Origin of the sequence: Alteromonas sp. BZK5 (assembly GCF_014349115.1) — a bacterium.
In the GTDB taxonomy this organism is placed as follows: Bacteria; Pseudomonadota; Gammaproteobacteria; order Enterobacterales; family Alteromonadaceae; genus Alteromonas; species Alteromonas macleodii.
The window spans coordinates 1-57,671 of the sequence record NZ_JACSOE010000014.1 but is presented as its reverse complement, the minus strand read 5'-3'; the positions used below and the strand labels follow the sequence as shown (position 1 = coordinate 57,671).

The following is a 57,671-nucleotide window of genomic DNA, read 5'->3' as shown; positions in this document are numbered from 1 at the left end:
ACTGTCGTTCAAAAAAGCACTGCTCATAGCCTTGGCAGTAACTTGGTTAAATCCCCACTTTTATTTAGACACTTTATTATTGATGGGAAACTTAGCTAGTCAGTGGCAAGAAAATAAATGGTGGTTTGTGGGGGGAGCTATTGGTGCATCTGTAGTTTGGTTCGTAGGTTTGAGTACCTTAACCGCACGTTTTGCGCACCATATGCAGCGCCCTAATTTCTGGCGTTGGTTTAACCGTCTTAATGCTGCGGTATTAGGTATGGTAAGTATTCAGTTGGCGAGTTTGTAAGGCAAAAGCGCTAAATAGCAAAATATTACGACGCGTCGAGTACGCTTTATGATTTAAGACGGTACGCTACGCATCTGTGATAGTTGACGATGAGCGCGAAGAGAGGGATAGACTGGTGAGCTGGATTTATTTGATTGTGGCGGGCCTTCTGGAAATTGGTTGGCCTGTTGGGCTAAAAATGTCACAAGAGGCGGAAACCCGCGTAATGGGTATTTTACTTGCGGTTGGGTTTATGGCTGCCAGTGGTTTTTGTTTATGGATGGCGCAAAAACAAATTCCAATTGGAACGGCGTACGCTGTGTGGACAGGAATAGGCGCCGCGGGAACATTTTTAGTGGGTGTTATGTTTTATGGCGACCCCTCGTCATTGGCACGATATTTCGGCGTAGCACTTATTGTTGCAGGAGTCGTTGTCTTAAAGTTGGCCCACTAAAGTTAGGTCCAATTACAAAAAAGCCCGTTAGCTTAGTGACTTCACCGCCTTCATAAGCGATGGAGTTAGGCGCACCTTCGCATAGCGGTGTAATTGCAACGAATTCCGGCGGATTAGTGACATCGGTAGTAATGTTATGGATTGGAGGAACTGCGCTGGCTTTGCTCATCATGCTCACCGGCATACTGATAAAGGGGGCCGGGTAGAACAACATAAGAAACCCGACAATGCTGGTGAGGGCAATGAGTGCTTTCAAGTGGGCTCCAAAGTTATTATTTTATTTTTACTAAGCTACTTTAACCGTGAACGTTGCGTTTTGGATTACTTCCTAGCAATAAAGTCGGTACTAGGCCAATATTTAACATGTTTGTACACTAGGGCCTGCTGGTCTTTAACGTACATCAATGACCAGCGAGCCCTGGATGAACCCTATTTAAAGCAAGGTAATTGGTTTTGCAAAATCAGCCTGATGCCAGCGAAGTTTACGTGCTTCAAGCCGAACTACTTGTTGATACGTTATCGACACAAAAGCCGCTTTTTCAACGTGGTGTAAGCGAGTATGAGCTCATTGAAATTCTGAAAAAAGCGCCATATCAATTTTTTGATGACGCTTCGTTACGAGAGCCTTTAATGCTCTTTAAAACCCATTTCATTGTGTTTCACGCCCTTTATCAACTTAAACGTCGTTGGATAGAGCAGGGCGAAGGCGTGCTAGACATTCATACTCTTAATATTAAGCTAAACCAAGAAAGTGCCCACAGCGACAAAAATAGTACCCACGGCGACAATTATAAAGATAAAGAAAGTCAGGATAAGGTTGGAGCAATAACCGAAGCTGATGCCTTAGCTGAATACTACTTGGACTGGGGCAATTTTGAGAAGGCCGACAGAAAAAGTGTAGATGCACTGCTCAATGCGTTTTGGCATCGCATGGCCTCAGGAAACGCGCACACCTTTGAGCAGGAAGATATTGCCGATGCCCACGCGCTTCTGGGCCTGCCCCAAGATGAACATGTTTCTTTGTCGGTACTAAAACGAGTATATAAAAAAGCCCTGCAGTTGGTTCACCCTGATAAGGGAGGAATGCAACAGGAAGCCCAAGACGTCATTCACGCCTACCAGTTATTGCTGGGTTATTATTCGTTAAAATAGAACGTTAAGTGCGCTTTGATTTCGCTTTATTCGTATAACGTATACACGCTCAGGTATTTGACCGACAACTTCAGTAATTTCAACTTCATTGACTTTTATTATCATCTATAAATGCGCACAATATGACCTATAAGAGCGTAGATCCGTATCAATGATCGCTTAACTATGCCACTTCAAAACCAATTATCGCAGTTTCAGGCTTTGAAATGCGCTAGATAATTCGGTGCACCGGAAGCAATAAGCTTTAATTTTAATATTGGATATGCAGAGCAAAGGCCGTGTTCTGTACAAAAAGTTATTGGGAAATAGAAAATTTATGAGTCGCATTTTTTATGTTACTGCAGCATTAATAACCCTTGTCGGCGTTATTGGGTGTTCGAATGAAGGCGAGCAAGCACAGCAAGGTGCTCAGCAAGGTATGCCTGCACCCTCAGTATCGGTAGTTACACTGAAACAAGAACCTGTAGTACATGAAATGGTGTTACCGGGCCGAGTAAGCCCGTCTCGTCAATCTCAGGTGCGTCCTCAGGTAGATGGTGTTATTACGGAGCGCTTGTTTGAAGAAGGCGCACATGTAGAAAAAGGACAGCAGCTTTATCAAATTGACGAAGCCCGTTATCTAGCACAGTTAAATAGCGCAAAAGCCGATTTGAAAAGTGTTCAAGCGAACCTTAAAACGTTGGAAGCAAAGGCGCGACGCTATGACGACCTTGTTGCGCAAAACGCGGTAAGCAAACAAGAATATGACGACGTAATTGCTCAGAAAGATCAAGCGCAAGCGGCAATCAGCGTAGCTGAGGCTGCTGTTGACGTAGCGAAGGTTAACATGGGTTACACCAAAGTGTACGCCCCAATCAGCGGGCGTATTAGCCGCTCTTTTGTTACTGAAGGTACCCTTGTTACTACGAACCAATCTCAGCAACTTGCAACCATTACACAGCTTGACCCAGTTTTCATTGATATGCAGGAGTCAGGTGCGTCAATTATTACGCTTCGTCAGTCAATGAGAAACCAAGGTTCGATGGATGTTGAATTAACGGTAGATGAAGTAACAGGCAAGCGTTACGACCAAACAGGCAGCGTTAAATTTTCTGAGGTAACGGTTGATGAGACCACTGGGTCGGTAACACTTCGTGCTGAAATGCCAAATCCAGATGGTGTATTGCTGCCTGGCTTGTTTGTGAAAGGCCACGTCATTACTGGACGCGAAAATGCGCTGCTTGTTCCTCAACGCGCAACGACACGCCAACCAGACGGTTCGCTTTCAGTTTATGTTGTTAACCAAAACAACGAAGTTGAAGGCCGTACTTTGGAAATAGGCAAAATCTATCGAGACCAATATGTTGCCCTAAGCGGTGTGAGCGAAGGCGAAAAGGTAATTGTAACTGGATATCAGAAGGTGAAGCCTGGCGCGAAAGTTAATCCGTCAGAGTGGCAACCATCATCACGTGGCTCACGATAGCAAACAAGGGATTTAAGTAATATGGCTCGTTTCTTTATAGACAGGCCCGTGTTTGCATGGGTGCTGGCAATTATCACAATGATGGCGGGTGTGTTGGCAATTACCTCACTCCCCATTGAACAATATCCCAAGGTGGCACCGCCCTCGGTGACTATCTCAGCAACGTATCCTGGAGCATCTGCAGAAACCGTAGAGAATTCGGTTACTCAGGTAATAGAACAAAGCCTGACGGGAATTGATAACCTACGTTATTTCTCGGCAAGCAGTTCGAACAGCAGCATGTCTATTACGCTCACTTTTGAGCCTGGTGCTGACCCTGATATTGCGCAAGTACAAACTCAGAATAAGGTGCAGGGTGCACTGCCACTGTTGCCTACTCAAGTACAGCAACAAGGGGTAACCGTAACTAAAGCAAATAGCGCATTTGCATTGGCAGTTGGCTTCTATTCTGAAGACGACTCAATGACGCAATATGACCTGAGCGACCTGTTAGTTTCTCAATTTCGCGACCCGATTTCCCGTGTTAATGGAGTGGGAAATGTACGGGTATTCGGTGCGCAGCGCTCAATGCGTATATGGTTAGATCCAGATAAACTGTACAGCTACAATCTTACACCTACTGACGTTCAAGGCGCCGTTCAGGTACAAAATACAGATGTGTCTGCTGGTCAATTAGGTGGCATGCCTGCAATAGAAAATCAGCAAATTAACGCGACTATTCAAGCGCAAAGTCGCCTTCAAACCGTTGAAGATTTCGAAAACATCGTACTTCGCGTAAATACCGATGGTTCTCAGGTTCGCGTGCGTGACGTTGCGCGTGTTGAACTGGGTGCACAAAGCTACGACGTTATTGTTCGATACGATCGCAAGCCTGCATCAGGTATGGCGATAAGCCTTGCCTCTGGCGCAAACGCACTAGATACCATTAAGGCAGTAAAAGCCCGAGTTGAAGAACTGCGCTCGAATTTGCCAGATACAGTTAAAGTGGTTTACCCGGTTGATAGTTCTCCTTTTATCGAGCTTTCTATCGAGTCGGTAGTTCATACGCTTATTGAAGCGGTAGTACTGGTATTCTTGGTGATGCTACTGTTCCTTCAAAACTGGCGTGCAACGTTAATCCCTACCATTGCGGTGCCAGTGGTATTGCTCGGCACCTTTGCTGTGCTACTGGCATTTGGCTTTAGTATTAACGTGCTAACCATGTTCGCTATGGTACTTGCTATCGGCCTGCTCGTAGATGATGCCATCGTGGTGGTGGAAAACGTTGAACGTATTATGGAAGAGGAAGGTCTCTCACCTGCCGAAGCCACTAAAAAGTCGATGACTCAAATCACAGGTGCACTTGTTGGTATTGCGGCCGTGCTTTCAACGGTATTTATCCCAATGGCGTTCTTCAGCGGCTCAGCAGGCGCTATTTATCGTCAGTTCTCGGTTACTATCGTGTCAGCTATGGCATTTTCGGTATTGGTCGCTATCGTCCTTTCACCGTCTTTGTGCGCCACGTTATTGAAAAAGCATCCGGAAAACCATGACAAGAACAAAGGCTTCTTTGGCTGGTTTAACCGCACGTTTAACAAAGGCCGCGATCGCTATCAAAAGACAACAACTCACATGGCGCAACGCTTTAAGCGCTATTTCGTTGTTTATGGTTTGCTTGTAGGTGGTATGGCATTTATTTTCAGCCAGCTTCCTGGCGCGTTTCTTCCAGATGAAGACCAAGGGCGTATGATGGTGTTGGTAAGCACACCGCCTGGTGCAACAGCTGGCCGTACGCTCGAGTCTATCAAGCAAGTGGAAGACTATATTCTTGAACAAGAACAAGACGCGGTTAACGGCATGTTCGCGGTTGTGGGCTTTAGCTTTGCGGGTCAGGCGCAAAACGCGGGTATGGCTTTCTTAAACTTCAACGACTGGAGCGTAAGAGACGAAAATAATTCTGCGTTTGCAGTGATGAACCGAGCTTTTGGCGCGTTTAGCCAAATTCAAGATGCCTCAGCCTTTCCTATAGTGCCTCCGCCTATCATGGAACTAGGTAATGCAACGGGCTTTGATATGCAGCTTGTCGACCGTGGTGGAAATGGTCACGAAGCGCTGATGAATGCGCGTAATCAGCTGTTGGGCATGGCAGCGCAGAATCCAAAGCTGGCTGGCGTTCGCCCCAATGGTTTAAGTGACGTACCTCAATTTAAAATCAATATTGATAGCGAGAAAGCGTCGGCACTTGGATTGAATTTAAGTGAGATCAATAACGCGCTTCAAATAGCGTGGGGGTCCAGCTACGTAAATGACTTCATTGATAAAGGTCGAATTAAGCGTGTTTACATGCAGGCAGATTTGCCTCATCGCATGACCCCTGAAGACTTGGATAAGTGGTTTGTTCGCAACAGCGACGGCGAGATGGTGGCGTTTAACACGTTCTCGACCACTGAATGGGTTTATGGCTCACCTAAGTTAGAGCGTTTTAACGGCGTGTCGTCTGTCAATATTCAAGGTAGTGCTGCTGAAGGTATCTCTTCGGGTGAAGCAATGGCTGAAATGCAGAAATTGGTTGAGCAGTTACCGCCAGGCTTCGCAATCGAATGGTCAGGCCTATCTTATGAAGAGCAGGAAGCAGGCTCGCAAGCGCCTATGCTTTACGCACTATCAATCTTGATTGTTTTCTTGTGCTTAGCGGCCCTGTACGAAAGCTGGTCTGTACCATTCGCCGTTATGTTAGTGGTGCCTTTGGGTATTCTTGGCTCGGTAACCGCTGCGTTTATTTTCAACTTGCCGAACGACGTGTACCTGCAAGTAGCGTTTTTGACTACCGTAGGTTTGGCGGCGAAAAACGCTATTCTTATTGTCGAATTTGCAAAAGAGCAGTACGAAAACGGCGAAGATTTAATGACTGCGGTTTCAAATGCAGCCTCTCAGCGTTTCCGCCCAATTCTAATGACGTCAATGGCGTTTATTTTGGGAGTAACGCCGTTAGCACTAGCTAGCGGAGCAGGCGCAGCCAGCCAAAATGCAATAGGTATTGCGGTTATGGGTGGTATGTTCGCCGCTACCTTCTTGGCGATTTTCTTCGTGCCCATGTTCTATGTGCTGGTAGAAAAACTCTTTCACAGGGAAGACAAGTAACAAGCAAGTGCGCTAGAGTGGGAAAAACTTTTCATTTTTGAATAGGGATATCGGTAATGACCACCGTTGTTTTTTCTCACGGCAAAGAAAGCGGTCCATGGGGCAGTAAAATAACAACGCTTTCAAATGTAGCGAGCGATATGGGTTTTGGCGTAGAGAGTATTGATTATCAAGATCTCGACTGCCCGGAAGCTCGCCTAGCGCGACTTAAAGAGTTTATTGCTGAAAAGTGCAATGATGTTGTTCTGGTTGGCTCAAGCATGGGCGGCTATGTATCACTTGCCGCAGCAAGCCAAATCTCGGCACGAGGCGTATTCCTTATGGCTCCTGCACTGTATTTGCCAAACTACGAAATTCAACGGTTCCCCTACGACGGCTACGTGAGCCTAGTGCACGGCTGGAATGACGATATCGTGCCTATCGAAAATAGCTTAAAGTACGCGCGCCATCAAAAAGCTCAGCTCTTGTTACTTAATGACGGCCATCGCCTAGCGAATAGCAAATCTGTTATTTCTCCGTTTTTCAGAAATTGGTTGGAAAAATTTCGATACTAATGATGAATCGGTAAGCCTACGACCAATCGCTTATAGTTCACGCTTAAGCAAATGCGGGAAAGCGCCTGTTTTTATGGCATGATGAGTTATTGCTTAAAACAGGGCAGATGGAAATGACATTTAGTTTACCTCAAGCGCCACAATGGTCGTCGCTGATAAAGTCTGGTTGCCGTGTCTTTGTTGGCGGAAATGCCTCGGTGCCGCATGCACTAGTGCAGCATCTCATTGACAACAGCGAAGGGTTTAGCGACATCGAGCTGGTTCATATGCTGGCTTTAGGCGACACCCGATGGGTGAAAGAAGAGTATAAAAACCTCTTTAAAGCGAATACATTCTTCATTGGTGGCGAAGCCATGCGTAAGGCGGTCGATGAGGGCCGCGCTGACTATACCCCCGTTTTCCTGTCTGAAATATCAAGCTTATTTAGCGACGGTACGCTAGCACTGGATGCTGCGCTGGTTAACGTAAGCCCACCCGATGAATTCGGTTATTGCTCACTAGGTCCTGCTGTGGATATTGCTATGTCGGCAATTAGACAAAGCAAAAAGGTCATTGCTCAAATTAATCCTCAGGTGCCAAGAACCGCCGGGCACTCTTATATTCATATCAGCGAAATAACGGCCTGCATTGAAGCCGAAGAGCCGCTTGTGGAAGTAACGCCGCCGCCTATCGATTCGGTGGCAGAGCGAATTGGTCAGTATGTTTCAATGCTGGTGGATGATGGTGCAACGCTGCAATTTGGTATTGGGAAAATACCGAGTGCCACCCTTAAATATCTGTGTAACCATAAAGACCTAGGCATTCACAGCGAAATGCTCACCGACAGTATTATTGAACTGTTGGAGTCGGGCGCTATCACCAACAAGAAGAAGACTTTCCACCCCGGTAAAATTGTTACTAGCTTTGCTATTGGTACTCGCCAGCTTTACGATTTAATCGACAGCAACCCTCACATCGAGTTTTATCCAAGTAGCTACGTAAACAAACCCACCAATATTGCCAAGAACGATAATATGGTTGCCATTAATAGTGCGCTTGAAGTGGATTTAACCGGTCAGGTGGTGGCCGATTCATTGGGCTACGACTTTTACAGTGGCATAGGCGGGCAAGTTGATTTCGTAACGGGCGCGTCTATCAGCAAAGGTGGGAAAGCGATTATAGCGCTGCCTTCTACTGCCAAGAATGAAACCATTTCCCGTATCACACCCCGTATAAGTGAGGGGGCGGGTGTTGTTACTTCGCGGGGGAATGTTCAGTACGTGGTGACTGAATACGGCATAGCATCGCTTAAAGGCAAAAGCATTCGAGAGCGTGCATTGGAACTTATTCGTGTAGCACACCCCAAATTCCGTGCAGCGCTCTTAGAAGAAGTAAGACAGCATTATTGGGTGCCTCATTATCAGGAAAAGTACCCAACCGATATTCCTGAGCTGGGTGCTATTCAGCTTAAAAAACTGAATATTCAGGGGGAAACCTATTACATGCGCCCGCTGAACCCCGCCGATGAAAGGCGTTTGCAGGAATTCTTTTACTCCCATACGAAAGAAACACTAAGGCTGCGTTACAACTACGACCCGAAGCAAATGTCGCGCGAAAAGTCGTGTAATTTAGTGTCGGTGGATCAAAGCTCAGATGCTGCGTTATGTATTGTAAGGCAAGAAGGCTCCCGTATTACCATTCACGCAGTAGGGCGTTTTTACTTCAATCCAAATGACAATACCTGTGAAGCAGCGTTTGTTACCCGTGAAACCCAGCAAGGGAAGGGGATGGCAAGCAGGCTGCTAAACGAATTGATCAACGTTGCGAAAAAACGAGGCATTGCAAAGATGATGGCCTACGTGCGTGGCGACAACAGCCCGATGATTGCCATTTTCGAGCAAGCGCAATTTAAACGGAAGTTCACTGGCGACCCCAGTGACATAGAGTTAGTACTAGATGTGGCATCACTCGCATGACAATTAAAATTTTTCGCGGCAAACACGGCACTAAACACGACTTAGGGAAAGATCATCCCGAGTCACCGGATCGCCTGTTCGCCATAGACGACCAATTACTGTCTTCTGGACTCGATATGGTGTGTGAGCACGCTGATGCTACGCCTATTGCTGAAGCTTATCTTAAGCTAGCCCACGACCCTTACTATGTGAAAAGTGTGTTTGAGCATGCGGCTCAGTCCATATTTAGCGACCACGAAAAAACGCTCTATTCCGAACGCAAGGATAACGTGGCATGGTTAGACGAAGATACCGGCTTGATGCGACACAGCTTAAATGCAGCACTTGAGTCGGCTGGTGCGGGATGTAACGCGGTGGATTGGGTTATGGAAGGTAGTGACAGGCAGGCGTTCTGCGCGACAAGGCCGCCAGGTCACCACGCTACATACGACAGCGCCATGGGCTTCTGTATTTTTAATAACATTGTTATAGCTGCGCGCTATGCCCTTCAAAACTATGAACTAAAGCGCGTTGCCATAATCGATTTTGATGTTCACCACGGAAACGGTACCGAGCAAATTGTTGCTGGCGATCAACGCATCATGCTTTGCAGCAGTTTCCAGCATCCTTTTTATCCACACAGTGGTTCACCGGTGTCGGCAAGTAATATTCTTTCTGTGCCGCTAGAAGCAGGCTCTACAGGTGAAGTATTTAGAGAAAAAGTGCAGCACTGGTTTAACGCATTGCGCAACTTTCAACCTGAGCTGATTTTTATCTCAGCGGGTTTTGACGCCCACGCAGAAGATCCTATGGCGCATTTGCGACTGGTGGAAGACGATTATTTCTGGATAAGCCAACAACTTCGCGCAGTGGCTGACGAGTGTTGTCATGGTCGCATAGTCAGCATGTTAGAAGGCGGCTACGATTTAAGTGCATTAGGCCGCAGTGTGGTGTCGCACCTTAAAGGAATGAGCCGCCCTATTGAAGAAACTCAATAGGGTCTCATAGCAAGTGAATTATCGTGTTGTTAATTCAACGGGTAAACACGGTAATAGATACCAGCTCAACACGGGTGCATCGGCCTTCATTTAACTTAGGCTATCCATCGTGTAAGCATGTAAAGGCCAGCACCTAACATGGCAAGGTTTTCGGTAAGCGAGATAAACCCAAGAGGAAGGTCTGAATTACCGCCCACACAGGCGCACTTAAGTTCACGTTTATCGATATATACCGCTTTAATAACTGAAACTGCACCTATTGCACCGATAAAAATAGAAACAGGTGAAACTAATAGTGCGGGAAGCCCCGCTAGCATACCAAGCCCAGCAAACGCTTCTGCGAAAGGGTACACATACGCGTACCTTACGTGCTTCATTGCCAGTAAGTCATAAGTAATGAATTGATTTGAGAACGCTACAATGTCCTGTAGTTTTTGTAATGCGAGGATCACCATGGTGATGCCAATGAAATTCATTATGAAAGGTTCAATACCTGTCGGGAGTCCACCTTTTAGCATGAGCGCAAATACCACAAGGGCGGCTAAAGAAAAAATCACAATGATAGGTGTGTAGCGCGAACCGAACTCACTTTCTTGCTTCAAATTGAAATAATCTCGTAAGTCATCATAGCCACCAATTCGCTTATCATCGATAAACGTTTGCGGCGTGGTTTTCACATTGTGCTTCTCTTTAAAAGCGTCAGTTTCACTTCGGTTGGACAAGTGATGGTCTTCAACATCGTAGCCCTTTCTTTCTAGCAAATCTTTCGACTTAAGTCCGAAGGGACAAATGTGATCAGGGGTAACCATGCGATAAAGAACGGCGCGCTTTGACATTGTGGACTCCTTGTAAACCTTTCACGAAACGGCATCTAGTGCGCAAAATATACGCGCCTTCTGCCATGTTTATAGTGATATCACGATATACAGAGATAAATTACATAATCCATGCCAAGGGTTTAACAGAAGCATCCAGTTGCATCAGTGTTAATTACCGCACCGTTGTAGGGGAGTTGTGTGGTATAGCTTACAACCTGTTCGACAAGGTTCTTTCCGGTAAAGCATCCGTAGCCCGTTGCGTATGGACCTAAATAGCGAAGCTGATTTTGCATGTCTAAAACTATAAGCGCGGGCACTGCATCAAGCATAACGGCGAGTTCTGGTACGTCTTCTATATTCACTCTGACTTGATGAAAGTCATTTCCTAGCTTTGTTAATAGCTGAGTTTGGTGAGGTGTAGTTAACGTTTCACAGTAGCAACGAGACTGCGTTCCCACATGAATAACAGAACCAGGGGCAATGTTTTGTTCGTTTAGTAGTTCGACAAGTGAAGCGTCAAAATTAGGCGCTGTTGTGCGGTGAAGTAAATCACCATTTGGGTCGAAGGAAGAAAGCTGGCGCTGACCGTAAACCAACAAGGCGGTGAGTAAACTCACCGCCCATAACAACAAAAGTATCCAGCTTGTTTTTTTATGCATACCCCAAATGCCAACAGCGTGCTTCTAGCGCTTTGGTTAAAGCTTAAATCGCTCGATAGCACTGCGCATGCGTTGAGAGATTTGTGACAACACCTCAACTTCGCCTGCCAGCGATTCAGCGGTAGCCAGTTCCTCAGAAGTGAATTCGCTTAATCGCGCCGTACTTTGCGCTATAGAAGACGATGCGGTTTCTTGTTCCACCGCTGATGTCGCTATTTCGGTCATGCTTTCGCTCGCTTCGCGAATTTGCTGCATGATCTGGGTCATGGCTGAAGTGGCGTTATCGCTAGATACAACGGCTTCATCAACCAGCTTAACACAGGTTTGCATTTGTTCGACTGAACTGGCGGTTTGGGCAACTAGCTGCTCAGTAATACTTGTGATTTGGTCTGCACTTTCTTTTGAGCGAATAGCCAAAGTGCGTACTTCATCGGCAACAACGGCAAAACCTCTGCCGTGTTCCCCTGCGCGGGCTGACTCGATTGCTGCGTTCAACGCAAGCAAGTTAGTTTGCTCGGCAACGGCGGTGATAGAGCGCATTGCGTCAGAAATATGCGCGCACTGCTCGTTAAGCGCCGAGTTTGTTTGCGCTGCCGCATTTAATGTGTTGCGCAGTGAGTCTATGGTGCGGCTTGTGTTGGAAATAGAGTCGCGCGTAGTCTGAGAAGAGCTCTGTGCCGCAGAGGCTTTGTCGCTGGCAAGGGTGGTTTGTTCGGTAGACAGCTGCATCGTTTGTGCGATTTCTTCTGACGATGCCGAAACCATGGCAATCTCTTGGTCAGTGTTTCTGCTGATTTCAAACATGTTGTTTGCCGCCAGCTCCATCTTGTCACAGCCTCTAACAACTTCGTCTGTTAAATTTGAAGCAAGCTCAATTAATGCTTTTACTTGGTCGATGAGCTCTGCGAAAGGTCTCACAATCTTGTGGCCTCGGTTAAGCTCAATAGATAAATCGAGTCTACCGTCACCCTTTTGCATGGTCTCAATAGCTAAGCGCAGTTCAGCCGCACCGGCACCTTCTTGATGACTTTGTTTAGCCATGTACATCAAAACACCGCCCTCAGAAAGCGCGAATACGGCGTGCATCAGCAAGATAGGAAAGGTTACGTGACCTTCTTCAAAAATAAATAACGGCGCGCCGCCCGCTTGTAAAAAGAAGAACGAAATATGATGGACAGCAACGACTGCGGTGCCGGTTGCAACCACTTTCCAGTCTCTAAAGTAGGAAAGAAATGCCAGAAGAACAAAGATTTCAAAGTGGACTTCAATTAACCCGAATGACTGGTGGATGTGGAGGGCTGTTAGCAATTGAACACCGATAGCCATCGCATGGCGACTTATCGCTGAATAGGGATTTTGCAAACTAAGTACAAGTGGTACGACAGCAATTGGAATACCAAGAACAAATGCAGGAAGAATCTCGCCAGTATAAAAACCGATGCCAATCGCAATTAGCAGTTGGATAACAATTACAACGCGAAAAATCTTGTGACCTTCTAGGAGCCAAGGGTACTGCATGTCAATCTCCGACAAGTATTTGGGATTAAGTGTAGGTTAAAAATGAGGGCTGTGCTAACTTCACCACAGTTTACGTAAGCCACGGTTTTTACGCCATTTAACTTTTGTATAGAAGTTACCATTATTAAAAAAGTTTAATCTTCGAATGCCTAAATAAGCTAAAGGACACAATCATGCCTGCCATCGCCTTTCTTTCTACTGACCACCTTGAAGACTTCTTTGTGTACGACGAGCTTTTGATCCCGTTTTTCAATAATAACGGTTGGTCTGTAGAAACCATATCCTGGCATAGTCAGTCAGAAAACTGGGATAGGTTTGATTACGTGATTGTGCGCAGTACATGGGATTATCAGCAGCATCCAGAGGCCTTTCTGGCTTGTTTGACTCAAATTGATGCGTCGAGCGCAACCTTGCTCAATCCATTGCCTCTTATGCAGTGGAATATTGAAAAGCACTACTTAAAAGACCTACAGGACAAGGGCGTGCCTATTGTAAGTACACGGTGGAGTAATGCATTTAATAACAGTGTTATTGATGAGGCCTTTTCCCATTTCAATTGCGACACTGTGGTGGTTAAACCTACGCTTAGCGCTAATGCTGATGATACGTTTAAGCTCTCGGTCTCAAATTGGCATGAACAGCAACAGGTGCTTTCTGATACGTTTAATCAACGTGATTTCATGATTCAACCTTTCTTAAATAGCGTGGTTGAAGAAGGGGAGTACTCGCTTTTCTATTTTGGCGGGAAGTACAGCCATGCCATTAAAAAGGTGCCGCAGAAAGGCGATTTTCGCGTACAAGAAGAACACGGGGGGAGCTTACATCCCATTGCCGTAGATGAAGAACAACTTGATATTGCCCAGAAAGCATTGTCAGAAATGCCTTGCGAAGCACTTTATGCACGGGTTGATTTAGTCAGGCAGGGCAGTGGCTGGGCGATAATGGAACTTGAACTTATTGAGCCCTCTCTTTACTTCAATTTAGATGAACAGTCTCCCCTGCGCTTTGTCGACGCATTGATAAGCTTTCATTTGAATAGGGCCTAAGCGTTGAATAAATGAAAAGTGAAGCCAGCAAATTATAGGTTTGCTGGCTTACTGATAGGAAACTAACTTTTTAATTTAGTGCTAACGCAGCGTCTTCTCAGTTCGTCCCTGCTTTATCGTCCTGTTTCTGCTTGATTCAGAATTCTTAACTTGTGCACGGCTTACTGAAGAAGTCCTCGCCCGCTCAATTCGTCTTGGTTTACTGCTCTCTCGAGCCACCGGCTTGTTTTGCGGACTCGTTCTTTCAATTCGCTCTCGATTTATGTTTTGTTTAGCTGGGCGTTTTAGCGTGTTTTCTCTATTAGCATATCGCTTCGACTCTGACGGCGTTGATATCCGAGCAGTTTTGTCCCGCTTTAACTGGCTTAGCGTCCGGTCCCTAGTCGGCTTCTCGCTTCTGCTCGCCGCTTGATTGCGTTTTAGCGCGTGCTCAATTGATTGTTTGCGGCTTACCGAGTCTTGCTTGTTCTGAAAACGACTTTCTCTAAGTGACGTTACCTGTTTTGGTTCAATAGTGCGTCTTTCGGTCTTGGTCTTTTCCGTGCGCGCAATGGGTCTTACGGTATTTCTGTCATTGTGGCGTTTCGATGTGTTTACCGTACTAACGTGTTTATTAGACAAGTGCTTTGCCCGCAACACACCCGCATGTTCATATCGCGAAGGCGCGTTGTGAACTACTCGAGTAGAGTAACGCGCACGACGATGCACCGTGTTGTGTTCCCAACGACGATAGTCTCGGCTTATTACGCGTTTTCTTGGGCTACCGTGATAATACCGGCGCACAGGCTCGCGGTGAATAACCACATGGCGGTTATGCCAGTGCACGCTACCAAAGAAAAAGAACGTAGAAAGATGGATGCTTGGAGACCAATAGACATTGCTTTGATGATGGTAGCTTACGTGATGACGCCAGCGAACTGGTGAAGTTGTGTGCCACCAGTGACCGTACACAACATGAGGGTCGTAATAAGGCACATACACCACTTCCCGCTGACGGGGCTCAATGTAAATTATCTCGCGAGTAGGCTCACGTTCCCGTTCAACTTCAATGTAGTCATTGGTCACCAGATTGCCAGTGTTGAAGGCGTGTTGTCGAAGCACCTGCACGCGGTCTAGCACACGGCTTTGATCAATTAATACGTTATCACCAAGTTGCTGTAACCACTGAAGATCATTCGCCATGGTGCTGAGTAAGTCGGTAAACGGAGCAAGTGCTTTTACGCTGGGATCCCAGTTAACACTCGCCAGCACATTTTCCACTTGTTCCGGGGTTAAATGTTTGTTGCTTTGGCGCCAGCGGTCGGCTGCAACTACATCAAGCGGGTAGGTAGCCGCAATCAGTATGTGAGTAAGCAGGGTATCAGGATAAAGCGCAATGGGCGCAAGTACACTGTCTAATTCAGCGTCAGAATATTGCTGCGTTGACGCAGAAACATGTGCAAGGTTGGCGTTCGACTGAGCGATGGCAGGTAGCGCTGAAACACTAAACAGTGCGACAATCACAGATAAGGTTATGTTTTTCATACATTCTCCTTAGCGCATGAGCAACGGCTTTTCGCGCGCTAAATGGTAAGTCTGTATACGTTATAACCAGTCTATGATTAACCCAAGCTGAATAGAAAACGCCCACATTGGTGTGGGCGTTTTTAAGGAACTCGTCTATTTGAAAACGTGGGGGTCGAAAGCGTGCCCAAGCTTTTCTGTTTTCGTCTTTAAGTAATGCTTGTTGTCTTTGGTGATACCGTGGTCAATAGGCTTACGTGCAACCACGTCTATACCAAGCGCTTTTAGTGCTGCCAACTTTTTCGGGTTGTTTGTCATAAGCTCAACATGCTTCACATTCAGCGTATCTAGCATCAGCTTGCAGATATCGTAACTTCTTAAATCGGCGTCAAATCCAAGATGTTCGTTAGCTTCTACCGTGTCCATGCCGCTATCTTGAAGGTTATAGGCGCGAATTTTATTTAAAAGACCAATACCGCGACCTTCTTGGCGAAGGTATAAAAGCACACCGTGACCATTATCGACGATATTTTGCATGGCTTTTTCTAATTGAAAGCCACAGTCACAGCGAGTGCTAAATAAAGAATCGCCTGTTAAGCATTCTGAATGGATACGAATTGGCACTACGTCGTCTTCTTTCCACTCTCCATAAGAAAGGGCAACGTGTTCTTGGCCGCTGGCTTCAACAAAGCCGTGTATTTTAAAATCACCCATGCGAGTGGGTAATTTTGCGGTACTGACATATTCGTATTTAGGCTGTTTGCTACTCATGTTACTTCTACACTTTGGACAGTAGGCAATAAGTGGGGATGACTTCTTTTTTTGCAAGTCTACCATTTTATTATACGCGAGTTGACGCTAGTGCTATCACTTTTTTCGTAAGACGTATATTAAGTGCAGTTATTAAAGTGGGGTAAACTCTCGCAGAGGGGCAGGCTTTGCAACGCTATAGCCTTGGGCAAAATCAACGCCCATTTTGCCAAGTTGTGCCATGGTGCCTTCATTTTCAACGAATTCCCCGACGGTTTGCATACCCATGGCTTTCGCTACATCATTGATTGACGCAACCATAGCCGTGTCTACACTGTCGTTCAGCATATCCTTGATAAACATACCGTCAATCTTTACCTGATTAACCGGCAAGCTTTTGAGATAACTGTACGAAGAGAAGCCGCTGCCGAAGTCGTCTAGGGCAAACGAACACCCAAGGCGATTAAAGGTACGCATAAAGGCAAGGGTGTCCTCCATTTTTATAATCGCTACCGACTCGATCACCTCGAAACAGATCTTGTTGTAAGGAATATTAAAGGTTTCGAAAGCGTTTAAAATGAATAACGTAAAATCTCTGTCTGCTAATGAATGGCAGTTAAGGTTTATACTGCATCGCCTTAACTCAGCGAGATGTTCAGGGTTTTCAGACAGCCATTTGAACGTATTTGTGACTACCCATTTGTCGACATTTACATTCATTTCAAAGCGCTCGGCCGTGGGTAAAAAATTAGCGGGCTCAACAATTTTTCCGTCTTTTTCCCTTAGGCGCAATAGCACTTCATAATAGTGACCATCGCTGGCTTTGCTCAAAGGTCTTAAAGACTGGTAATAAAGTTCAAAGCGCCCTTCTTCCAAGGCGTTGTTTATAGAAGAGACCCAGTCCAACTCACGCTGATAGCGCTGCATGTTCTCGTCATCTTTATTATATTTATGCACCTGATTTCTGCCTTGCTCTTTGGCAAAATAACAGGCGGCGTCAGCCATACTTAAATACTGCCCTGAGCTAACGTTACTATCATCGCATACGACCATGCCAATACTCACGCCCAGATTGAATATTCGGTTATCCCACATGAACCGATAGGCCTGTACTGCATTGAGTATTTTCACTGCATTGAGATATACCGCATCAGCATCTAAATCTGAATAGATAACGCCAAACTCATCACCCCCGAGTCTTGCTAGCTGCGCGTTGGGTAGCAGCGTATTTTCAATCAGGCGAGCGACGTCTTTTATGAGTACATCTCCCGCTTTGTGACCGCAGGTGTCGTTAACGACTTTAAATCGGTCTAAATCTAAAAAGAGTATGCACACAGGTAACGCGCTGTGGTTATGTACTTTTTCCTTGAAAACAGATTCAAATTGCCGTCTGTTGTATACGCCGGTTAGTGAGTCGTGAGTAGCCAAATACTGAAGGCTTAAATCGGATTGCTTTTTTTCCGTGATATCAATAATTGAGCCGTACAGGTAAGTTCCTTCATCGTTCTCGCGGATCTGGCAAGACAATGAAAACCAAAACTCTGTGCCGTCCCGACGTTTTCCCCGTATCTCTTTTCTGGTGACATGGCCTTGCTGTGATATCTCACCTAACAATACATGTCTGTCTTCTGGTGATGCGTAAAAGGCTTTTGTGCTTGCTCCCTCGCTAAGCATTTCTTCCTCATTCTCATACCCAAACACCGTGCACATCGCAGGGTTAACTGAAATTAGCTTTCCGTCCCAGGTTGATGTGTAGTGTCCTTCAGCGGAGTTTCGGAACAAGTCATAAAAGTGATTTAAGCTAGAAATCGTTTCAGCTTGTGAGGAGAGCGTATGTTGATTGAGTACCTGCTCTTTTGTGATGACCGCAAATCCAAAACACAGGAAACCCAAGGTTAAGAAAAACAGCATACCCATCGCGACATCGACAGTATAAATAAGGTCGCTGAAAAGGTTTTGGGTCACCAAAGCGTAAAACGCAAAGAAAGATAGCCAGGCCAGAATATAAGTGGTGCTGACAACACTACTGTCTTTGTCTTTAAAGATAAGAGCGAGGGTAACGTGATACAAACCCATCGCCGCTGTGAGTATAAGCAGCGTGATTGTGACCATATAAGCATTTACGGTAAAACAGTAAATGGTAGCAGCAAGAGGTAGAGCATAATTTAGCAGTCTTAAAACGAATGGCACACGAGAGAACAGGTGATGAGTCACTTTTCCAATACACAGTAGTAATACGCCGAAGCATACGGCGTAAAAATGCTCGCTGGCGTTAGTTAGGCTAGGCCAAAACGCGAGGCCACCCTCTGTAATGAACAGCAACGCAATAAGCACCAATGACGACATGGTTAGCCAGAAGCGGGTAGGAATGCGCTGACATAAGTAGGAAAAAAGAAAATAGGAAGCAATGAGTGCCATCACACCCGACACAGCACCAAGTAAAGTCAGCATATTAGTGTCGTGTTGAGCAAGCAGGTCTCGCTCCCATAGTGACATTGGAAAGTACTTTAGCCCTTCGTCTTTCACTGCGATTAGTAACCGAGCGTCTTGATATGGTTGAAGGGTGAAAGCAAGCCTGATATTTGGAAGCGGTTGTCTTAACGAATAGTCACCTTTACCGGCTTGATAACGGTACGATTTTATAATTCGCTGGCTGCTGTCTAGAAGATAAATCTGCAAATCATCAACGTTTAGACGGTCGATATTAAGTACTAAGGGAATGGCACTATAGCCAGAGTGAACAAGCTCTGTTGAATACCACACACGTTCTGTTGAAGAAGCCGTTGCTGTTGCTGTTGGTGTTTTTGTGGAGCTTCCCGTCAATACATCAAAATAGGTTGCGCTATTAGGTGCAATTGATACCCGTGCATAATGGTTGATGATTTCCCTTTCGAAAGACTCATCGATAACAAGCCGCGGGCTGGCAAAGGCGTTTATGCTCAGAACCACCCAACTAATGAGCAAAGCTGCAACGTACTTTGTGAGCTGGGAGATTGGCACAAGCATGATCCTTGAAGCGCTAATTATGTGTTTTCTATAGAATAATACTAGTCTGTCCTAAAAGCCAAACAGAAAGAAAAAGGTGTGGTGATACTTATGTGTTTTGAAGATACTGGTAGATCGCATTCGGTGATTGTTGAGTGCCTACCGGTTCCAGCCAAATCGCCTCGCAAAGCCACTCAATGCAAAGTATGCATTGAAAATCTGTATTGCTGGATTGGGTGGTAACAAGCGCCTGAAAGCGATCGGCTCCCCAATCTGCGTCGGATAGTGAAAAGTGAAAAAGTTCACAAAACTGCTCTGCCCACTGCTGAGTTTTAAGAGGCGTTAAAGGTAATGCAACGCGGATTTCTACGCTTTGTTTGTTAACCACGGCGTGCTGTTGAATGTCTTCTTTGGTGAGATTTTGCATAGAACTTATCAATTCGCTGGTTATTGTAAACCTGCTTGCTTTATAAAGTGTATATAGTACAACACAAAAACAATAGCGTTAATCTAAGTGTATTAAGGACGGGGTATGCTAACACTTCACCATTTAAATAACTCTCGCTCGCAGCGAATTTTGTGGCTTCTTGAAGAGCTAGGCGTAGAGTATAAAATAGAATTCTATCAACGAGACAGTAAAACGAACCTAGCGCCGGATTCATTGCGCGCTGTTCACCCGCTGGGACGCTCTCCGGTGCTTACTACGCCTCACGGTGCTATTGCCGAGTCTGGTGCTATTGTGGAATACCTTGTTCGCCACCACGCTACAGACGCATTTTCTGTACCTCAAGACCCAGAGGCACTTCAACAGTATTGGTTTTGGCTGCATTTCGCTGAAGGTTCGCTAATGCCGCCACTAGTGGCAAACTTAGTGCTGGAGAAAGCGCGTCAAAAAGGTTCGAAGCCTTTCTTTATTAAGCCAATTACTAACAAACTGATAGACGGTATTTTAAATGCCTATTATGGCCCTAATTTAGCGCAGAGCTTACGCTATGTGGAATCTTACTTATCGAAAAATACTTGGTTTGCGGGTGACGCACCCAGTGGCGCTGATGTTCAAATGATATTTCCGTTAGAGTCGTTGGTAGCCAGCGGGCGTGCGAAGGACTTTACTGCCATTCAAGGTTACGTAAAACGAGTTCATGCCAGAGAAGCCTACAAAGCTGCGCTTGAGAAAGGGGGAGAATACGCTTACGCCTAGTGTGTTTATCTCTACTGCGTGCACTTTTACTTTCTGCAAACCCTGCGGCCAGCTGGAAAACAGAATCTAGTTGGCCTGCAAGCCCTCAGTGCTCTCGATTTATGTAATCATCAATAAGCTGGATAAAAGCCTCACCATAGCGCTCGAGTTTGGTTTGGCCTACGCCGCTTACATCAAGTAAGGTGTTGCGCGTAGTGGGGAGTTTACACGCCATATCCACTAAGGTGGCGTCACTAAATACCACATACGGCGGCACTTCATTTTCTTCGGCCAACACTTTGCGTAAGTGCTTAAGACGGGTGAACAACGTTCGGTCGTAGTTAGCAGGCGCTTGTTTTGCTTTTTTCTTGTCGGGCTTAAATTCAAGTCGTGGAACGGCAAGCTGAACCGCTACTTCACCTTTTAACACAGGCCGAGCGGCCTCGGTTAAGCGCAATGCGGCATGGGCGGTAATATCAACGCGTATAAGGCCTTTATGAACAAGCTGGTTGATAATGTTGTGCCAGTAGCTATCCGATTTATCTTTACCTATGCCGTACGTGGAAAGCTGGTGGTGGCCTGCTTCCTGAAGGCGCCTAAGCTGCTTGCCTCGCAAAACATCAATGACATACTGGCTAGAGGCTTGCTGTGAGAGCCGAAGTACACACGACAGTACTTTTTGTGCAATCACCAAACCGTCGATCATCTTAGGTGGGTCTAGGCAAATGTCGCAGTTGCCACAGGCGCTGTCACTGAACTGCGAAAAGTAGTTCAGGAGTACTTGTCTACGACAGGTTTGTGCTTCTGAAAAAGCTTCCATAGCCGCAAATTTTTGTAACTCTATTTGGTTGCGCTCGGCTATTTCCCCTTGCTCTATCCACTGTTTTACGCGGGCTGCGTCTTTTTCATCAAACAACAATAAAGCTTCTGACTCCAAGCCGTCTCGCCCCGCTCGGCCGGTTTCCTGATAATAGCTTTCAACACTGCGCGGAACATCGTGGTGAACCACATAACGCACGTTCGATTTGTTGATACCCATGCCAAAGGCAACGGTGGCCACCACAATATCAATTTTATCGTTAAGAAACTGGCGTTGTACCAGCTCTCGCTCGTCGTTATCCATACCCGCGTGATAGGCCGCGCAGCGAAAACCTTGTCTGAATAATTTAGCGTGCAGATCGTCGACTTTCGCGCGGCTGTTGCAGTAAATAATGCCGCTACCTTCTTGCTGTTTTACGTAAGCAACAACTTGATCAAAGGCTTTGTATTTGCTCATTACGCGGTAGCGAATATTAGGTCTGTCGAAGCTGCCTTTATAAACCAGCGGGTCGTTAAGGTTTAGCTGCGTCAGTATGTCTGCTTGGGTCGCTGAATCTGCAGTCGCTGTGAGTCCAATAACAGGAATAGAGGGGAAGCGAGATTTTATTTGCCCCAGAGCGCGATAATCCTGCCTGAAATCGTGCCCCCAATGGGAAACGCAGTGCGCTTCATCAATGGCAAATAAGGCAATGTCGGCGTGCGCAAGCGACTGCTGAAAATAGTACTGCATTAAACGCTCAGGCGACACGTAAAGCAAGTCGAGTTTGCCAGCTTGCAGTGCGTCATTTATGCGTGCTTGTTCGTCTGCTTCTAGCGTTGAATTGAGATAGGCAGCTTTTACGCCCAGCGCTTTAAGCTGTTCTACTTGGTCCTGCATAAGCGATATAAGCGGTGACACAACAATAGCGGTGCCTTGGCGCACTAACGCAGGAATTTGATAGCACAGCGACTTGCCACCACCTGTTGGAAGCAAAACAAGTGCGTCTTTACCTTCACATACTTGGTGAATGACTTCGCCTTGACCGTCGCGAAAAGCATCGTAACCAAATACATCTTTTAAGACGGTTTCTGGTGTTTTTACACGTTGCGTTTCTGGCGCTAATTCTGATGGAGCTATTGCAGTTGTCATGGCGCTGGATTTTACGCGTTTTTGGCGACGTCTTCACGGGGCAATTTAAAAAACTAGACTAAAATTCAGCGATAGTCCTGATCAGAGGGGCAGCAGCTCTTATAATTTATTTTGATTCAATATCATTGGTTGGATGAATTTCCGTCAAACTTACGTTCGGTAGTAATGTTGCTTATAAGCACATTACAAATATCAATTCATCAAGGAAAGCGAGTGGATAACAAAACGACTAATAAAGACGAAGCTAAGGGCAGCGAAACACTAAACCATGAACTAATGATTAAACATGTAATTGCGCTTTTTCGTGATACTATGCCGTTTAACCAGTTGCTGGGCTTGGAATTTGTTACTGAAGGAGAGGGGCTGGATACACAGATCTCCCTGCACCTTGATTGGCAACCAGCGCTGACCGGCAATCCAATGCAAAAAATCCTACACGGCGGTGTAACAGCGACTATGCTAGACACCATCGGTGGTTTAGTTTCAATTGTAGAAACCATCAAACAAACCGCACGTGAACACCTTGCGGACCTTCAAGTTAGATTGCCCACCATGGGCACAGTCGATATGCGCGTTGACTACTTAAGGCCGGGAAGAGGCGAGCGCTTTGTTGCGACAGCCACGATTATACGCAAGGGCAGTAAAGTAGTGGTTTGCAGAATGGAATTGCACAACGAAAAAGGCGACCATATAGCCTTTGGAACAGGTACATATATGCTGGGATAGCAGTGTCTTAATAGGTTTGCATCATCCCACAATGCCTGTTGTTACGTTGTGTAAAGGAAGTGAGCGGTATTAACGGGAGGTGTAGCATGGCAGAGCCATTACCAGACTTAATTGAAGAGATTGTTACCGAAAGTATGGGTGACGATCCGGCGACCTTGTTAGCCACCCTTGCGGGGCAAGACGAGGTATACATCGCATCACTGTTAGAATCGTTGCCCGTAGAAAAACGTTTGGCGGTATGGGAAGGCATTCCTCGCGACCGTAAGCTCGACGTATTGGTTGAGATGCGTAGCGACCCCCGTGAAATTCTTATCGACAATACGCCGCACGACGAATGGGCATCTATTTTTGCTGATATTGACGCAGAAGATTTACTGGAACTACTCGATTCATTGCCAAAACGCCTAGTCGACATGGCCTATGAATCACTAGATTCTAAAGAGCGTAAGTACTTCAGAGAAGCGACACAATTCCCCGATAACCAAATAGGGCACTGGGTTAACCACGAGCAGTTAGTGTTACCTTCGAACGCGAAAGTGCGCGAAGGGCTACGCTTATTAAGACGTGACATACCTCAGCATTGTGACAGCATTTTTTTGGTGAACCGCTCAGGTCAATTCTCCGCGCTGGTTAAAATTAGCCACCTCTTCAATGCGCAAGATCACGTGTCGCTATTCGACTTGTCAGAAGAAAGTGTGACGACCATTCAAGGGGCTGACGACACTATGAATGCGTCGCTACTTGTTCAACGTTCTGGGCTTGCGTCGCTGCCGGTAGTTGACGAAAACAACAAGCTTCTCGGCCGATTAGATGTGACCTCTGCAAGTGAGTTGGTTAACGAGTTTTACGAACGCCAAGTGATGGCTTCGGCCGGTATGGATGAGGACGAAGATTTATTCTCGCCTGTGGCGAAAAGTGCGAAAAATCGTGCCCTTTGGCTTGGCATTAACTTGCTTACCGCATTTTTAGCTTCGTGGTTTATTGGATTGTTCGAAGGCACACTTCAACAAGTGGTTGCCCTTGCGGTACTGATGCCGGTAGTGGCAAGTATGGGAGGCATTGCAGGTAGTCAAACGCTAACCCTGATTGTACGCGGCTTGGCGTTGGGGCAGGTCACGCCTGCCAACTTACGGGCGCTGATGGTGAAAGAGCTTAAAGTAGGCGGCGTAAATGGCGTGATTTGGGCCTTGGTAATTGGCGTTGTTGCTTATTTCTGGTTTACCGATGCCATGTTAGGGTTGGTTATCTGTTTGGCCATACTGTTCAACATTGTAGCCGCCGCACTTGCAGGCGTGTTTGTACCTGTAATATTGGACAAGCTGAAAATAGACCCTGCACTGTCGGGGTCGGTCATTTTGACTACCGTAACCGACATTGTAGGCTTTGTAGCATTCTTAGGTTTGGGCACTCTGTTTCTGCTGTAGCACCATTCCCGCGATAAATCTTGTCCTGTTTTTTCATGATGAACGCATCTTAGGCCCCATTGAATGAGCACATTTAGTGGGGCTTTTTCATTTTTTGTTAATTACGTTTCATTAATTATGCCGCTTGTTACACGTCCTTTGCCGCATTGGAAAGCGTTAAGGGTTGTGTATTCACCTAACCTGATAAACAATACGCGCCTTCTTCCCCCGAGTTTCGTTGGAGTCAGTCTTGTCTAAGCAAACCAGTGCCGCTCAAATCGGCGTTATTTGTGCAATTGCCGCTTACAGCATGTGGGGTGTTGCACCTGTTTATTTCAAACAGTTGATGGTATTGCCGGCTGCTGAAATCCTAATGCACAGGGTAGTTTGGTCTGCGGTGCTTTTGGTTGGGCTTATAGCCGCGCTAAAGCAGTGGCCCAAAGTGGGCGCCGCCCTTCGCAATAAGCGCGTTATGCAGATTTTATTCGTTGCAGGCTTGTTACTCGGAGCGAACTGGCTCTTGTTTATTTGGGCAATTAATAACGACCATATTCTTGATGCAAGCCTTGGCTATTACATCAACCCTCTTATCAACGTATTTCTAGGTCGACTTTTCTTAGGTGAAAGGTTGCGTAACTTACAGCGTGTAGCCGTTGGGCTTGCCGTTATTGGCGTGGCTATTCTTATTTTCTCTTACGGCCACGTGCCGTGGATTGCCCTGGTGCTTGCGGGAAGTTTTAGCGTGTATGGCTTATTGCGCAAGCAAGTGGCAGTAGACTCGCTACCCGGCCTATTCATTGAAACCTTAATGCTCTCGCCATTCGCTATTATTTACTGGGTCTTCTTTGGCTCTGAGTACAGTAACTTATTTAATAACGACGCCACGCTAAATACCCTTATTTTAGCGGCTGGCATTGTAACTACCGCGCCACTACTTTGTTTTACCGCTGCAGCAAGGCGCATTATGTATTCAACGCTGGGCTTTTTTCAGTACATTGGCCCTACGCTTATGTTCATTCTGGCGGTTTACCTTTACGGCGAACCGCTTGAAGAGTCGCGCTTGGTAACCTTCGGCTTTGTGTGGTTTGCGCTTATCTTGTTTAGTGCCGACTCGCTAGTTAATTACCGCAGTCAGCGTAAAGCGCGAAAGCTAGCGGTGGAGTAGGTGCTTTTGCGCACAAGTCTTTAATGAAACGTCGGACAGCTTAGCGGCGGTTGATTGAGTGAAAAGCTAAAGCAGTAAAGCTTGCTCTTGCTGAGGAACATCTGGTGGTTCGCACTTCACTTGGTTACGCCCACTATTTTTGGCGGCATAAAGCTGCTTGTCGGCAAGGCTTAGTAGCTTATCTACGCGCTGAGTGTGGGCGCCACTTACCCCAATACTGCAGGTCACTTTAATGTCGCTTTTAGGCAGCTGAATAATTTCCGCTTCCACCACTTTTCTGAAGTCGTCTAGACGCTCACAGGCTTCTTTTAGTGGTGTTGACGGCATGTATATACAAAACTCTTCGCCACCAAAGCGGGAGATAATTTCGTCCGGAAAATAAAACTCAATAAGGGCCGCCATGGCTTTTAGCACAATGTCACCTGCGTCATGGCCATGGGTATCGTTTATCGATTTGAAAAAGTCTAGGTCAATGAGGGCGAGAGCGTGATCTTCAGACAGGTTTTGGTGTTGCACAGTAACCATGTAGAAGAAGTGGCGCCTGTTAGGCAAACCTGTTAAATAGTCGGTGTTGGCCACACGGCGAATTTCTTCAACGCTCTCAATATATTCCACGTTCTGCATCACGCGACACAAGAATTCTTCATGACAGTAGGGCACTCGCAAGAAGTCATTTGCACCACTCTTAATAAAGTGCGCAGACATTAACATGCCTTTGCCTCCAGCAACGCCCATAATTGCCAACTGCTCTTTCGAAAAGGCTTTTCTTAAACTGGCGACAAAGTGCGTGCCTGTCATATCAGGTAACGTATTGTCAGTGATAACAAGACGTACGTTTTTGTGTTCAGACAAGCATTGCATAGCGTCTGTAGCCGTTAGGCATTCAAACGCAATAAAATTGTGGCGCTGAAGTAATGAAACGGTTTTTGAGCGCAACACCCGATTAGTGCTTACCACGACGACACCAGTAGACTTGTTTTTTTCTAATCGGCTAATAAGACGATTGAGGTAGTCGTAGTTCTGCGAATTTTCTTTGGGAATGTAATCGACAACGTCACGTTCTAGGACTTTATCGCGAATAGCGCTGTCTAAACTTTCTGTTGTAGCAATGGTGGGAATGAAAGACTCAACCGTACAGTCGATGGCTTCGCCTTTTGGTGCATCGGGAAGAGAGTATGCCACAATAGCACACAGAAAGGTTTCCGGCATATTTTGCGAAAACCGTGCTTTGCCTTCTGTCAGCGACGTTGCGCCAACGGGGGTAAGGCCTGCCCGGCGTACTAATTTCGCTATAAGTTCAAGGTTGCCTTCACCATTTTCGATGATCAGCACGTGTTGCTGCATACATTTCAACTTAGGTTTAGGCTACCTTGCCTATTAATAATGTTACGCTTTCTCCAGCTTTGCGTAAGCAAGTACCAGCCATTTGCTGCCAAATTCGTCGAAGTTTACTTGAACTCGACCGTGCTCACCACTCCCTTCGTAGTTAAGTACGATCCCTTCGCCAAATTTACGGTGTACAACTCGCTCACCTAAACTAAAGCCCGTTTCTTCAAAACTGGCGTGCGACGTCGCTTGGCTAAAGCGGTTGTGCACGGGCCGCGAAATAGTCGATTTCAGCCTAACCTCTTCAACGCAGTCTGCTGGCATTTCGCGAATAAATCGAGAAGCAGTATGATACTTATCTTGGCCATAGAGTCGACGACTTTCTGCGTAAGTAATATACAACTTTTGCATTGCTCTGGTCATACCAACATAGCAAAGTCTGCGTTCCTCTTCCATTCGACCTGGCTCGTCGTTAGTCATTTGGCTAGGGAACATACCTTCCTCTACACCTGCTAAGAATACCAGCGGAAATTCAAGGCCTTTGGCGGTGTGTATGGTCATCATCTGCACGGCATCCTGGTCTTTATCCGCCTGGGTTTCACCCGCTTCCAGCGACGCATGGGCTAGAAAGGCTGCTAGAGGAGACATTTCTTCGGCTTCTTCAGGCACGATAAAGGTTTTACATGCAGTAACCAATTCTTCCAAGTTTTCTAGTCGTGCTTGGGCCTTTTCTCCGCGCTCTGCTTGGTACATGGCGTACAGACCAGACTGGCGAATAGCTTTATCGGCTTGTTGGTCAAGGGGCTCATCTAACGTGGATTGCTCTAGCTCAGTAATTAGCAACACGAAGCTTTGCATAGCGTTTAGCGCGCGGCCTTTAAAGCCACCTTCATTAATGAGCAACTGACACGCCTGCCACATTGAACAGTTGTGCATTCGTGCGGTGTCGCGCACTTGCGATAAGGTTTTCTCACCAATACCGCGACTTGGGGTGTTTACTACACGCTCGAAAGCTGCATCGTCGTGCGGGTGGCTCACCATACGCATATAGCCAAGGGCGTCTTTAATTTCTTGGCGTTCGAAGAAGCGCAGACCGCCGTATATGCGATACGCCAGCCCTTCGTGTAGCAAGGCTTCTTCCAGTACTCGAGACTGGGCGTTGTTTCGATAAAGAATGGCGGTATCAGTAAGGGCGTTGCCTTGATTCAGCCAATCTTTGATTTTCGAAACAATAAAGCGCGCTTCATCTAGCTCGTTGAAACCCGCATATACAGAAATCAGCTCGCCTTGCGCGTCTTCCGTCCAAAGCTCTTTCCCTAAACGGCCCGTATTGTTGTCGATAACCGTGTTCGCCGCTTTAAGAATGTTTCCTGTAGAGCGGTAATTCTGCTCAAGGCGAATAGTAGTAGGCTCGTTGAAGTCTTTCAGGAAGTGCTGAATATTATCTACGTTCGCGCCGCGCCAGCCGTAAATAGACTGATCGTCGTCGCCAACAATCATAATGTTATTATTACCTCCACTACACAGCATACGAAGCCATGCATATTGGATATTGTTGGTATCTTGGAATTCGTCTACCAACACTGCACGGAAACGACGTTGATAGTGGGCTAATACTTCTGGGTTTTTAGCCCATAATTCATGTGCGCGTAGCAACAGTTCAGCAAAATCTACCAAGCCTGAACGGTCACAAGCGTCTTGATATGCCGCATAGACTTCGCGCATGGTCTTTTGAATATGATCGCCGTGGGTTTCAATGTGCTGAGGGCGCAAGCCTTCGTCTTTGTTGCCATTTATGTACCACTGAATTTGACGAGGCGCCCAATGCTTTTCGTCCAGGTTCATGGCCTTCAGAATGCGGCGAATAAGTCGATATTGATCGTCCGAATCAATTATCTGAAAATTCTCAGGCAAGTTGGCTTCTGCATGGTGCGCGCGTAGTAAGCGATGCGCAAGCCCGTGGAAGGTACCAATCCACATATTGTGCAGGCTGCGACCCATCAACGACTCTATTCGGCCGCGCATTTCTTTGGCTGCTTTATTGGTAAAGGTCACTGCCAAAATAGAAAAAGGGGCGATGTTTTCGACTTCCATTAACCACGCAATGCGATGCACTAATACGCGGGTTTTACCACTGCCCGCGCCAGCTAAAACTAGGGCGTTAGATAGTGGGGCTGCTACTGCTTCACGCTGTTTGTCGTTTAGCTCGTCTAGCAGTCGAGATACATCCATAGTGTGGTACCTGTTAGTTGATAGTGTTATACATTCAGCAGCGCGCTATTATGCCACCTGCCTGTTGATTTATACAGTCCAGTTTTTCCCCAGTGAAGATAAACTTCAACGGCATTATACGTTCGTGTGCAATCATGATTTTAAGTATTATTTAATGAAAGATACGAGCGCTCTGAACGTTCTATTAAGTCAATGGAAGCACTCAGTTAGACGCAGCGAGAGAGCAGAGCGCTTTAACGATGTATACATGTACGATACGGTTATTAGCTATAACGAATTAATTCGATAAATTGATCGAATTATGCGCTTGGTCGGTATTACATCGGTATTGCATCACATCAAACTCAGGTAAACTTTTACGCGTTCCCTTTTGTCAGCATAGATATGCCCAGCAAGGAACAAGTTAGATTGCTTACTCAATTTTCTTATAGAACACAGCATTTTTATATAACGGGACATGCTCATGACCGCACTTACTACGCCCATCGATTTTTGGTCTACGCTGAAACAAGAAGCGCAAGTTGTTGCTGAAAAAGAGCCTTTGCTGTCTAGCTATGTGCATGCCAGTGTTCTTGCACATCACAACTTTGAATCGTCGCTAAGCTTTATTCTGTCGAACAAAATGGCAGACGACGTTATGCCTGCGCTCGCCATTCGTGAAGTTTTCGATGAAGCTTACTTACTTGAACCTGGCATCAGCGAAGCGGCTATTGCTGACATTCTAGCGATTAAGGCGCGGGATGCGGCGGTCAACGATTACCTTACTCCCTTACTTCACTTTAAAGGTTTTCATGCTGTGCAAGTACACCGCATGGCGCATTACCTTTGGGTTCATGGGCGTCATCAGCTTGCTTTATTCTTACAAAGCCGCAACTCGGCAAGCTTTGGTGTAGATATCCACCCTGCTGCGCGTATAGGTAAAGGCGTCATGTTTGACCATGCAACTGGCATTGTAGTGGGCGAAACTGCAGTGGTTGAAGACAACGTATCTATTTTGCAGAGCGTTACATTAGGTGGTACCGGTAACGAGTCGGGCGACCGCCACCCTAAAATTCGCCAAGGCGTGTTAATTGGCGCTGGCGCCAAGATCCTTGGAAATATTGAGATAGGTGAAGGCTCAAAAGTAGGCGCTGGTAGCGTTGTACTCAATAGTGTTCCAGCTCACGTTACTGTGGTGGGTGTTCCAGCTAAAGTGGTTGGGAGACCGGTTTGTCAAAGCCCATGTGAATCCATGCGCCAAAACGTACTAGAAGATAACTCCCACGTATAAAATTGGGGTCAGAGTACATTTTCGTCTTCAGGGGTTTTTGAGCGATTAAATGTACTCTGACCCCATTATTTGAAGGTTATTGTGTTGCCGCCTTTTTCTTTTGATGCGTAGAGTGCCCGATCGGCGCGCTGAATAAGTGTCTCGAGTGTATCGCTTTGCTGCATGAGAGTGACGCCGAAGCTCGATGATAATGACACTTCTGAAATAACGATTGCGTTTATACCTTCACGTACCTTTTCCACCAAATTAAGGGCGTTTTGCTCGCTGATATTAGGCAGAAGCAGTACAAATTCGTCGCCGCCAAAACGGGCGAAAACATCCGCTTTACGCACAATATTCTTCGTCACCTGACTTAAGCGGCGCAATGCGTTGTCGCCGTCTACATGGCCTAATTCGTCATTGATACGTTTAAACTTATCTAAATCAAACATAACGAAATAAAGCGAGCTTCCCGATTCACGGCTCTGAGCCATTTCAAGAGCGCTGCGCTGGGCCAAATACTCCCGCGTATAAGCTTGGGTTAAGGTATCCACAAAAACACGGTCTTTGAGCAGAGCATTGTCTGCTTGTAACTGAGGAATGGCTATACCAAATAAAGCGTTGGCTGCAATAACGTTGGGTGCAAACTGATACACTTTGACGTAATCCATTAAGGCGAATATATGCACCAGCAAAACAATGCATAAGCTGCTTATTGCAAGGCTTATAACATTGCGCTTTGTACTTTCAGTACACGCTATCCACATGTGGGTAATGGCGAGAAAAAAGATAGCAAATGCACTGTCACGAGACTGGGTAAGCTTTGCCAATAACATGACGAATAGTATGAGGGCCAAATTGATTGCCACTTTTTTAAAGTAGCTATGTAAATCGGATGAGGCGCAGTTAGAAAATGCTAAGAGGTCTATTTTAGAAGCCGCACATATCTTTACTAACAAGCCAGCAAAAAGAGGTGCAAGCACTACAACACCAGCCATATCCCCTATCCAAAAGGGCAGCATTGCCTCTTTAATATCCGCCGCTGACATCTGATTAGTGAGAACAAGTGAACCAATGACTAGTTGCGTCGCAACTAACGACGAAATACAGCCGATGATTAAGAACGAGACGATTAATTGGGGTGTGGTGACGTCAGGTTTTCTCAATAGATGGCCGAGAACACTAGCTCCTGCATAGTAAGGGAGCATATGTGCAACGCCGAATAACACGCCGCCCCAAATCATTTCTACGTTACTTAATTGCAGCGAGTAGTTATGACCATTCCAGACGGTAATCGCAATGGCGGCCACCATAATAGGCACTACCGCGCGCCAACCTAAAACTAAGAAGCATGCAAGGGTGTAGCCTGCCGCAGGAAACCAAACACTGGCGTGTTCAGTGTATTCAACAATGCGTCCAATTTGCCATATGGCAATCCAAGACAAGATAATAAATACATCTTGATACAAGCCAGACAGTGGCTTAAACGGCCAAAAAGAACGACCTGTCTCGGCATGTTCATGAACATTCGAGGTTGGCTTATCTACCTTGGACGCTTGTTGCGACCTTGACTTCGAGATAGCAGGTTTTTCCATGAGGACACAAAAACTACGACTTCAGTTTTCAGTGTATAACGAGTGAGCGTTAAAATCTATACACCCTAAGTGCGGCTCTCTAGACCTTTAATAATGCGGCTTACTCAAAGGTTCACATCCCGCAAAAGAATGAGTAGTAAAGGTCTGTATTTTCGAGATAAATAGCGCCTAGACAAATTGAATAAGCTCTTCTAATGAATCAAGCTGAACGTGTGGAAGTACTGAAACGGGTTCTAATTTCAACTGCATTGGACGATTACATGCAAACCATGCCGACTGATAGCCTGCATTAATGGCACCGAACACGTCTTTAATAATATTATCGCCCACATGTAAAATGTGCGACGGCGTTACCTTTACCAGTGAGGCCGCTTCATCAAACATGTTTTGAGCAGGCTTCATGGGCCGTTCCACACTGGCGTGTAAGATCGCCGTGAAATAACGGTCTAACCCTACTTTTTGCGCGTTTACATTGCCGTTAGTAATACCAACGAGCGGTAAATGCTGGCTAAGTTTATCGAGGGTGTGGTGAACATTACTGGCTAATGCAAAATCGCTTCTTGCGTCATAAAAACAATTAAAGCAGCCGTCTACAGCAGCACGTAATGCAGTGTCTTCTGTAGGGACTATTGATAACTGGTTTGCTGGCGTGCCAGATAGTGCAGCGCTTAATACAACGCGACGAAGCTGCCCCATATCAGAAGCCAACCGCGCGTCTTTGGCGATAGCCGCACGTTTAAGCTGTAGCCAATCAAGCGATGTTAGCTTAGCCGCATGTTTGTGATGTTCAGCAATATGCGCTTGAAGGGCTTGCTCTGCGCGTCGAATAATGGGTTCATTATTGTAAAGGGTGTCATCAAGGTCGAAGGTCATAGCCTCGACGTTATTGATAGACCTGAAAAACTGCATTGGGAAACCTTCTAGTAGCGTTATTTCTTATGTGCGCGAGGGTGAGCCGCGTCATAAACATTAGCGAGATGCTGAAAATCCAGATGGATATAAACTTGTGTCGTTGACAAGTTAGCATGACCTAATAGCTCTTGCACCGCACGCAAATCTCCGCTGGATTCTAATACGTGGGTAGCAAAGGAATGGCGCAGTTTGTGAGGGCTTACTTTTTGTGACAGAGACTGTTCGCTTGCCATTTTATCGAGGCGATTAGCGACTTGTCGATTGGATATGCGGGTTTTGCGCTTACTCACAAAGACCGCACTTTCGTAAGGTGATGCGTAGGCAGGGCGTACCTTTAACCACGCGTTAAGCGCTTTTTGTGCGTGTCGGCCTAACGGAAGTATTCGCTGTTTACTTCCTTTACCCATGACCTTCACCGTACCGTCCTTTAGACAGTCGGCCAAATTGAGCCCAGTCAGTTCGCTCAAGCGCAGTCCACAGCCATAGAGTAGCTCAAACATAGCCACATCACGTAACTGCATACCCTCATCGTCGTCACTGCTTCGGGGGGAGGCATTAAGAAGCTGCTGCATTTCATCTACGCTTAGTTGCTTAGGCAATGGCTTCCCTTGTTTCGGAGCTTGAATACCTTCTACAGGGTTGCTGAATAGTTGCTGATGATCGATAAGATATTGGCAGAAGGTTCTAAGTGCCGATAGGCGCAATGCTATACTGCGTGGGCTGTGCCCTGACATCTTTGCATCAGCCATTACCCGCTTTATGTCGCTTGGCGTTAGTCCCGACCACTCGTAAAGCCCAAGTAGCTTTGCAACTTCTGTGAGTTGGCGCTGATAATTTTTGATAGTGTGAAGAGATAACCCGCGTTCTACCTGTAGATGTAGCAGAAACTTATCTAGCCATTGCTGGCAAGGCTCGCTTATCAACGCGTCCGTAGACACTACACCTAATATCCCATCATTTCAGGCAAGATGATATTAAGCACTTGCTGAAGCTGTTGAAGTAACAAGGTGTCCATATCTGGAGTGAAGTGGCTGGCGTCACTGCTGCTAATACCTAAAATACCGAGTTCACGGTTGTCACCAAGCAGCATTAGCGCTACAGACTCCGCAGGGCTTTCTCCGAAAAGAAGCTGGCGTTCGTGCTGAGATAATCGACCAAAGAAAAAGTTGGTACTTTTAAAGCGTTTTTCAGTAAATAAACGTTGCTGTAGTTCGGGGATCGCGTGCGGACCTTTAAAGCTTTTAATGACCGCCGCCGACAATTGTAAACGCTCTTGAAGCACATCTTCCAAAGTAAACTGAACTTCGGCAACACTTTCACAGCGCAGAAGCTGCACGTTTAAATCGGTGTAAACGCGATATATTTTTTCGTTTTGTTTAGCGATGCTCACCAGCTGATTGAGTTTAAAATTAAGCTGCCTAACTTTCTTTCGAAGCTGATCGCTTTGAATTTCTACCAGTGAAACACTGCCTTTCTGCTCGTGGGGAAGCTTAATTTTTTCAAGAAGGTCGGAGTGCTCGGCAAAGAACTCAGGGTTTTGTAACAAGAACGCGCGCACATCGGCACTCGACAATTCCGTTGTGTCGTTAAATGGCTCAATCAATTGCGTAGCGTTAGACTGCCCTGATAATTCGCTCATAGATTTATATGTCCGTCGTACACGTGCTCAGCAGGCCCTGTCATTTTTAACACGTTATCTGGGCCAGGCCAGCGTATACGTAAACTGCCTCCGGGTAAGTCTACCCGCACATCTTTTCCTAATTTACCCTGAATCTGGCCAATTGCAACCGCCGCACAAGCGCCGCTACCACAGGCCAAGGTTTCACCTGAACCTCGTTCAAATACGCGAAGTTTAATATGTGACTCATTGATTATTTGCATAAAGCCAACGTTTACGCCTTCAGGGAAGCGTTCGTGCTTTTCAACAAGCGGACCAATCTCGGCCACATTAGCAGTATCAACGTCGTCGACTTCCATCACGCAATGTGGGTTACCCATCGATGCCGAACCAATGAATAGCGTGCTCTCGCCGACTCGCAATATGTAGGTGTTTTCTTGCTTATTGGCTTTAAGTGGAATATTCGCAGGTTCGAATTCAGGTTTACCCATGTTCACAGTAACCTGACCGTCTTTCTCAAGATACAGCACCATTTTTCCAGCCTTGGTGCTTACAACAATTTTGTTGCGGTTAATGAGGCCTTTCTGCTTAACAAAACGTGCAAAGCAGCGCGCGCCATTGCCACACTGTTCCACTTCCGAACCATCAGCATTGAAGATACGGTAGTGAAAATCTTGCTCGGGATCGTAAGGCGGTTCCACCATCAACAGCTGGTCGAAGCCAATGCCGAAGTTTCGGTTAGCCAGTTGCTGAATTTTTTCTTTAGAGAAAAAGACGTTTTGAGTAACGTTATCAATAACCATGAAGTCGTTACCCAAACCATGCATTTTAGAAAATTGAACCTGCATTAAACGCGCATCTATCTTGTTAGTTTGTCTCTAGTTTACGGAAGTTTATACTCACCTTGCCAGAGATCTTTTTGTTTTTCTCGCTCGCGAACAACAATTGCTTTGTCGCCGTCTACCATAATTTCAGCAGGACGACAGCGGCTATTGTAATTCGACGCCATAACGAAACCATAGGCACCAGCGCTGCGAACCGCAAGTAAGTCAGTGGGTTCAATAGCTAATTCGCGATCTTTACCTATAAAATCGCCAGTCTCGCAAACCGGCCCTACAACATCATAAATACGTGGGGTTGCTGTAGCTTCCTCTTTTACAGGAATTATTTTTTGCCAGGCTGAGTAAAGCGCTGGGCGCAACAAATCGTTCATGGCAGCGTCGACAATCGCGAAGCTCTTTTCTTCACCTTCTTTGATGAATTCAACTTCGGTCACCAAAATACCTGCGTTGGCTGCAATGGCGCGACCTGGCTCAAGAATTAGCTTCAGGTTTTCACGACCTACCATCTTTTCAGCCATAGCTTGTGCATAGGCTTTAGGGTGAGGTGGCTGCTCGTTATTATAAGTAACGCCAAGACCACCGCCCACATCTAAATGCTCAATGATAATGTTGCGCTGGGCTAATTCATCGATAAGCAGAAGCAGGCGCTCAAGCGCGTCTACAAATGGGCCAATTTCAGTGAGCTGTGAGCCGATATGGCAGTCCATACCAACTACATTTAAATGAGGTAGCGATGCGGCTAATTCATAGGTGGCCAGTGCACGTTCACGGGCAATACCGAATTTGTTCGCCTTCAAACCCGTAGAAATATAAGGGTGAGTTTTGGCATCCACATCCGGGTTTATGCGCAGTGAAATAGGGGCTTTTACGCCCATTTCGCCCGCAACCTGATTAATGCGGTGAAGTTCAGGCTCCGATTCTACATTGAAACACATAATGCCTTGTTCTAAGGCGAAACGGATTTCGTCGTGCTTTTTACCTACGCCTGAAAATACAACCTTACTTGTATCGCCACCGGCTTCGATTACGCGAGCTAATTCGCCTGCTGAAACAATGTCAAAGCCTGAGCCAAGTTTAGCAAGAACGCTTAATACACCAATGTTTGAATTCGCTTTTACCGCATAACAAACAAGATGAGGATGCTCACCAATAGCATCATTAAACGCGTGCCAGTGACGCTCTAATGTAGCGCGTGAATAAATATAAACCGGCGTGCCATGCTGGGCTGCAATATCAGAAACAGCCACTTGTTCAGCATGCAGCTGACCTTGGCTGTAGGCGAAATAATCCACTAGTTCAGCTCTCCAGAAGTAGTTGCGGGTGAAGTGTTATTGGTGGCAGAGTCAGCGCCGGTTACTGCATTTTCAGAAGACGCTGGTTCAGCAGACGTGTTTTGTGCAGGCGCCTCAGGAATGTAGAGCGCCCCTTTGTAACCACAGCCACATAATGCTGTGAGTGTTAGCAAGAAAACAACTGACTTTTTAAGCACGAAAAATCCCGCGAAGAATACGACAAATGCCGCTATCATCGCATTGCGGTGTTAAATTGCAAGAGCCAATAATCGTTCTTGTGTTTTATCGCCGTATCGAACGTTTTTCCACAGGGCATCACATAGGGTTTGGGTGTCGGAAAAGTCTTTATTTTTAAGCCAATCTATAAGGATATTTGGATTGTCTGGAAAGGAAATAGCTTCGTTATCAGGGGCTTCAAGCCACTCCTCAACTATGTCAGTGTCGAGTTGAAACAGGGTTTGACACAAATCGAGTTGGTTTAGCGTGAGCGCATTCGATAACTGCTCAAATTGGCCATGCAGAGGCTTAATCAGTAGCTTCTTACCTAACTGTAGCGCTTCACTTGAAAGTTCAAACCCGCCGTTTGCTATTACGCCGCTGGCATGCTGCAACGCTTTTTGAAAGTGCTTTTTAGAGGTTGGGTACCATTGAATATGTCCAGCTTCTGTGGCTTCAACAATGTTGGGATGAAAACACTTAAATACCTGGTCGCTGAGCGGCTCGAGCATTTGTTGAATGTCTTCGATATCTTCAAAAGGCAAATAAACCAAAACATGGCTGTTGCTTGAAGACAATTCCGGTTTTTCTGCAACAAATGGCGGAATGATAGGTTGATTGAAGTGATACCAATGCACACCTAATTTAAGCTCGGTAGGTGCGAAAATTTTCATTAGTAGGGTATCGAAAATAGTAGCGCCACTTTTAGGTACATCGTAGGCAAACGCGGCTTGGTGACTAATAGATATAGAGGGCAGGCCTTGTTGTTTGGCAGCCCATGCAGTAATAGGCTCAAAGTCATTAACAAGCAAATCGTAATTGCGGGTATCAAACGCTTTCACGTCTTTTATAAACTGGCTCACGTTTGCGTTTTTAACAGTTTCCCATTTATCAATTCGTCCCCCTTTTGTCATAAAACTCAGGCCGGTAAAGGTTCGGTAATCTCCGAATATTTCCATGTCGAAATACTTTTCAGGCGGGCGACCTGTAAATACGAAGTCAACGCTGACGTCGTCACGCTCAGCAAGCGCTGCCGCCATTATTCTAGCTCGGGCGATATGGCCGTTGCCGGTGCCTTGCACACCATACAATAATCTCATGCTACCCCAGAATAGAAATACTCAATGTTGCTATAGTAACGCCTAGAAGCGTGCCAGCGATCACGTCTGATGGATAATGTACGCCCAACAGCACACGTGAAAGACCAATTAAAGCGGCCCAACTATAAGCTAATACCGCGAAAGAAGGATAATAATGGGCCACGATGCTCGCCATTAATGTAGCTGCCGCAGTGTGACCAGAAGGAAGTGAAAATTTATCTGAAGGTGTGACATGTGCTGTTAAATTCATTAGAAAATCGCAAGGGCGAGGGCGCTTGAACATTTTCTTAAGCAGCACATATATGGGTAATTCCAACGCATAAGCCATCAGCGCTGTGTAGAGGAAAAGCTCGCCGTGTTCGGGTTCAAATGCCCAAAGCAGTGCACCGATAACCAGGTATAAGTATCCGTCGCCAGTTTTCGATAGCCAAATAATGCTACGGCAGTCTCTTTTTTGCGTCAGTTTGTACAGGCGATAAAACAAGTCAGTATCGTATTTGGTCAAGGATTTCATCAACATCGCCTTGTCCCCTATCGGTTAATTACTGCACAGGCTAAAGTTCATCTGTGACCAGTGGGTGACGAAAAAAAGAAACTTTTTTGACAGCGTGTGTCGTTTTTTCGTTTGCCTTGGCAGACAGATATTGGGAATGGCTGTAAAAGATAAAAACTAAGCAAAATATGTGCTCATGTGAGATAGATTAGGGCAAAGTCTGTTGGGTCTAAAAAAAGTAAAAAATTCGACGAAAGGCGTGAAATCAAACGTTTGCATTACCACATTTAATGCTATGCTAGATTTAGAAGCGTAAACAGCGCTTTATTTTTCACTTAATTTTAGTCTTCTCAATTTTAGTAAGGCAGAACGATGGAATACAACACATCTGAATTATGCGATTTATTTGCTGATAGCGTAGACGTGGTAGATCCAATTTTCGCGAGCTTTGGTGGCCGGTATTCTTTCGGTGGTGAAATAACCACGATTAAATGCTTTGAAGACAGAGGTCTAGTAGACCGCGTACTTGCGCAACCTGGCGCAGGGAAAGTTCTGCTTATTGATGGCGGTGGCTCTAGCCGTCGTGCACTGTTTGATGCATCCTCTGCTCAAATTGCAATCGATAACGATTGGGAAGGGGTTGTGATTTACGGCAGCGTGCGAGAGGTAGATAGTCTTGCCGAATTAGATATCGGTGTATTGGCGGTGGCCGCCATTCCAGTAAATGCTGAGTGTGAAAGTATTGGTGAGGTAGACGTGCCGGTTAATTTTGGTGGCGTTACGTTTTTACCAGAAGATCATCTATACGCCGATAGCACAGGCGTTATTCTTTCACCTGAGCCGTTAGATTTAGACTAAATCATCGGCAAGCAGACGCTAACTGCTTTGAAAACAAAGAAATAAAAAACGGAGGCTTTGTGCCTCCGTTTGTATTTCTATTTGCGTGTAAAACGATTCAAGTGCGCTCAGCGTTGACACACCGGGTGTGAAGCTACTTGTTTGCTTCATCAAACACTTGGTTTAGATACAAGGCAATGCGAATTCCCGCCATCTGCAAACGCTTTTTAGCAGTAGGCAGGTGGTTGTATAAGTAGTCATAGCTCATGTTGTTTGCGTCATCAGGATAAATGGTATCGCGAATAGCGGTGCTTTCTTCAATCCACACCATAGGGTCAGTGGTTGCCCAACTGCGAATATCTTTAGCAGTAATGGCTTGCGTTAACCAAGACGTCCACTCTGAATAAGACAGATCGCGCTGATCTAGCATTTGCGAGTCCCACACGCGGTGTAGGTTAGAGTCTTGCCAGAAGAAGCGCACCTTTACATCATTACCGCCACGATCAGTACCATTTCCGGCATGAAGTGGTTGATGGAGATCGCCAATAATATGCACAATAAACTGAAGTGCCAGGCGCTTTTCATCAATGGTGGCCGTGTCGCTTTTCAAGGTTTCAGTAAACTGCTTTAACGCGGTAACCGCATCACCTTGTTTGGGGGCACCCACTTCTTCATAGGTTTTACCCGCAGGCACAGACACATAGTGCCAAGGACTAGCGGTTTTCTGCCAAAATTCGCTGGGGTCAGAACGCATTTCGTCAGCATGGGTCGAGGCTTCAGCTAATGAACCATGAGGTAGTAATTCCATAAGCGCCGCCTGAGAAAGTGGGCTTAGATACTGCTCGGCAATAGCGCCAGTCACTCGGTGGCCGGTTTGTCCCCAGCCGAAAGCGGGTGATGAAATGCACAATGTAAATAGCGTGCTCAGCGCAACTGCGCAAATCCTGTTTGCAAACGCGAACATGGTTAATCCTCAGAATGTTTGGAAGACTGGTAGCCCCATCTTGCGACAAGAGACTGCTCAATACCTAGGTGATCTAGTATGCGCGCCACCACAAAATCTACCAGGTCATCGATAGTTTTTGGGTTGTGATAAAAGCCTGGCGCTGCGGGCATAATGGTAGCACCCATTTGCGAAAGCTTGAGCATATTTTCTAAATGAATAGAAGAAAGTGGCATTTCACGAGGCACCAAAATAAGTTGTCCACGCTCTTTTAGAACAACATCAGCTGCACGCTCAATAAGGTTGTCGCTAGCGCCAATACTTATAGCCGATAGGGTGCCTGTTGAACACGGGCAAACCACCATTTTCGCAGGGGCTGCTGAGCCAGATGCTACCGGTGAAAACCATTCTTCTTTACCAAATACTTTGATTTGGTCAGGCTTTGCATTGCAATGCTCGGTAAAAAACGCGGCTGCGTCTTCGGGGCGCCCGGGTATCTTCACATTCTCTTCGGTGGCAAACACCACTTTGGCAGCGGAAGAGATTAAGACATACACCTGGTAATCGGCGTTAACTAGCGATTTCAATAGTGTAAGTGCATAAGGCGCGCCAGATGCGCCTGTGATAGCAAGTGTGACTTGCTTGTCATGTTTCATTGTATAGCCTCTGTAGATGACAAGCATCGCGCTTGTCTATCGGATAACACTTCATATTATTCTGTCTTTTTTACAGTTTGGACTTCATTTTCAGAGCGTCGAGTATTCGGCCATGAATGCCTTCGAAACCGCCGTTACTCATTACAAGAATATGATCGCCCGGTTGTGCTACGTTGCAAATGCCTTGAACGATCTTCTCTACATCTCTGAAGCAGTGCGTAGGCGCATTGCTGTGCGCTACCGAATCGACTAACGACCAGTCCATGCCTTCAGGTTCATAAAGGTAAACCTCATCGGCTTTCTGCCACGAATTTGCCAGCGTATCTTTGTGCACGCCCATTTTCATCGTGTTAGAGCGCGGCTCTAGCACAGCCAGAATACGGGCATTACCCACTTTCTTGCGCAGTCCATCAAGTGTAGTCGCAATTGCAGTAGGGTGGTGTGCAAAGTCGTCGTAAAGGGTGATGTTGTTTACTTCACCCTTTACTTCCATGCGACGCTTAACATTCTTAAAAAATGATAAGGCGTCTATGGCATCAGGTAAGGTAACACCTGCATGGTGGGCGGCAGCTATGGCCATTAAAGCATTGTCCACATTGTGTTGACCAACCAGAGCCCAGGTTACCGTTCCAGCTATAACGCCGTTATGTAATACATTGAATTCACTGCCGTCTTTCTTTAATAGTTCGGCGTGCCACTCCTTACCTAGCGACTGGCGAGAAGACCAGCAACCTTTCTTGAGCATATCCTCAATGGCTGGTGTACCGTTTGGTGTAAGAATAAGCCCGTTTTCTGGCACCATGCGAACCAAATGGTGAAATTGGGTTTGAATAGCCCCAAGGTCAGCAAAAATATCCGCATGGTCAAACTCAAGGTTGTTAATAACCAAAGTTTTTGGGCGATAGTGTACGAACTTAGAACGTTTATCGAAAAATGCGCTGTCGTATTCGTCAGCTTCAATGACGAAAAAGGGGCTTTCACCCACGCGAGCCGATACGCCAAAGTTCTCCGGAACGCCGCCAATCAAATAACCAGGGTTAAGACCAGCGTGTTCTAAAATCCACGCAACCATACTGCTGGTGGTTGTTTTACCGTGGGTACCTGATAACCCAATTACCCAACGATCTTTTAGTAAGTTATCAAGCAACCATTGTGGGCCACTGGTATAAGGAAGATTTCTATTTAACACGTATTCGACGGCGGGGTTACCGCGCGACATAGCGTTACCAATCACCACCATGTCTGGTACTGGGTCAAACTGACTTTCGCAATAACCTTCGGTCAACTCAATGCCTAATGCTTCAAGCTGGGTGCTCATAGGGGGATAAACGTTTTTATCAGACCCTGTTACTTTGTGGCCAAGTGATTTGGCAATGGCAGCTATGCCACCCATAAAACTTCCACAAATGCCTAAAATATGTACATGCATAGCGCATTCTCAATGAATTATCATGTTATTGGGGTACTGTATCAGAACCCTGTGGCCTATAGATAATTCAATTTTAACCATTCAATAAATGCGCTAAGCCGTTGTAATACGCGAAACCCCGAAGAATCCAGTATGAGCAAACTGGTATGGTGTGTGTATGACATTTTACGGGCGTGTTCCACTTACCCAAGAACACGGTTACAATCTAACCACAGGTTTAAAACCTGTGTGTGCTTCAGACAAACGCCGGTAAGGAAAGCTGAGCGACTGCAAGCGCAACACCCTACACACGAAAAAAAGGCTTACATTCAATGAAACGTTTAAATTCCCAATTGCAACAAGACGGTGCACCGCTTGAGTTAATCTTACTCATTCGTACACTGCTAGCGGGCTGTAAAGAAATTTCTTTCCGCGTGAGTCAAGGCGCACTTGCTGGCGTGCTCGGTTCAACCCTTTCAGAAAACGTACAGGGCGAAACACAGAAAAAGCTCGACGTTATCTCTAACCACATTTTAAAAGACACGCTAAGGGAATCTGGCTACGTTAAAGCCATTTCGTCTGAAGAAGAAGACGACGTAGTTCCATGCAATCCAGAAGGTAAGTACTTAGTGAGCTTCGACCCACTTGATGGCTCGTCAAACACTGAAATTAACAGTTTAATCGGTACTATATTCTCAATTGCTCATGCGCCTCAGTGGATGGAGCCAGACGATCCGTCAGCTTTCTTGCAACCTGGTACACAGATGGTTGCAGCGGGATATGTACTATATGGCCCGTCTACAATGCTAGCGTTGACCACAGGTCGCGGCACGCATATTTATACTCTTGATAAAACCCACGGTGGTTTCCTGCTTACCCACCCGAATATTCAAGTGCCAGAGCAAACGTCAGAGTTCTCGATTAACGCGTCGAATCAACGTCACTGGGAACCGGCAATGCAGGCATACATTGCCGATCTTCTTGCAGGTAAAGATGGCCCTAGAGGCAAAAACTTTAACATGCGCTGGGTAGCGGCAATGGTGGGTGATATTCATCGTTTGCTTTGTCGTGGTGGTATCTTCATGTACCCATTCGACAACAGAGACCCGTCAAAGCCAGGTAAATTGCGTTTGCTTTACGAAGCCAACCCGATGGCATTCTTAATGGAGCAAGCAGGTGGAAAAGCGGAAACGGGCACGGGCCGAATTCTAGAGGTGATGCCTGAAGAAATTCACCAACGTGTACCGTGCATTATCGGCTCTAAAGACGAAGTTGATATGTGCTTAAGCTACAACGACAACGCGAAATAGCAAAAAAATGGCCCTGATGGGCCATTTGGTTTTTAAAAAGCAGCAAAATTTAACGAAAAATAAAGAGATTAGTACGACATGGGTCGTAAAGCGTTTTTATTTTGCTGCTGTCACCGTATACTTAACCCAAAATTTCTTATACATCATTGAAAGGACCAAAGAATGAGCTTGAGTGCTATTTCTGCTGGTAAAAATGTACCAGACGAAGTGAATGTGATCATCGAAATTCCAGCACACGCTGACCCGGTGAAGTACGAAGTAGACAAAGACACAGGTGCACTATTTGTTGACCGTTTCATGGCAACTTGCATGCACTACCCAACTAACTACGGTTACGTTAACAACACATTGTCAGAAGACGGTGACCCAGTTGACGTTCTAGTAATGACACCGTTCCCACTACTTGCGGGTTCTGTCATTAAGTGTCGTCCAGTTGGCGTACTAAACATGACTGACGAGTCTGGTAAAGATGCAAAAGTACTAGCGGTACCTGTAGACAAGCTTTCTACTATTTACCGTGACGTTAAAGAAATTGCAGACGTACCTCCGCTTCTTCTTAAGCAAATTGAGCATTTCTTCGAGCACTATAAAGATCTTGAAGAAGGCAAATGGGTGAAGATTGACGGTTGGGCAAACGCTGCCGCTGCAAAAGAAGAAATTACCGCAAGCATCGCGCGTTTCGAAGCAGAATAATTCACGCTGCTTAAAATTGATGATACAAAGGGCTGGTGTAATACCAGCCCTTTTTGTATGTGGTCTAAAAGTGAAGATGGATAACTAAAACTAGGCACCACAACAGAAAGCTTAACAGATACCTGAAAGAGACCAGTATGTACAACCTGAAACAAACCGTAACCTCATTATTTGCTGTATTAATGATGGTTGTGTCCTTCAACTCTTTGGCAGATGAGACTCCCATTGAAGTATACTGGGAAGACCTAGTGCCTGAAGGCTTTAACGAACTCGCGCCGCCTGCTGTTCAGCACAATGGTGAGATGAGTCAGCTTCAGCCTGACGCGCCGACTGTCGATACCTTTGATGGTAAACGGGTGAAAATCCCGGGTTTTGTTGTGCCGCTAGAAGGTACGGCAGAGCTAACCACCGAGTTTTTACTTGTTCCATATTTCGGAGCCTGTATTCACGTACCACCGCCGCCGTCTAATCAAATAGTGTACGTAAAATTTGAAGAAGGTGTGCGCATAGATAATATTTACGACGCGATCTGGGTAACCGGCGAATTATCGACTGACGGTTGGAAAGGCGATATCGCGTCTGTTGGTTACCGATTAAAAGGCGAAGCCGTAGAAGGGTTTTAAGCATAAAACGTTTAAAAAGGATATCAGGTGTTTACAGGTTTATCAGCGTTTCCCATTACCCCCTTTAAACAAGAAGCTATTGATTACAAAGCGTTTAAAGGGCTTGTTGATAATTTGGCTTCGGCGAATGTAGATTCAATTTGCGCGATAGGTTCAACTGGGCTGTATCCTTATCTAACGCGAGAGGAAAAGTACGACGTAGCAAAGCTCGCCGTTGACCACGCAAATGGCATTCCTGTTATGGCAGGCGTTGGGGCGCTTCGTACCTATGACGTGCTAAAAAACGTTGAAGCTGTGCAGCAAGCAGGTGTTAATGCTGTGCTGTTAGCACCCGTTTCCTATCAAGTGCTTAACGAAGAAGAAGTGTTTGGCCTATATGAGGCCGTGAGTCACGAGGTATCTGTGCCTATCTGCGTTTACGAAAATCCTCGTGTGACTAATTTTACCTTCAGCGATGATTTATACCGCCGTATTGGAAAATTACCGAATATCGGAGCGATTAAAATACCCGGAACTCCATTTGCCAAAAGCGCAATGGATAATAGTTCGAGCAAGGATATCTCCCCCTCTGGAGCAAGCAATAGCGAAGGCGCTCGCCGATTAGCATCATTACGAGAGATAATGCCTGCACACATTGCTATAGGCGTGAGTGGTGATAGTTTTGGCGCAGCAGGAATGAGTGAAGGTTGTGACCTTTGGCTTTCCGTTATAGGGGGAATATTCCCGCGAACCGTAATGCGTATTATCGACGCCGCTCAGTCTGGTAATGCTGTTGATGCACAGGCTCAGTCACAAGCGTTAAGCGGAATATGGAGCATGTTTGCGCGCAATGGCGGCGGCTTGCGTGTGGTTGCAGCCGCGGCAGAAATTTTGGGCTATTGTGAAACGCCTAGCTTACCTGCACCCTTCTTACCTATCGACAAAAATGAGTACAGCGAGCTAGAGCACATCATCACGAAGTTATCGTTAAGCTAGCCCTGCGTATAAATCTGTTCAGCGCGGTTAAACAGAAGCCAAGACGTTAAAATGTACTTGTCGTTACTTTTTGGAATTTGGCCGCGATGCGTGTGAGTAAAATAGGCTGGCGCAATCACCATTCTGCCTGCTTTAGGCTTAACCGCACGGTTTTGATAATAAAATTCCGTCTCGCCGCCTTCTTCCACATCGTTTAAGTAGTACATAAACAGCAACACGCGGTGCAGTGCATCGTTATGTTGAAGCTGTGGATAGACTTCTGAATGCCAGTACGGGTAGCCACCATTGCCCGCGGTGTAGCGCTGTGCATTTACATCGCCGACCCGAAACAGGTAATTCACCAAATTCGCCAAATTGGGTTTGCCCACTTCATCAAAATTTTCACCTGTTACTTTTACCGGTTCACCAGTTTTGGGATGGCGTACGGTCAAGCCAATAGGCCCAACAAGCGCAAAATAGTATTTTTCAATATAGGCAACCAGCTGCTGCCCGGTGTGCTGCATCACTTGCTGAAATAAGTCTTTAAATTCCGGGTTGCGGCTTATCGATACATCCATGCTGCGCTTTTTATCTAAGTCGACGCCACCACCGGTGCGGCCTTGAGACAAATTAGGGCTGCTTTCAAAGCGTTCCATGAGTTGTTTGCACAGCTCTGGTGGTAACACATCATCAATAACTTCAATTAAATCGCTCATGGATACCTCGTACTGCGCTTTATTACTGAGTTGGTACTTCTTTAAAGTGAGACTGTAGTTCTGATTTCACTTTATCTGGGATAGGCGCAGAGCGCTGTGTTTTATAGTCAAAATGTACCATGGTGGTGATGCCTGTTGAGCACAGCTTATCGTCTTGCCATAACTCTTGAAACACGTCGAATGCACTGTTGCCTAGCCGGCTAACGTAAGTTTTAACCGTCACAGGTTTGCCATAAAAAATTTGAGCTAAAAAATCGACTTTGTAGCTGGCTAAAATTAGCGGCCAATTTTGTAAGTCTAGTTCAGGGGTAAACATTCTGAAAATAGGCTCTCTGGCTGCTTCAAACCAAGCGACTAATGCTGTGTTACTTACATGCTGTAAGGCATCTGTTTCACAAAAACGTACGTCGAATGACGTAACTAATGGTACTGAATGGCTCATATTTTTTTAGTAGGGTTCGTTGTTTATTTAACTTTCACTCTAGCATTATGCCGCAGCTATTTCAGTCATTTATCAAACAGTAATTGATCCGGTTGGAAAACATTTTTAACACCTAACCAAAACATACACATTCAAAAATAAGTTGATTTATGCAAATTTTTGCGCAAATATTTGCATAAATGAGTTTGAGAAAAATCACAAGGTGCCTATTTATGATTAGAAGCCCTCAGTTTGGCGCAATACTTTTGCGTGCTAGCGAGCTTATTGCAACTCAAGGCCAAGAGGTATTTGAAGCGCTTAATATTAGTCTGCCTGCAAATCGTATTTCTCTGGTACTGGCGATTCATACTCAAGGGCCTCTTTCGTCAACTGAGCTAGCAAGTCACATTGGTCTTTCACGTCAACTTATTGAAAGTCGGTTGAAGCAAAGTGTTGCAGACGGCTTTTTTGTTTCTGTGCCCGATGAACGAGACTCGCGAAAGCGCGTGTACGATATTGCGCCTAAAGCAAAGGCCGAGGCGGCGCAGATAGTGACGATAATGCAAGAATTTGAAGACGTATATGATGCCCTTTGGGAAGAGATAGAGGTCAATCTTGAAGCCTCTCTCAAAAGCATGGAGCAGGCGCTAAAAAAACAATCGCTTCTTACGCGCTTAAATGAACAATTTCCTCATCATTCCAATTCATAATAGGGAGCATTATGATTTATCGAATTATTTTATTGTTGTCACTACTTCTTCCGCTAAGCAGCTGCGCACAAAGCCAGGGTTTCAATACGAAAGAAAGCTGGCAAGCCTTTGTTCAAACTGTTGAAGATAACTATGCATACTTAGATACGGCACCTACCGACTGGGAAGCTTTAAAAGCGTATTACCAACCCCTTGCAATAAACGCGACAACGCAAGAGGAGTTTGTCGACGTATTGCAGGTGGTGAAGCAGTTTTTTATCGACCCGCATTTTAACGTATCACCGCTCAACGAAGAGGACTACAGCGTCACGCCAACGGGGTCTGATATTTGGGTGGAAAAGCAAGGCGATGATTTTGTTATAACACGTATTAAAGCGGGCAGTGCTGCTGCCAAAAGCCAGTTAGCCTTAGGTGACATGATTGTAGGTATTGACGGCGAGTCTACAGAAGCCGCAATACAACGCGTTTTTGGAAACACATCGCTACCGCTTACTGACGCACATAAAACGTGGGCGGTTAATGTGGCTTTAGGTGGGCGTCGCAATCAAGAAAGATACATTGAAGTGGCGTCTGATTTTGATGATGCCAAACGCGTGCAATTAGCAGCTAGTTACGAAGCTATTAATCTACTTCGAACAAAAGCTCCTCTGGTAGTTAAGCAGAAAGAGGGAATCGGGTACATCCGCTTTAATAATAATCTAGGTAATTCTGAAACCGTTCGTGCGTTCAAAGAAGCTCTTGAGTCACTTGAATCAACACAGGGGTTAGTGATTGACCTGCGTAATACGCCGAGCGGGGGAAACACTGGTGTAGCTGAGCCTATCTTGGGGCACTTTGTAAATGCCAAAACCGCATATCAAGGTTACAAAATTCAAAATGCGGGAAAACCCTACCAAGAAGCAGAGCTACACTTGGCCTATGTTACCCCTTCATTACCTTATTACAGTAAGCCAGTAGTGGTACTCGTTGGTCATTGGACCGGCAGTATGGGAGAAGGTATGGCTATTGGCTTTGATGCCATTGGTGCAAAGGCGGTAATCGGCACACCCATGGCTGATTTGCTTGGCGGAATAAATCAATTTCAACTACCTGATTCGACCATAACTTTAGAGCTGGGTTTTGAACGTCTTTACCATGTGAACGGCTCATATCGAGAGGACTTTGTGCCCCAGGCGGTATCTTGGGACGGGCATACAGCCAGTGACTCAGAATTAAATGCTGCAATAGCTCTGTTAAAAGCAATATAGCTCAATTACATACAAAGCTAGAAAGCACTTTCGTATTTACTTACAATCCGCTTCTAACTTTTTGAGCGAACATACTATGACTGCGATTGGGATTGACTACGGTACATCAAATTCTGAGGTTGTGTATTTTGATGGAACGGCCCATCAGCACATCAAACTCGACCCGTTAGATAAGAAGGGCAATAAAATCCGTTCTTCGGTGTTCATCTATTTTGAAGATGAACTGCCGCCGCCTCCTGATGCCATGGTCGAAGCGAAAGTGGCGCAGTTACAGCGCGTTATCAGTGAGCAAATAGATAAGGCGAAGGACGGCTATTATTCGGCAAAAGATCCAAAAGAACAGGCGATGTATAGCGACCGTATCGACTCGCTGCGCGGTGATTTGCACAACAAGCCTGCATTACAGCGTAAAGCTATTGCACAATTGATGCATGCCATGTCGCTAGACGAAATCCCTTTGCTGCGCTTAGTAGAGCACGGCAAGTTTGCGTTTGGTGAAGAAGGGTTTAGGCGCTTTCTTAAAATGCCTGATAAAGGCCGTCTAATTTATTCACCTAAGAACTTTCTAGGCGCCTCGCTAGACGGTGACCAAAAACAAGCATTCATCGGTATTATTGCTAAGCAGCTGGCGTACTTTAAACAGTGTGTAGAGCAACAGCTAGGCAAGGCTGTTAATAATGCAGTCATTGGCCGTCCTGTTAAGTTTCACGGCACCCGCGGTGAAGAGGGGAACGCGCAAGCCATTCAAATAATGACTGAAGCGGCGACGAAAGCTGGGTTCTTAGGGGTTAATTTCCTAGATGAACCTATCGCAGCGGCGTACAAAATTGAGCAAACCCTACCAAGGGATACCACTACGTTGATTGTCGATATTGGTGGGGGGACCACGGATATTTGCTGTATTAAGCTTTCCCCAGAGCGTTCAAATCAGCTTGATCGCAAAGAGGATGTTCTGTCGGTAACAGGCAGGCGTTTAGGCGGCATGGATTGCGACAAAAGCTTGGTGCTAAAGGCTATTGCCCCAGAAATGGGAATGGGCCTTAAGATGATTAACGGGCTTCCTGTTCCTCCTACGTACTTCTCTGATATGTGCGCGGTTGATAACATTCCTGCACTCACCCGCTTTTTCTCTGACGATTACGGGTTAGATATTTCTCAAACCATGTCTGTGATTAAAGAGCCAGCCCAATTAGAACGCTTGCTTATTGTTCAGGAGAAAAAGTTGTCTGCCCGCGTGGTGAACTCGGCTCGATTAGCCAAGGAACTACTGTCGAGTAAGCAGAACATTACCTTGCCGCTGCACTATATCGAAGATGATTTTGACGTGGAGATTTCGCAAGACTCGCTCAAAAAGGCGTTAAAACCTTGGCTTGATAAAGTGAAAGCGCTAGTGGTGGAATGCTTGGAAAATAGCAGTGAAAAGCCAGAAGTGGTGATGATCACAGGTGGTATGAGTTTATCGCCAATCGTCGTGGATGCGCTGTATGAAAACCTGCTTACTGGGCTACCACGCTTAGAAAATGATGCGTTCAACTCGGTGTGCGAAGGATTAGCTATTCAAGCGGCGAAACACGCTTAACCTTTTCTATTCTTTTTCCGGTATGAAAAACACTAAGCCTTAGCGTAGTAGCCTTTACTACGCTAAGGCTTTTTTGATCAGTGCTTAAGGATATTGTGTTCTTTTAGATAAATCGCGATGGCCTCAGGCGACTCGAAGGCTTTTAACAGCATTTCTTGTGCGCGTGCTTTCACATCATTGTCTTCTGATGATGACAGTAGGTGATACCATGTTTTCACTAAGGCTAATGGCGGCGTTTGGTTCATTAGTTGTCGCTCCAGCAATTCTTACTGCAAAAATACACAAAAATCATCGTAACGTATGATTTGCCAATACAAGCTCTGACCAGCATGGATAAACGTGTAAATAAACGTCAACGCGCACTTCTTACAAGCTGCTGTGTAAATTACACAGCAGCAAAATAAAAAACGGGTGCGCTTTACGCTAACGGATTTACTTCGTTACCGGCTCAAGCTTGTGTGAGCATGGGTTTCAGGAATCGACCTGTATGTGAAACTTCTTGTTGTGCCACATGCTCAGGTGTTCCCTCTGCAATAATCTGGCCACCTCCGGATCCACCTTCGGGTCCAAGGTCAACAATCCAGTCTGCGGTTTTAATCACATCTAGGTTATGCTCAATAACCACAACGGTATTACCGTGATCGCGTAGTCTGTGAAGAACGGCTAATAACTGTTTAATATCGTGGAAATGCAACCCGGTGGTTGGCTCATCCAAGATATAGAGTGTTTGCCCAGTGTCTCTTTTTGACAACTCTTTCGCCAATTTCACGCGCTGTGCTTCACCACCCGATAACGTAGTGGCTGCTTGACCTAGTCGAATATAAGACAAGCCCACGTCCATAAGGGTCTGCAATTTACGTGAAATAGCCGGAATAGCATCGAAGAACTGACGGGCATCCTCCACCGTCATTTCTAATACTTCGTGAATGTTCTTATCTTTGTACTTTATCTCTAGGGTTTCACGGTTATAGCGTTTGCCCTGACACACGTCACAAGGCACATATACGTCTGGCAAAAAGTGCATTTCCACTTTAATTACGCCGTCACCCTGACACGCCTCACAGCGACCGCCTTTCACGTTAAAGCTAAAGCGGCCAGGCTTGTAACCCCGTGAACGCGACTCTTGAGTGCCGGCGAACATTTCACGAATAGGTGTGAAAATGCCAGCGTAAGTCGCTGGGTTAGAGCGCGGGGTTCTGCCGATAGGGCTTTGGTCAATATCGACCACTTTATCTAGCTGGTCTAATCCTGTCATCGACTTATGCGGCGCTGGTTCAGAAGTAGTCGCCTTGTTCAGCTCGCGCTGCGCTATTTTGTAGAAAGTGTCATTAATCAGCGTTGATTTACCCGAGCCCGATACACCGGTTACACAGGTCATTACACCGGTAGGTATACGTAAATCAACAGACTTCAAGTTGTTACCGGTTGCGCCTAAAAGCTCTAGCCACTTGTCGTCTTTCACCGGTGTACGTGTTGCAGGGATATCTATTTTCTCTCTGCCAGATAAGTACTTTCCAGTAAGTGAGTGTTCACTGTTTTTAATGTCTTCCAGTGAGCCTTCGGCAATAATCTCACCGCCATGCACACCTGCACCTGGGCCAATATCTACAATGTAATCGGCTTCGCGAATGGCATCTTCGTCGTGCTCTACAACTAGTACGGTGTTACCCAGGTCGCGCAAGTGCGTAAGCGTGCCAAGTAAGCGTTCGTTATCCCGTTGATGAAGACCGATAGAGGGTTCATCCAGCACGTACATAACGCCCACTAAGCCTGCGCCAATTTGACTTGCCAGTCGAATACGCTGAGCTTCACCCCCTGACAGGGTATCGGCGCTGCGCGACATAGAAAGATAGTTAAGACCTACGTTTACCAAGAAGCGCAAGCGGTCCATGATTTCTTTCAAAATCTTTTCAGCTATCTGAGCGCGTTGGCCTTCAAGGTTGAGTGTCTCGAAAAAGCCATACGCGTCGGCAATTGACATGTCAGCAATGGCAGGCAGGTTGGTGTCTTGTATAAATACATTACGTGCTTCAACGCGCAGACGGGTGCCGTTACAGCTACTGCAGTGCTGCTGGCTTAAATATTTTGCTAACTCTTCACGCACCGAGTTCGACTCGGTCTCGCGATAGCGGCGCTCCATATTAGGGATAATGCCTTCAAATGGATGCTTGCGCTCCATCACGTCGCCACGCTCGTTTATGTACTTAAACGACAACGACTTGCCCTTAGACCCATAAAGCACAATGTCCTGGTGCTTTTTATCGAGCTCTTCAAATGGTGCGGTAAGGCTAAATTTATAATGGTCTGCTACTGCCTGTAGCATTTGGAAGTAGTAATAGCTGCGCTTGTCCCATCCGCGAATAGCGCCGCCAGACAAACTTAATTCGGTATTGCCGACTACGCGTGCTGGGTCAAAAAACTGTCTTGTACCTAGCCCGTCACAAGTTGGGCATGCACCCGCTGGGTTATTAAATGAAAACAGACGAGGTTCAAGTTCACTAATGCTGTAACCGCAGTGTGGACAGGCGAAGTTGGCAGAAAATACAATTTCTTCTGCGTCTTTATCGTCCATATCAGCCACAACCGCGTTACCGCCAGCAAGGCTCAGCGCCGTCTCGAACGATTCAGCTAAACGCAGCGCCATGTCATCGCGCACTTTAAAGCGGTCAACCACAACTTCAATGGTGTGCTTCTTGTGCAAATCGAGAGGCGGCGGATCAGACAGGTCACACACTTCACCGTCGATACGCGCGCGAATAAAGCCTTGAGCAGACAGGTTTTGCAGCGTCTTAACGTGCTCGCCTTTACGCTCTTTAACAATAGGCGCTAGCAGCATTAACTTACTGCCCTCGGGCATCGCTAACACTTTATCGACCATTTGGCTGACCGTTTGTGCATCTAGCGGCACATCGTGGTCTGGACAGCGTGGCGTGCCCACTCGCGCGAACATCAAACGCAGATAGTCGTATATTTCAGTGATGGTACCCACCGTTGAACGAGGGTTATGCGATGTTGATTTCTGCTCAATGGATATTGCTGGTGATAAACCCTCAATATGATCAACATCTGGTTTTTCCATCATAGATAGAAACTGACGAGCATAGGCAGACAAAGACTCAACGTAACGACGCTGGCCTTCTGCATAAAGCGTGTCGAATGCAAGAGACGATTTACCCGAGCCAGAAAGGCCGGTTATCACCACCAGTTTGTCTCGTGGCAGTGTTAAATCGATGTTTTTCAAGTTGTGGGTGCGAGCACCGCGAATTTCGATTTTATCCATTGAAGCCTAAATGAGAGAAAAAGAATCAGTATGCCATAGGTGTCAAGTAAAGTGATATGACATTCAAGTTATACTGTAAGCGGAGTAAGCAGATCACCTCACGGACATAAGCTTACGATTAGATCTCGCTTATCGACATTGCAAAGTGGTGATTTTATCCCCACTTTTAAACCCCTATTAAGGCAAAAAGGCTAAATCGACCCATTGAGCGGGAGAAAACGCCAATTGTATTAATCGAATTTAAGGTAAGTGGGCGCAAGAGCAATTTATGCTACACTTCGCGACCTTATTCTTGATGCTGCAGAAACAAGTGTTCTCTGCGCGCTTTTACGTTTTTTTGATTTTATTTATTGAGGGAAAAAGACGCTTTGAACGCTTTGGAATTACGCGCCGCGCTTGCACTCGCCTCCGTTTACGTATTACGCATGATGGGGCTGTTCATGGTTATGCCCGTGTTGGCTGTAGCCGCAATGGACTACCCAGATTACTCGCCGCTGTTGGTAGGGCTTGCCGTGGGTGGATATGGCCTAACCCAAGCTGCGCTGCAAATTCCTATGGGTATGATGTCTGACAAATGGGGGCGTAAACCCGTTATTTTGCTAGGGCTTGCTGTATTTGCATTAGGAAGCTTTGTCGCAGCAAACGCCGACAGTATGGCCATGATGATTGTTGGGCGTATTCTTCAAGGCGCTGGGGCAATTGCAGGAGCGATAATGGCGCTGGCTACGGATGTAAGCCGGGAAAGTCAGCGAGCCAAAGTGTTAGCTATCATAGGCATAGCCATTGGCTTTTCATTCTATTTAGCCGTTATTTTAGGACCTCTTATTGCGAACAGCTACGGGCTTGCTGGTGTGTTTGGTATTACTGGTATTCTGGCGATTCTTTGCATGCCGCTGGTTAAATGGGTAGTGCCAAACGGTGTGCAGCTGAGCAGTGGCGATACACTGCCACAAAAAGACCAGCTAAAGCGCTTAGTCTTCTCTTCTCAGTTATGGCGTTTAAATATCAGCGTGATGATTCTACATATGATGATAACGCTGTTGTTTGTTCAACTGCCCGTAACGCTACTGAATTTTGATATGACGCTAGATAGTCACTGGACGGTTTACTTACCCGTTTTAGGCGCGTCAATTGTAGGTCTAATTATCATGATGGGGGCAGCAAGAGGCCGTACGCCTAAATCGCTCCTTGTAACCGGCGTTGTATTAATGGGCGGCGCGTTTTTGGCGCTGAGTTTAGAGGACCATAGCTGGTGGTGGGTTACCGCTGCCGTGGTGCTTTTCTTTACTGGCTTTAATTATTTGGAAGCGAATTTCCCTGCATTGGTGTCGAGCATTGCGCCTGCGGGACAAAAAGGAACGGCCATGGGCCTCTACGCCAGTTTTCAATTTTTTGGTGCATTTTTGGGCGGTGTAATTTCAGGTTTCGTCACCGATATTTGGTCGCAAGAGTTAGCTTATGGCATTGGTGCTGCTAGCACTCTGCTTTGGCTTTTTATTATTCTTGGTGTTAAAGAAGTGAGCCGGGTTAAGCGTGTGATGATGAATGGAGATTTTGATAGTTCAAATGTTTCCAGTATTGAAGCCGAGCTGCTGTTAGTGCCTGGTGTATTGGAAGTGACATTAAACAGTCAAAATAACGCGGTATACCTGAAAGTTGATCGTGATTTTGATGCGGTAAAAGCGCGAGACGTGTTGTCTGCATAGTTTCTTAGGCTTATACCGCCTCTAGTTCGCTTAGCGCATTTCCGCAGTTGTGTAACAGTGAAGACTTTATACGTTTGGTGGCATCATCAATGGCGGTTTTCATTGCATCGATAGCAATCTGATTGCTCTCTTTTTCACTGACACTGGCGTTCACATTCATGCTTTGCCCTCTGAAGGTGGTGGCGGGTGAATACTCATCGGCATAGTCAGGTTTGTACTTAACATTAAGCACCACGGTGGCAACCATATTACTTCCTAAGCTTTTTATAAACGCGCGGTTTAGTACTACTTTAACGCTGTTGGCTGCTTCAATATCTGGGCTGACATTCATCGCTTCTAAGCTTTGCTGTAACAGTGAATAGAGCGTGTCTTCTGTTACATTACTGCTTCCAACGAGCAAGTCTTTACTCGACCGTATGTCGATTAGTTCTGCCAAGTTAATTGGACAAGCTTTCGCTTTAGACATGGTTAGCTGATAGTCTTTTCTCTGCGACGCAGGAATTAATGATGAGTCAAGCTCGGGTGGCGTAGACTCGCAGGCAATAAGTAAGGGTAGGGCACAGCAGGCAACAATAAGTCGAGCTGGTGATGTAGCGTAAGACATGGAAAATGTTCTACTTTTCATTAAATTATTTTTGTTTTATGCAGATAAATTATGCAAGTAATATTGTCTTTAGTATAAGAAAGTTTGTATCGCTAAGAAACAGAACAACTGTTGCAAACTGTTACAGCTTGTTTAGCATAGGTGTGGGACTGTTGATTTTGCTGAGCGAGTTTTTAATCAGCGACACAACCATTACACCTATGTAACCTGAATAAAAATTTCGCCATAACCATTCAACACGGACAGTTCTTTAATGATGAGCTTAAAAAACGCGGTAATTAGTGTAGTTGCAAGTGTGTCACTTATTGGGTGCGCAATTAACGTGTCCCCTTCGGCCTTCTTTTATCAAGACACTCAGCAAAAGCCCCTTGATACTACGAAGCTACACGCGGCAATTCAAAAAGACAAAACCTCAGCGGGCATAACCCGTGTTGAAGTTAAAAATGAAGCTGGGTTAACTTTGAGAGGCGTTGCTGTTTCTTACCCTGACCCTATTGTTAACATTGTTTTCTTTGCAGACAATCGTATGCCTGTAAGCGAAAACAACAGCGTTATTCATAGACTGGGTAAGTTGCCCGCTAATATATTGTGGCTCGATTATCAGGGAGTAGGAGCCAGTGATAAAGCGAAGGACTTAAGTATTAACGCTATTAAACAAGATGCGTTAACCCAGTTTGACTATGTAGCAAGTGCGTTTGACGCCTCAATTCCCACCATCGTTCACGGCCGAGGTATAGGCAGCTATTTCGCAAGCTATGTTGCTGCAAATAGAAAGATAGACGCTTTAGTATTAGACGGCGCTTTCAATAATATCTCTGATTTAATTGCCAACATGGTGCCAGGCTTCTCTAATTCATTCACAAACATGAAGCTTCACGATGAAGTTCATAGTATGCAAATAGCCCCAATCTTGCGTCACTATGAGGGACCGCTATGGCTGGTGGTGGGTGAGGAAGACAAAATAACGCCTTACCCGATTAGTCAGCAGCTATTAGAAGATGCATCAAGTAGCGAAAAGTATATTTCGGTCATTCCTGGTGCGACGCACAACGCAACGCTAAAAAGTGACTATGCCATACAAGAGTACAAGCAGTTTTTAGCAAGATTCACTCAGTAATAGAAACCTTACTCGTTGTGGATAAGTAGTGGAAAACCTTGTTGGTAAGTCTGTTAATAGCCATATAGAACAACAGATCACGATCTTTTCATTACTTTCTGGTCGGATCACGAAATGTCAGTTAAATCAAGCGCTGTAGAGCAACTGTGCTCGATCTTAATCTTTTTTGATCGTAAAGCTGTGCAGGATCAGGCAATTTTGCTCTTTGGGGATAAAAGTTCGAGGCAAAACGATCAAGCGGGTATTTTTGTCAATAGTTTCGTGTCATGAAATTTTTAGAACACAGTTGCTCAACTATACATCGAATTACGATTAATCATCCATCAAACTGGCTTGTATGTGATTAAAT

The 57,671-nt window shown here is 45.9% G+C and carries 51 protein-coding genes and 1 pseudogene (1 of these 52 running past the window's edge); 24 read left to right on the top strand and 28 right to left on the bottom strand.

The window, feature by feature from the left end:
• Both BIZ39_RS06185 and BIZ39_RS06180 read left to right on the top strand, forming a co-directional pair.
• Positions 1-289: the final stretch of a LysE/ArgO family amino acid transporter gene (locus BIZ39_RS06185; protein WP_014975330.1), read on the top strand. 314 nt of this gene lie to the left of the window's left edge; the window shows 289 of its 603 coding nt (coding positions 315-603); its start codon lies beyond the left edge, outside the window; the stop codon is at positions 287-289.
• A 115-nt stretch (positions 290-404) separates the two neighbouring features.
• On the top strand, positions 405-722 hold the full coding sequence (locus BIZ39_RS06180; RefSeq protein ID WP_014947823.1) for a DMT family transporter: 318 nt from the start codon (positions 405-407) through the stop codon (positions 720-722).
• Between the two features lie 31 nt (positions 723-753).
• On the opposite strand, the pseudogene BIZ39_RS06175 reads toward BIZ39_RS06180, so the two are convergent.
• Positions 754-978, bottom strand: a pseudogene (locus tag BIZ39_RS06175) (DUF1499 domain-containing protein); the annotation flags it as partial.
• 197 nt (positions 979-1,175) lie between these two features.
• On the opposite strand from BIZ39_RS06175, the gene BIZ39_RS06170 reads away from it, so the two are divergent.
• The 6 genes from BIZ39_RS06170 to BIZ39_RS06145 all read left to right on the top strand — a co-directional run bounded on the left by BIZ39_RS06170 (position 1,176) and on the right by BIZ39_RS06145 (position 9,942).
• Entirely contained in the window at positions 1,176-1,874 is a 699-nt protein-coding gene (locus tag BIZ39_RS06170) for a DNA-J related domain-containing protein (protein ID WP_187446598.1), read from the top strand.
• A 316-nt stretch (positions 1,875-2,190) separates the two neighbouring features.
• Positions 2,191-3,336 carry an efflux RND transporter periplasmic adaptor subunit gene (locus tag BIZ39_RS06165; RefSeq protein WP_014947826.1) on the top strand — a complete coding sequence of 382 codons (1,146 nt, stop codon included), beginning with the start codon at positions 2,191-2,193 and terminating at the stop codon, positions 3,334-3,336.
• Between the two features lie 21 nt (positions 3,337-3,357).
• On the top strand, positions 3,358-6,456 hold the full coding sequence (locus BIZ39_RS06160; RefSeq protein ID WP_014947827.1) for an efflux RND transporter permease subunit: 3,099 nt from the start codon (positions 3,358-3,360) through the stop codon (positions 6,454-6,456).
• 56 nt (positions 6,457-6,512) lie between these two features.
• Complete coding sequence (locus BIZ39_RS06155; protein WP_014947828.1) at positions 6,513-7,010, top strand: alpha/beta hydrolase; 498 nt, start codon at positions 6,513-6,515, stop codon at positions 7,008-7,010.
• A 113-nt stretch (positions 7,011-7,123) separates the two neighbouring features.
• Positions 7,124-8,965, top strand: coding sequence for a bifunctional acetyl-CoA hydrolase/transferase family protein/GNAT family N-acetyltransferase (locus BIZ39_RS06150; protein ID WP_014947829.1), 1,842 nt, complete (start codon positions 7,124-7,126; stop codon positions 8,963-8,965).
• Positions 8,962-9,942, top strand: a complete 981-nt coding sequence (locus BIZ39_RS06145; protein WP_014947830.1) for a histone deacetylase family protein — start codon at positions 8,962-8,964, stop codon at positions 9,940-9,942. The genes BIZ39_RS06150 and BIZ39_RS06145 overlap by 4 nt, the downstream gene beginning before the upstream one ends.
• A gap of 95 nt (positions 9,943-10,037) precedes the next feature.
• On the opposite strand, the gene BIZ39_RS06140 is transcribed toward BIZ39_RS06145, so the two are convergent.
• The 3 genes from BIZ39_RS06140 to BIZ39_RS06130 all read right to left on the bottom strand — a co-directional run bounded on the left by BIZ39_RS06140 (position 10,038) and on the right by BIZ39_RS06130 (position 12,937).
• Positions 10,038-10,778, bottom strand: a complete 741-nt coding sequence (locus BIZ39_RS06140) for a MauE/DoxX family redox-associated membrane protein (RefSeq protein WP_039236791.1) — start codon at positions 10,776-10,778, stop codon at positions 10,038-10,040.
• Positions 10,779-10,900: 122 nt separating this feature from the next.
• Entirely contained in the window at positions 10,901-11,419 is a 519-nt protein-coding gene (locus tag BIZ39_RS06135; RefSeq protein WP_187446597.1) for a DUF6436 domain-containing protein, read from the bottom strand.
• 36 nt (positions 11,420-11,455) lie between these two features.
• Positions 11,456-12,937 carry a methyl-accepting chemotaxis protein gene (locus BIZ39_RS06130; RefSeq protein WP_187446596.1) on the bottom strand — a complete coding sequence of 494 codons (1,482 nt, stop codon included), beginning with the start codon at positions 12,935-12,937 and terminating at the stop codon, positions 11,456-11,458.
• Positions 12,938-13,110: 173 nt separating this feature from the next.
• Here BIZ39_RS06130 and BIZ39_RS06125 point away from each other — a divergent pair, with 173 nt between their 5' ends.
• Positions 13,111-13,983, top strand: a complete 873-nt coding sequence (locus tag BIZ39_RS06125; protein WP_187446595.1) for a RimK family alpha-L-glutamate ligase — start codon at positions 13,111-13,113, stop codon at positions 13,981-13,983.
• A gap of 81 nt (positions 13,984-14,064) precedes the next feature.
• On the opposite strand, the gene BIZ39_RS06120 is transcribed toward BIZ39_RS06125, so the two are convergent.
• From BIZ39_RS06120 to BIZ39_RS06105, 4 genes are all read right to left on the bottom strand, one after another.
• Entirely contained in the window at positions 14,065-15,507 is a 1,443-nt protein-coding gene (locus BIZ39_RS06120) for a DUF3300 domain-containing protein (protein ID WP_187446594.1), read from the bottom strand.
• 135 nt (positions 15,508-15,642) lie between these two features.
• Entirely contained in the window at positions 15,643-16,257 is a 615-nt protein-coding gene (ribA, locus tag BIZ39_RS06115; protein ID WP_014947836.1) for a GTP cyclohydrolase II, read from the bottom strand.
• A 132-nt stretch (positions 16,258-16,389) separates the two neighbouring features.
• A complete protein-coding gene (locus BIZ39_RS06110) occupies positions 16,390-19,242 on the bottom strand; it encodes an EAL domain-containing protein (protein ID WP_222936483.1) in 2,853 nt (950 codons plus the stop codon).
• Between the two features lie 88 nt (positions 19,243-19,330).
• Positions 19,331-19,648, bottom strand: a complete 318-nt coding sequence (locus BIZ39_RS06105) for a hypothetical protein (RefSeq protein WP_187446592.1) — start codon at positions 19,646-19,648, stop codon at positions 19,331-19,333.
• Positions 19,649-19,753: 105 nt separating this feature from the next.
• Between BIZ39_RS06105 and BIZ39_RS06100 the strand changes: the two genes are divergently transcribed.
• The gene (locus tag BIZ39_RS06100; protein WP_014975342.1) at positions 19,754-20,422 is read left to right on the top strand and encodes a glutathione S-transferase; all 669 of its coding nucleotides are present in this window, start codon (positions 19,754-19,756) and stop codon (positions 20,420-20,422) included.
• Positions 20,423-20,507: 85 nt separating this feature from the next.
• Here BIZ39_RS06100 and recQ read toward each other — a convergent pair whose 3' ends face one another.
• Entirely contained in the window at positions 20,508-22,349 is a 1,842-nt protein-coding gene (gene recQ, locus BIZ39_RS06095; protein WP_014975343.1) for a DNA helicase RecQ, read from the bottom strand.
• A 213-nt stretch (positions 22,350-22,562) separates the two neighbouring features.
• On the opposite strand from recQ, the gene BIZ39_RS06090 reads away from it, so the two are divergent.
• The 3 genes from BIZ39_RS06090 (at position 22,563) to rarD (ending at position 25,643) form a co-directional block, all read left to right on the top strand.
• Positions 22,563-23,075 carry a thioesterase family protein gene (locus tag BIZ39_RS06090; protein WP_187446591.1) on the top strand — a complete coding sequence of 171 codons (513 nt, stop codon included), beginning with the start codon at positions 22,563-22,565 and terminating at the stop codon, positions 23,073-23,075.
• An 86-nt stretch (positions 23,076-23,161) separates the two neighbouring features.
• Complete coding sequence (locus BIZ39_RS06085) at positions 23,162-24,499, top strand: magnesium transporter (RefSeq protein WP_014977961.1); 1,338 nt, start codon at positions 23,162-23,164, stop codon at positions 24,497-24,499.
• Between the two features lie 229 nt (positions 24,500-24,728).
• On the top strand, positions 24,729-25,643 hold the full coding sequence (gene rarD, locus BIZ39_RS06080; protein WP_187446590.1) for an EamA family transporter RarD: 915 nt from the start codon (positions 24,729-24,731) through the stop codon (positions 25,641-25,643).
• Positions 25,644-25,709: 66 nt separating this feature from the next.
• Here rarD and BIZ39_RS06075 read toward each other — a convergent pair whose 3' ends face one another.
• A complete protein-coding gene (locus tag BIZ39_RS06075; protein ID WP_187446589.1) occupies positions 25,710-26,987 on the bottom strand; it encodes a diguanylate cyclase in 1,278 nt (425 codons plus the stop codon).
• Between the two features lie 42 nt (positions 26,988-27,029).
• A complete protein-coding gene (uvrD, locus tag BIZ39_RS06070) occupies positions 27,030-29,201 on the bottom strand; it encodes a DNA helicase II (RefSeq protein WP_014977964.1) in 2,172 nt (723 codons plus the stop codon).
• Between the two features lie 463 nt (positions 29,202-29,664).
• On the opposite strand from uvrD, the gene cysE reads away from it, so the two are divergent.
• Complete coding sequence (gene cysE / locus BIZ39_RS06065; RefSeq protein ID WP_014947845.1) at positions 29,665-30,471, top strand: serine O-acetyltransferase; 807 nt, start codon at positions 29,665-29,667, stop codon at positions 30,469-30,471.
• 65 nt (positions 30,472-30,536) lie between these two features.
• Here the strand turns inward: cysE and BIZ39_RS06060 are convergent, their stop codons facing one another.
• The 9 genes from BIZ39_RS06060 to BIZ39_RS06020 all read right to left on the bottom strand — a co-directional run bounded on the left by BIZ39_RS06060 (position 30,537) and on the right by BIZ39_RS06020 (position 38,539).
• Positions 30,537-32,045, bottom strand: coding sequence for a diguanylate cyclase (locus BIZ39_RS06060; RefSeq protein ID WP_187446588.1), 1,509 nt, complete (start codon positions 32,043-32,045; stop codon positions 30,537-30,539).
• 168 nt (positions 32,046-32,213) lie between these two features.
• On the bottom strand, positions 32,214-32,954 hold the full coding sequence (locus BIZ39_RS06055) for an HAD-IA family hydrolase (protein ID WP_187446587.1): 741 nt from the start codon (positions 32,952-32,954) through the stop codon (positions 32,214-32,216).
• Between the two features lie 20 nt (positions 32,955-32,974).
• Positions 32,975-33,895: a tyrosine recombinase XerC gene (xerC, locus tag BIZ39_RS06050; RefSeq protein ID WP_187446586.1), complete on the bottom strand. Its 921-nt coding sequence runs from the start codon at positions 33,893-33,895 to the stop codon at positions 32,975-32,977.
• A 5-nt stretch (positions 33,896-33,900) separates the two neighbouring features.
• Positions 33,901-34,596, bottom strand: coding sequence for a DUF484 family protein (locus tag BIZ39_RS06045; RefSeq protein ID WP_049587092.1), 696 nt, complete (start codon positions 34,594-34,596; stop codon positions 33,901-33,903).
• The gene (gene dapF, locus BIZ39_RS06040; protein WP_014947850.1) at positions 34,593-35,423 is read right to left on the bottom strand and encodes a diaminopimelate epimerase; all 831 of its coding nucleotides are present in this window, start codon (positions 35,421-35,423) and stop codon (positions 34,593-34,595) included. Before dapF ends, BIZ39_RS06045 begins: the two co-directional genes overlap by 4 nt.
• 35 nt (positions 35,424-35,458) lie before the next feature.
• Entirely contained in the window at positions 35,459-36,709 is a 1,251-nt protein-coding gene (lysA, locus tag BIZ39_RS06035; protein WP_187446585.1) for a diaminopimelate decarboxylase, read from the bottom strand.
• Positions 36,709-36,945: an LPS translocon maturation chaperone LptM gene (gene lptM / locus BIZ39_RS06030; RefSeq protein ID WP_187446584.1), complete on the bottom strand. Its 237-nt coding sequence runs from the start codon at positions 36,943-36,945 to the stop codon at positions 36,709-36,711. Before lptM ends, lysA begins: the two co-directional genes overlap by 1 nt.
• A gap of 12 nt (positions 36,946-36,957) precedes the next feature.
• The gene (locus tag BIZ39_RS06025; protein WP_187446583.1) at positions 36,958-38,025 is read right to left on the bottom strand and encodes an MJ1255/VC2487 family glycosyltransferase; all 1,068 of its coding nucleotides are present in this window, start codon (positions 38,023-38,025) and stop codon (positions 36,958-36,960) included.
• A gap of 1 nt (position 38,026) precedes the next feature.
• Positions 38,027-38,539, bottom strand: a complete 513-nt coding sequence (locus tag BIZ39_RS06020) for a phosphatase PAP2 family protein (protein ID WP_014996910.1) — start codon at positions 38,537-38,539, stop codon at positions 38,027-38,029.
• Positions 38,540-38,890: 351 nt separating this feature from the next.
• On the opposite strand from BIZ39_RS06020, the gene rraA reads away from it, so the two are divergent.
• A complete protein-coding gene (gene rraA / locus BIZ39_RS06015) occupies positions 38,891-39,376 on the top strand; it encodes a ribonuclease E activity regulator RraA (protein WP_039220963.1) in 486 nt (161 codons plus the stop codon).
• Between the two features lie 133 nt (positions 39,377-39,509).
• On the opposite strand, the gene BIZ39_RS06010 is transcribed toward rraA, so the two are convergent.
• The 3 genes from BIZ39_RS06010 to mpl all read right to left on the bottom strand — a co-directional run bounded on the left by BIZ39_RS06010 (position 39,510) and on the right by mpl (position 42,383).
• Positions 39,510-40,319 (bottom strand): S1/P1 nuclease, encoded by an 810-nt coding sequence (locus tag BIZ39_RS06010; RefSeq protein WP_187446582.1) that lies wholly within the window; start codon positions 40,317-40,319, stop codon positions 39,510-39,512.
• Positions 40,320-40,321: 2 nt separating this feature from the next.
• On the bottom strand, positions 40,322-40,954 hold the full coding sequence (locus BIZ39_RS06005; protein WP_014975357.1) for a flavin prenyltransferase UbiX: 633 nt from the start codon (positions 40,952-40,954) through the stop codon (positions 40,322-40,324).
• A gap of 70 nt (positions 40,955-41,024) precedes the next feature.
• Positions 41,025-42,383, bottom strand: a complete 1,359-nt coding sequence (gene mpl, locus BIZ39_RS06000; RefSeq protein WP_187446581.1) for a UDP-N-acetylmuramate:L-alanyl-gamma-D-glutamyl-meso-diaminopimelate ligase — start codon at positions 42,381-42,383, stop codon at positions 41,025-41,027.
• 311 nt (positions 42,384-42,694) lie between these two features.
• On the opposite strand from mpl, the gene BIZ39_RS05995 reads away from it, so the two are divergent.
• From BIZ39_RS05995 to BIZ39_RS05980, 4 genes are all read left to right on the top strand, one after another.
• On the top strand, positions 42,695-43,672 hold the full coding sequence (locus BIZ39_RS05995; RefSeq protein WP_014996915.1) for a class 1 fructose-bisphosphatase: 978 nt from the start codon (positions 42,695-42,697) through the stop codon (positions 43,670-43,672).
• Positions 43,673-43,834: 162 nt separating this feature from the next.
• Positions 43,835-44,365: an inorganic diphosphatase gene (gene ppa / locus BIZ39_RS05990; RefSeq protein WP_187446580.1), complete on the top strand. Its 531-nt coding sequence runs from the start codon at positions 43,835-43,837 to the stop codon at positions 44,363-44,365.
• 137 nt (positions 44,366-44,502) lie between these two features.
• A complete protein-coding gene (locus BIZ39_RS05985; RefSeq protein WP_187446579.1) occupies positions 44,503-44,988 on the top strand; it encodes a DUF3299 domain-containing protein in 486 nt (161 codons plus the stop codon).
• Positions 44,989-45,015: 27 nt separating this feature from the next.
• Positions 45,016-45,963: a dihydrodipicolinate synthase family protein gene (locus BIZ39_RS05980; protein ID WP_187446578.1), complete on the top strand. Its 948-nt coding sequence runs from the start codon at positions 45,016-45,018 to the stop codon at positions 45,961-45,963.
• On the opposite strand, the gene BIZ39_RS05975 is transcribed toward BIZ39_RS05980, so the two are convergent.
• Both BIZ39_RS05975 and BIZ39_RS05970 read right to left on the bottom strand, forming a co-directional pair.
• Positions 45,960-46,658, bottom strand: coding sequence for a 2OG-Fe(II) oxygenase (locus tag BIZ39_RS05975; RefSeq protein ID WP_075177623.1), 699 nt, complete (start codon positions 46,656-46,658; stop codon positions 45,960-45,962). The genes BIZ39_RS05980 and BIZ39_RS05975 overlap by 4 nt on opposite strands.
• Before the next feature lie 22 nt (positions 46,659-46,680).
• Entirely contained in the window at positions 46,681-47,100 is a 420-nt protein-coding gene (locus tag BIZ39_RS05970; protein ID WP_014947865.1) for an acyl-CoA thioesterase, read from the bottom strand.
• 212 nt (positions 47,101-47,312) lie between these two features.
• On the opposite strand from BIZ39_RS05970, the gene BIZ39_RS05965 reads away from it, so the two are divergent.
• The 3 genes from BIZ39_RS05965 to BIZ39_RS05955 all read left to right on the top strand — a co-directional run bounded on the left by BIZ39_RS05965 (position 47,313) and on the right by BIZ39_RS05955 (position 50,615).
• The gene (locus BIZ39_RS05965; protein ID WP_187446577.1) at positions 47,313-47,789 is read left to right on the top strand and encodes a MarR family winged helix-turn-helix transcriptional regulator; all 477 of its coding nucleotides are present in this window, start codon (positions 47,313-47,315) and stop codon (positions 47,787-47,789) included.
• Positions 47,790-47,800: 11 nt separating this feature from the next.
• Complete coding sequence (locus tag BIZ39_RS05960; protein ID WP_187446576.1) at positions 47,801-49,036, top strand: S41 family peptidase; 1,236 nt, start codon at positions 47,801-47,803, stop codon at positions 49,034-49,036.
• A 76-nt stretch (positions 49,037-49,112) separates the two neighbouring features.
• Positions 49,113-50,615, top strand: coding sequence for an Hsp70 family protein (locus BIZ39_RS05955; RefSeq protein WP_187446575.1), 1,503 nt, complete (start codon positions 49,113-49,115; stop codon positions 50,613-50,615).
• 77 nt (positions 50,616-50,692) lie between these two features.
• Here BIZ39_RS05955 and BIZ39_RS05950 read toward each other — a convergent pair whose 3' ends face one another.
• Both BIZ39_RS05950 and uvrA read right to left on the bottom strand, forming a co-directional pair.
• Entirely contained in the window at positions 50,693-50,860 is a 168-nt protein-coding gene (locus BIZ39_RS05950) for a hypothetical protein (protein ID WP_012516741.1), read from the bottom strand.
• A gap of 203 nt (positions 50,861-51,063) precedes the next feature.
• Positions 51,064-53,895: an excinuclease ABC subunit UvrA gene (gene uvrA, locus BIZ39_RS05945; RefSeq protein WP_049587075.1), complete on the bottom strand. Its 2,832-nt coding sequence runs from the start codon at positions 53,893-53,895 to the stop codon at positions 51,064-51,066.
• 368 nt (positions 53,896-54,263) lie between these two features.
• On the opposite strand from uvrA, the gene BIZ39_RS05940 reads away from it, so the two are divergent.
• On the top strand, positions 54,264-55,601 hold the full coding sequence (locus tag BIZ39_RS05940) for an MFS transporter (RefSeq protein WP_014977980.1): 1,338 nt from the start codon (positions 54,264-54,266) through the stop codon (positions 55,599-55,601).
• Positions 55,602-55,611: 10 nt separating this feature from the next.
• Here BIZ39_RS05940 and BIZ39_RS05935 read toward each other — a convergent pair whose 3' ends face one another.
• Positions 55,612-56,226: a hypothetical protein gene (locus tag BIZ39_RS05935; protein WP_232306440.1), complete on the bottom strand. Its 615-nt coding sequence runs from the start codon at positions 56,224-56,226 to the stop codon at positions 55,612-55,614.
• 232 nt (positions 56,227-56,458) lie between these two features.
• Here BIZ39_RS05935 and BIZ39_RS05930 point away from each other — a divergent pair, with 232 nt between their 5' ends.
• Positions 56,459-57,322 (top strand): alpha/beta hydrolase, encoded by an 864-nt coding sequence (locus tag BIZ39_RS05930; RefSeq protein WP_039226852.1) that lies wholly within the window; start codon positions 56,459-56,461, stop codon positions 57,320-57,322.
• Positions 57,323-57,671 lie beyond the last annotated feature (349 nt).

Coding starts and splice junctions, on each gene's coding strand:
- BIZ39_RS06010 (WP_187446582.1), bottom strand. CDS start 40,319: ATGTTCGCGTTTGCAAACAGGATTTGCGCAGTTGCGCTGAGCACGCTA.
- uvrA (WP_049587075.1), bottom strand. CDS start 53,895: ATGGATAAAATCGAAATTCGCGGTGCTCGCACCCACAACTTGAAAAAC.
- BIZ39_RS05975 (WP_075177623.1), bottom strand. CDS start 46,658: ATGAGCGATTTAATTGAAGTTATTGATGATGTGTTACCACCAGAGCTG.
- BIZ39_RS05965 (WP_187446577.1), top strand. CDS start 47,313: ATGATTAGAAGCCCTCAGTTTGGCGCAATACTTTTGCGTGCTAGCGAG.
- BIZ39_RS06160 (WP_014947827.1), top strand. CDS start 3,358: ATGGCTCGTTTCTTTATAGACAGGCCCGTGTTTGCATGGGTGCTGGCA.
- BIZ39_RS06145 (WP_014947830.1), top strand. CDS start 8,962: ATGACAATTAAAATTTTTCGCGGCAAACACGGCACTAAACACGACTTA.
- BIZ39_RS05970 (WP_014947865.1), bottom strand. CDS start 47,100: ATGAGCCATTCAGTACCATTAGTTACGTCATTCGACGTACGTTTTTGT.
- BIZ39_RS06150 (WP_014947829.1), top strand. CDS start 7,124: ATGACATTTAGTTTACCTCAAGCGCCACAATGGTCGTCGCTGATAAAG.
- BIZ39_RS06125 (WP_187446595.1), top strand. CDS start 13,111: ATGCCTGCCATCGCCTTTCTTTCTACTGACCACCTTGAAGACTTCTTT.
- ppa (WP_187446580.1), top strand. CDS start 43,835: ATGAGCTTGAGTGCTATTTCTGCTGGTAAAAATGTACCAGACGAAGTG.
- BIZ39_RS06085 (WP_014977961.1), top strand. CDS start 23,162: ATGGCAGAGCCATTACCAGACTTAATTGAAGAGATTGTTACCGAAAGT.
- BIZ39_RS06005 (WP_014975357.1), bottom strand. CDS start 40,954: ATGAAACATGACAAGCAAGTCACACTTGCTATCACAGGCGCATCTGGC.
- BIZ39_RS05995 (WP_014996915.1), top strand. CDS start 42,695: ATGAAACGTTTAAATTCCCAATTGCAACAAGACGGTGCACCGCTTGAG.
- BIZ39_RS06055 (WP_187446587.1), bottom strand. CDS start 32,954: ATGCAGTTTTTCAGGTCTATCAATAACGTCGAGGCTATGACCTTCGAC.
- BIZ39_RS06060 (WP_187446588.1), bottom strand. CDS start 32,045: ATGGAAAAACCTGCTATCTCGAAGTCAAGGTCGCAACAAGCGTCCAAG.
- BIZ39_RS06165 (WP_014947826.1), top strand. CDS start 2,191: ATGAGTCGCATTTTTTATGTTACTGCAGCATTAATAACCCTTGTCGGC.
- BIZ39_RS05960 (WP_187446576.1), top strand. CDS start 47,801: ATGATTTATCGAATTATTTTATTGTTGTCACTACTTCTTCCGCTAAGC.
- BIZ39_RS06100 (WP_014975342.1), top strand. CDS start 19,754: ATGCTAACACTTCACCATTTAAATAACTCTCGCTCGCAGCGAATTTTG.
- BIZ39_RS06045 (WP_049587092.1), bottom strand. CDS start 34,596: ATGAGCGAATTATCAGGGCAGTCTAACGCTACGCAATTGATTGAGCCA.
- mpl (WP_187446581.1), bottom strand. CDS start 42,383: ATGCATGTACATATTTTAGGCATTTGTGGAAGTTTTATGGGTGGCATA.
- BIZ39_RS05935 (WP_232306440.1), bottom strand. CDS start 56,226: ATGAAAAGTAGAACATTTTCCATGTCTTACGCTACATCACCAGCTCGA.
- BIZ39_RS06020 (WP_014996910.1), bottom strand. CDS start 38,539: ATGAAATCCTTGACCAAATACGATACTGACTTGTTTTATCGCCTGTAC.
- BIZ39_RS05930 (WP_039226852.1), top strand. CDS start 56,459: ATGATGAGCTTAAAAAACGCGGTAATTAGTGTAGTTGCAAGTGTGTCA.
- BIZ39_RS06135 (WP_187446597.1), bottom strand. CDS start 11,419: ATGCATAAAAAAACAAGCTGGATACTTTTGTTGTTATGGGCGGTGAGT.
- BIZ39_RS06155 (WP_014947828.1), top strand. CDS start 6,513: ATGACCACCGTTGTTTTTTCTCACGGCAAAGAAAGCGGTCCATGGGGC.
- BIZ39_RS06130 (WP_187446596.1), bottom strand. CDS start 12,937: ATGCAGTACCCTTGGCTCCTAGAAGGTCACAAGATTTTTCGCGTTGTA.
- lptM (WP_187446584.1), bottom strand. CDS start 36,945: ATGATAGCGGCATTTGTCGTATTCTTCGCGGGATTTTTCGTGCTTAAA.
- BIZ39_RS06120 (WP_187446594.1), bottom strand. CDS start 15,507: ATGAAAAACATAACCTTATCTGTGATTGTCGCACTGTTTAGTGTTTCA.
- BIZ39_RS06105 (WP_187446592.1), bottom strand. CDS start 19,648: ATGCAAAATCTCACCAAAGAAGACATTCAACAGCACGCCGTGGTTAAC.
- BIZ39_RS06140 (WP_039236791.1), bottom strand. CDS start 10,778: ATGTCAAAGCGCGCCGTTCTTTATCGCATGGTTACCCCTGATCACATT.
- BIZ39_RS06025 (WP_187446583.1), bottom strand. CDS start 38,025: ATGAGATTATTGTATGGTGTGCAAGGCACCGGCAACGGCCATATCGCC.
- BIZ39_RS05985 (WP_187446579.1), top strand. CDS start 44,503: ATGTACAACCTGAAACAAACCGTAACCTCATTATTTGCTGTATTAATG.
- rraA (WP_039220963.1), top strand. CDS start 38,891: ATGGAATACAACACATCTGAATTATGCGATTTATTTGCTGATAGCGTA.
- BIZ39_RS05955 (WP_187446575.1), top strand. CDS start 49,113: ATGACTGCGATTGGGATTGACTACGGTACATCAAATTCTGAGGTTGTG.
- uvrD (WP_014977964.1), bottom strand. CDS start 29,201: ATGGATGTATCTCGACTGCTAGACGAGCTAAACGACAAACAGCGTGAA.
- BIZ39_RS05950 (WP_012516741.1), bottom strand. CDS start 50,860: ATGAACCAAACGCCGCCATTAGCCTTAGTGAAAACATGGTATCACCTA.
- BIZ39_RS06110 (WP_222936483.1), bottom strand. CDS start 19,242: ATGCTTGTGCCAATCTCCCAGCTCACAAAGTACGTTGCAGCTTTGCTC.
- dapF (WP_014947850.1), bottom strand. CDS start 35,423: ATGCAGGTTCAATTTTCTAAAATGCATGGTTTGGGTAACGACTTCATG.
- cysE (WP_014947845.1), top strand. CDS start 29,665: ATGACCGCACTTACTACGCCCATCGATTTTTGGTCTACGCTGAAACAA.
- BIZ39_RS06075 (WP_187446589.1), bottom strand. CDS start 26,987: ATGCAGCAACACGTGCTGATCATCGAAAATGGTGAAGGCAACCTTGAA.
- ribA (WP_014947836.1), bottom strand. CDS start 16,257: ATGAGTAGCAAACAGCCTAAATACGAATATGTCAGTACCGCAAAATTA.
- recQ (WP_014975343.1), bottom strand. CDS start 22,349: ATGACAACTGCAATAGCTCCATCAGAATTAGCGCCAGAAACGCAACGT.